Origin of the sequence: Klenkia soli (assembly GCF_900103975.1) — a bacterium.
In the GTDB taxonomy this organism is placed as follows: domain Bacteria; phylum Actinomycetota; class Actinomycetes; order Mycobacteriales; family Geodermatophilaceae; genus Klenkia; species Klenkia soli.
Genome location: NZ_FNIR01000001.1, coordinates 1 through 55,463, shown reverse-complemented (window position 1 = coordinate 55,463; position 55,463 = coordinate 1). Strand labels below are relative to the sequence as shown.

The 55,463-nt window shown below is 74.0% G+C and carries 56 protein-coding genes and 1 pseudogene (1 of these 57 running past the window's edge); 30 read left to right on the top strand and 27 right to left on the bottom strand.

Going from position 1 to position 55,463, the window contains the following annotated elements:
- Positions 1–96, top strand: partial view of a LacI family DNA-binding transcriptional regulator gene (locus BLS67_RS00270; protein WP_207500140.1) — the 3' portion only. Its footprint begins 927 nt before the window's first position; only the last 96 of its 1,023 coding nucleotides appear in the window; its start codon lies beyond the left edge, outside the window; it ends in the stop codon at positions 94–96.
- 11 nt (positions 97–107) lie between these two features.
- On the opposite strand, the gene BLS67_RS00265 is transcribed toward BLS67_RS00270, so the two are convergent.
- Entirely contained in the window at positions 108–1,343 is a 1,236-nt protein-coding gene (locus BLS67_RS00265) for a DUF2786 domain-containing protein (protein WP_091237763.1), read from the bottom strand.
- A gap of 137 nt (positions 1,344–1,480) precedes the next feature.
- Here BLS67_RS00265 and BLS67_RS00260 point away from each other — a divergent pair, with 137 nt between their 5' ends.
- Complete coding sequence (locus BLS67_RS00260; RefSeq protein WP_131801638.1) at positions 1,481–2,542, top strand: winged helix DNA-binding domain-containing protein; 1,062 nt, start codon at positions 1,481–1,483, stop codon at positions 2,540–2,542.
- On the opposite strand, the gene purT is transcribed toward BLS67_RS00260, so the two are convergent.
- Entirely contained in the window at positions 2,543–3,766 is a 1,224-nt protein-coding gene (purT, locus tag BLS67_RS00255; protein ID WP_242653657.1) for a formate-dependent phosphoribosylglycinamide formyltransferase, read from the bottom strand.
- Between the two features lie 77 nt (positions 3,767–3,843).
- Between purT and BLS67_RS00250 the strand changes: the two genes are divergently transcribed.
- Positions 3,844–5,022 (top strand): acyl-CoA dehydrogenase family protein, encoded by a 1,179-nt coding sequence (locus BLS67_RS00250; protein WP_091237755.1) that lies wholly within the window; start codon positions 3,844–3,846, stop codon positions 5,020–5,022.
- 1 nt (position 5,023) lies between these two features.
- On the opposite strand, the gene BLS67_RS00245 is transcribed toward BLS67_RS00250, so the two are convergent.
- The 9 genes from BLS67_RS00245 to BLS67_RS00205 are packed head-to-tail and all read right to left on the bottom strand — an operon-like array spanning position 5,024 to position 13,821.
- Positions 5,024–5,692: an SDR family NAD(P)-dependent oxidoreductase gene (locus BLS67_RS00245; RefSeq protein ID WP_091239069.1), complete on the bottom strand. Its 669-nt coding sequence runs from the start codon at positions 5,690–5,692 to the stop codon at positions 5,024–5,026.
- Positions 5,692–6,870: a sialidase family protein gene (locus BLS67_RS00240; RefSeq protein WP_091237752.1), complete on the bottom strand. Its 1,179-nt coding sequence runs from the start codon at positions 6,868–6,870 to the stop codon at positions 5,692–5,694. Before BLS67_RS00240 ends, BLS67_RS00245 begins: the two co-directional genes overlap by 1 nt.
- Positions 6,870–7,664 carry an HpcH/HpaI aldolase family protein gene (locus tag BLS67_RS00235; RefSeq protein WP_091237749.1) on the bottom strand — a complete coding sequence of 265 codons (795 nt, stop codon included), beginning with the start codon at positions 7,662–7,664 and terminating at the stop codon, positions 6,870–6,872. Before BLS67_RS00235 ends, BLS67_RS00240 begins: the two co-directional genes overlap by 1 nt.
- Before the next feature lie 16 nt (positions 7,665–7,680).
- Positions 7,681–8,655, bottom strand: coding sequence for an aldo/keto reductase (locus BLS67_RS00230; protein WP_091237746.1), 975 nt, complete (start codon positions 8,653–8,655; stop codon positions 7,681–7,683).
- Entirely contained in the window at positions 8,652–9,458 is an 807-nt protein-coding gene (locus tag BLS67_RS00225) for an ATP-binding cassette domain-containing protein (protein WP_091237742.1), read from the bottom strand. Before BLS67_RS00225 ends, BLS67_RS00230 begins: the two co-directional genes overlap by 4 nt.
- Entirely contained in the window at positions 9,455–10,306 is an 852-nt protein-coding gene (locus BLS67_RS00220) for an ABC transporter ATP-binding protein (protein WP_207500139.1), read from the bottom strand. Before BLS67_RS00220 ends, BLS67_RS00225 begins: the two co-directional genes overlap by 4 nt.
- Positions 10,303–11,259, bottom strand: coding sequence for an ABC transporter permease (locus BLS67_RS00215; protein ID WP_091237739.1), 957 nt, complete (start codon positions 11,257–11,259; stop codon positions 10,303–10,305). The genes BLS67_RS00220 and BLS67_RS00215 overlap by 4 nt, the downstream gene beginning before the upstream one ends.
- Complete coding sequence (locus BLS67_RS00210) at positions 11,256–12,233, bottom strand: ABC transporter permease (protein WP_091237736.1); 978 nt, start codon at positions 12,231–12,233, stop codon at positions 11,256–11,258. Before BLS67_RS00210 ends, BLS67_RS00215 begins: the two co-directional genes overlap by 4 nt.
- 1 nt (position 12,234) lies before the next feature.
- Positions 12,235–13,821 (bottom strand): ABC transporter substrate-binding protein, encoded by a 1,587-nt coding sequence (locus tag BLS67_RS00205; RefSeq protein WP_091237733.1) that lies wholly within the window; start codon positions 13,819–13,821, stop codon positions 12,235–12,237.
- A 185-nt stretch (positions 13,822–14,006) separates the two neighbouring features.
- Here BLS67_RS00205 and pdxA point away from each other — a divergent pair, with 185 nt between their 5' ends.
- Entirely contained in the window at positions 14,007–16,271 is a 2,265-nt protein-coding gene (gene pdxA / locus BLS67_RS00200; RefSeq protein WP_091237729.1) for a 4-hydroxythreonine-4-phosphate dehydrogenase PdxA, read from the top strand.
- 15 nt (positions 16,272–16,286) lie between these two features.
- Positions 16,287–17,105, top strand: a complete 819-nt coding sequence (locus BLS67_RS00195) for a DeoR/GlpR family DNA-binding transcription regulator (protein ID WP_207500138.1) — start codon at positions 16,287–16,289, stop codon at positions 17,103–17,105.
- Between the two features lie 4 nt (positions 17,106–17,109).
- Here the strand turns inward: BLS67_RS00195 and BLS67_RS00190 are convergent, their stop codons facing one another.
- On the bottom strand, positions 17,110–18,552 hold the full coding sequence (locus tag BLS67_RS00190) for an MFS transporter (protein ID WP_091237726.1): 1,443 nt from the start codon (positions 18,550–18,552) through the stop codon (positions 17,110–17,112).
- A 136-nt stretch (positions 18,553–18,688) separates the two neighbouring features.
- On the opposite strand from BLS67_RS00190, the gene BLS67_RS00185 reads away from it, so the two are divergent.
- A complete protein-coding gene (locus BLS67_RS00185) occupies positions 18,689–19,516 on the top strand; it encodes a siderophore-interacting protein (RefSeq protein ID WP_242653655.1) in 828 nt (275 codons plus the stop codon).
- 52 nt (positions 19,517–19,568) lie between these two features.
- Here BLS67_RS00185 and BLS67_RS00180 read toward each other — a convergent pair whose 3' ends face one another.
- From BLS67_RS00180 to BLS67_RS00165, 4 genes are read right to left on the bottom strand one after another with little or no spacing between them, the layout of a single operon-like run.
- A complete protein-coding gene (locus BLS67_RS00180; RefSeq protein ID WP_091237721.1) occupies positions 19,569–20,237 on the bottom strand; it encodes an NADPH-dependent F420 reductase in 669 nt (222 codons plus the stop codon).
- A gap of 17 nt (positions 20,238–20,254) precedes the next feature.
- Positions 20,255–21,040, bottom strand: coding sequence for an enoyl-CoA hydratase/isomerase family protein (locus BLS67_RS00175; RefSeq protein WP_091237718.1), 786 nt, complete (start codon positions 21,038–21,040; stop codon positions 20,255–20,257).
- A complete protein-coding gene (ypfJ, locus tag BLS67_RS00170) occupies positions 21,030–21,962 on the bottom strand; it encodes a KPN_02809 family neutral zinc metallopeptidase (protein ID WP_242653653.1) in 933 nt (310 codons plus the stop codon). Before ypfJ ends, BLS67_RS00175 begins: the two co-directional genes overlap by 11 nt.
- Positions 21,963–22,601: an SIMPL domain-containing protein gene (locus BLS67_RS00165; protein WP_165617412.1), complete on the bottom strand. Its 639-nt coding sequence runs from the start codon at positions 22,599–22,601 to the stop codon at positions 21,963–21,965.
- Between the two features lie 115 nt (positions 22,602–22,716).
- Here BLS67_RS00165 and BLS67_RS23585 point away from each other — a divergent pair, with 115 nt between their 5' ends.
- The gene (locus tag BLS67_RS23585) at positions 22,717–22,857 is read left to right on the top strand and encodes a hypothetical protein (protein ID WP_165617411.1); all 141 of its coding nucleotides are present in this window, start codon (positions 22,717–22,719) and stop codon (positions 22,855–22,857) included.
- Positions 22,858–22,867: 10 nt separating this feature from the next.
- On the opposite strand, the gene BLS67_RS00160 is transcribed toward BLS67_RS23585, so the two are convergent.
- Positions 22,868–24,463 carry a helicase HerA-like domain-containing protein gene (locus BLS67_RS00160; RefSeq protein ID WP_242653651.1) on the bottom strand — a complete coding sequence of 532 codons (1,596 nt, stop codon included), beginning with the start codon at positions 24,461–24,463 and terminating at the stop codon, positions 22,868–22,870.
- 8 nt (positions 24,464–24,471) lie between these two features.
- On the bottom strand, positions 24,472–24,891 hold the full coding sequence (locus BLS67_RS23580) for an Rv0909 family putative TA system antitoxin (protein WP_165617408.1): 420 nt from the start codon (positions 24,889–24,891) through the stop codon (positions 24,472–24,474).
- 113 nt (positions 24,892–25,004) lie between these two features.
- Between BLS67_RS23580 and BLS67_RS00155 the strand changes: the two genes are divergently transcribed.
- From BLS67_RS00155 to BLS67_RS24255, 8 genes are all read left to right on the top strand, one after another.
- A complete protein-coding gene (locus BLS67_RS00155) occupies positions 25,005–25,220 on the top strand; it encodes a DUF4287 domain-containing protein (RefSeq protein WP_091237713.1) in 216 nt (71 codons plus the stop codon).
- A 34-nt stretch (positions 25,221–25,254) separates the two neighbouring features.
- Positions 25,255–25,701: a nitroreductase family deazaflavin-dependent oxidoreductase gene (locus tag BLS67_RS00150; RefSeq protein ID WP_091237711.1), complete on the top strand. Its 447-nt coding sequence runs from the start codon at positions 25,255–25,257 to the stop codon at positions 25,699–25,701.
- On the top strand, positions 25,602–26,549 hold the full coding sequence (locus BLS67_RS00145) for an SDR family NAD(P)-dependent oxidoreductase (protein WP_091237708.1): 948 nt from the start codon (positions 25,602–25,604) through the stop codon (positions 26,547–26,549). Before BLS67_RS00150 ends, BLS67_RS00145 begins: the two co-directional genes overlap by 100 nt.
- Before the next feature lies 1 nt (position 26,550).
- Entirely contained in the window at positions 26,551–27,507 is a 957-nt protein-coding gene (gene ligD, locus BLS67_RS00140; protein WP_091237705.1) for a non-homologous end-joining DNA ligase, read from the top strand.
- The gene (locus BLS67_RS00135) at positions 27,507–28,256 is read left to right on the top strand and encodes a LamB/YcsF family protein (protein ID WP_091237702.1); all 750 of its coding nucleotides are present in this window, start codon (positions 27,507–27,509) and stop codon (positions 28,254–28,256) included. The genes ligD and BLS67_RS00135 overlap by 1 nt, the downstream gene beginning before the upstream one ends.
- Entirely contained in the window at positions 28,256–28,864 is a 609-nt protein-coding gene (locus BLS67_RS00130; protein WP_091237699.1) for a 5-oxoprolinase subunit B family protein, read from the top strand. The genes BLS67_RS00135 and BLS67_RS00130 overlap by 1 nt, the downstream gene beginning before the upstream one ends.
- Positions 28,861–29,694 (top strand): 5-oxoprolinase subunit C family protein, encoded by an 834-nt coding sequence (locus BLS67_RS00125; protein WP_165617410.1) that lies wholly within the window; start codon positions 28,861–28,863, stop codon positions 29,692–29,694. The genes BLS67_RS00130 and BLS67_RS00125 overlap by 4 nt, the downstream gene beginning before the upstream one ends.
- Positions 29,695–29,829: 135 nt before the next feature.
- Positions 29,830–30,093, top strand: a complete 264-nt coding sequence (locus BLS67_RS24255) for a hypothetical protein (protein WP_242653648.1) — start codon at positions 29,830–29,832, stop codon at positions 30,091–30,093.
- Here the strand turns inward: BLS67_RS24255 and BLS67_RS24905 are convergent.
- Both BLS67_RS24905 and BLS67_RS00115 read right to left on the bottom strand, forming a co-directional pair.
- Positions 29,998–30,456: pseudogene (locus BLS67_RS24905) on the bottom strand (DUF222 domain-containing protein); the annotation flags it as partial. The gene BLS67_RS24255 and the pseudogene BLS67_RS24905 overlap by 96 nt on opposite strands.
- A complete protein-coding gene (locus tag BLS67_RS00115; protein ID WP_091237694.1) occupies positions 30,378–31,094 on the bottom strand; it encodes a hypothetical protein in 717 nt (238 codons plus the stop codon). The gene BLS67_RS00115 and the pseudogene BLS67_RS24905, both read right to left, overlap by 79 nt.
- A gap of 212 nt (positions 31,095–31,306) precedes the next feature.
- Here BLS67_RS00115 and lepB point away from each other — a divergent pair, with 212 nt between their 5' ends.
- Both lepB and BLS67_RS23990 read left to right on the top strand, forming a co-directional pair.
- Positions 31,307–32,038, top strand: coding sequence for a signal peptidase I (gene lepB, locus BLS67_RS23995; protein ID WP_091237690.1), 732 nt, complete (start codon positions 31,307–31,309; stop codon positions 32,036–32,038).
- Entirely contained in the window at positions 32,035–32,547 is a 513-nt protein-coding gene (locus tag BLS67_RS23990; protein WP_091237683.1) for a TlpA family protein disulfide reductase, read from the top strand. Before lepB ends, BLS67_RS23990 begins: the two co-directional genes overlap by 4 nt.
- 48 nt (positions 32,548–32,595) lie before the next feature.
- On the opposite strand, the gene BLS67_RS00100 is transcribed toward BLS67_RS23990, so the two are convergent.
- Complete coding sequence (locus BLS67_RS00100; RefSeq protein WP_091237681.1) at positions 32,596–34,695, bottom strand: catalase; 2,100 nt, start codon at positions 34,693–34,695, stop codon at positions 32,596–32,598.
- Between the two features lie 104 nt (positions 34,696–34,799).
- Positions 34,800–36,302, bottom strand: coding sequence for an FUSC family protein (locus tag BLS67_RS00095; protein WP_091237678.1), 1,503 nt, complete (start codon positions 36,300–36,302; stop codon positions 34,800–34,802).
- Between the two features lie 157 nt (positions 36,303–36,459).
- Between BLS67_RS00095 and BLS67_RS00085 the strand changes: the two genes are divergently transcribed.
- From BLS67_RS00085 to BLS67_RS00070, 5 genes are all read left to right on the top strand, one after another.
- Positions 36,460–37,044 carry a class I SAM-dependent methyltransferase gene (locus BLS67_RS00085; RefSeq protein ID WP_091239053.1) on the top strand — a complete coding sequence of 195 codons (585 nt, stop codon included), beginning with the start codon at positions 36,460–36,462 and terminating at the stop codon, positions 37,042–37,044.
- A gap of 193 nt (positions 37,045–37,237) precedes the next feature.
- On the top strand, positions 37,238–38,383 hold the full coding sequence (gene sfnG, locus BLS67_RS00080) for a dimethylsulfone monooxygenase SfnG (RefSeq protein ID WP_091237673.1): 1,146 nt from the start codon (positions 37,238–37,240) through the stop codon (positions 38,381–38,383).
- A gap of 20 nt (positions 38,384–38,403) precedes the next feature.
- Entirely contained in the window at positions 38,404–38,529 is a 126-nt protein-coding gene (locus BLS67_RS24655) for a hypothetical protein (RefSeq protein WP_278247094.1), read from the top strand.
- Positions 38,530–38,562: 33 nt separating this feature from the next.
- Positions 38,563–40,182, top strand: coding sequence for an ABC-F family ATP-binding cassette domain-containing protein (locus BLS67_RS00075; RefSeq protein ID WP_091237669.1), 1,620 nt, complete (start codon positions 38,563–38,565; stop codon positions 40,180–40,182).
- Positions 40,179–41,534, top strand: coding sequence for a D-arabinono-1,4-lactone oxidase (locus BLS67_RS00070; RefSeq protein ID WP_091237666.1), 1,356 nt, complete (start codon positions 40,179–40,181; stop codon positions 41,532–41,534). The genes BLS67_RS00075 and BLS67_RS00070 overlap by 4 nt, the downstream gene beginning before the upstream one ends.
- Here BLS67_RS00070 and BLS67_RS00065 read toward each other — a convergent pair.
- On the bottom strand, positions 41,482–43,311 hold the full coding sequence (locus BLS67_RS00065; protein ID WP_091237662.1) for a bifunctional sugar phosphate isomerase/epimerase/4-hydroxyphenylpyruvate dioxygenase family protein: 1,830 nt from the start codon (positions 43,309–43,311) through the stop codon (positions 41,482–41,484). The two genes, BLS67_RS00070 and BLS67_RS00065, sit on opposite strands and share 53 nt — an antisense overlap.
- Positions 43,304–44,188 (bottom strand): shikimate dehydrogenase, encoded by an 885-nt coding sequence (locus tag BLS67_RS00060; protein WP_091237660.1) that lies wholly within the window; start codon positions 44,186–44,188, stop codon positions 43,304–43,306. Before BLS67_RS00060 ends, BLS67_RS00065 begins: the two co-directional genes overlap by 8 nt.
- A gap of 95 nt (positions 44,189–44,283) precedes the next feature.
- On the opposite strand from BLS67_RS00060, the gene BLS67_RS00055 reads away from it, so the two are divergent.
- The gene (locus BLS67_RS00055; protein WP_091237657.1) at positions 44,284–44,925 is read left to right on the top strand and encodes a TetR family transcriptional regulator; all 642 of its coding nucleotides are present in this window, start codon (positions 44,284–44,286) and stop codon (positions 44,923–44,925) included.
- A 147-nt stretch (positions 44,926–45,072) separates the two neighbouring features.
- Complete coding sequence (locus BLS67_RS00050; RefSeq protein ID WP_091237655.1) at positions 45,073–46,476, top strand: MFS transporter; 1,404 nt, start codon at positions 45,073–45,075, stop codon at positions 46,474–46,476.
- Positions 46,477–46,529: 53 nt separating this feature from the next.
- On the opposite strand, the gene BLS67_RS00045 is transcribed toward BLS67_RS00050, so the two are convergent.
- Positions 46,530–47,747, bottom strand: coding sequence for an MFS transporter (locus tag BLS67_RS00045; RefSeq protein WP_091237652.1), 1,218 nt, complete (start codon positions 47,745–47,747; stop codon positions 46,530–46,532).
- Between the two features lie 394 nt (positions 47,748–48,141).
- Between BLS67_RS00045 and BLS67_RS24250 the strand changes: the two genes are divergently transcribed.
- From BLS67_RS24250 to BLS67_RS00030, 3 genes are all read left to right on the top strand, one after another.
- Positions 48,142–49,311, top strand: a complete 1,170-nt coding sequence (locus BLS67_RS24250; RefSeq protein WP_242653646.1) for a M23 family metallopeptidase — start codon at positions 48,142–48,144, stop codon at positions 49,309–49,311.
- Between the two features lie 115 nt (positions 49,312–49,426).
- A complete protein-coding gene (locus BLS67_RS00035; protein WP_091237649.1) occupies positions 49,427–50,362 on the top strand; it encodes a cation diffusion facilitator family transporter in 936 nt (311 codons plus the stop codon).
- Positions 50,363–50,440: 78 nt separating this feature from the next.
- Positions 50,441–51,403 carry a cytochrome c oxidase assembly protein gene (locus BLS67_RS00030; protein WP_091237647.1) on the top strand — a complete coding sequence of 321 codons (963 nt, stop codon included), beginning with the start codon at positions 50,441–50,443 and terminating at the stop codon, positions 51,401–51,403.
- 12 nt (positions 51,404–51,415) lie between these two features.
- Here BLS67_RS00030 and BLS67_RS00025 read toward each other — a convergent pair whose 3' ends face one another.
- Positions 51,416–52,918 carry an MFS transporter gene (locus BLS67_RS00025; RefSeq protein ID WP_242653644.1) on the bottom strand — a complete coding sequence of 501 codons (1,503 nt, stop codon included), beginning with the start codon at positions 52,916–52,918 and terminating at the stop codon, positions 51,416–51,418.
- Between the two features lie 87 nt (positions 52,919–53,005).
- Between BLS67_RS00025 and BLS67_RS00020 the strand changes: the two genes are divergently transcribed.
- Together BLS67_RS00020 and BLS67_RS00015 are read left to right on the top strand one after the other, a co-directional pair.
- Complete coding sequence (locus BLS67_RS00020) at positions 53,006–53,515, top strand: metallophosphoesterase family protein (RefSeq protein ID WP_242653643.1); 510 nt, start codon at positions 53,006–53,008, stop codon at positions 53,513–53,515.
- Positions 53,512–54,357 (top strand): putative RNA methyltransferase, encoded by an 846-nt coding sequence (locus tag BLS67_RS00015; protein ID WP_091237643.1) that lies wholly within the window; start codon positions 53,512–53,514, stop codon positions 54,355–54,357. The genes BLS67_RS00020 and BLS67_RS00015 overlap by 4 nt, the downstream gene beginning before the upstream one ends.
- 107 nt (positions 54,358–54,464) lie before the next feature.
- On the opposite strand, the gene BLS67_RS00010 is transcribed toward BLS67_RS00015, so the two are convergent.
- Positions 54,465–54,734 carry a GlsB/YeaQ/YmgE family stress response membrane protein gene (locus tag BLS67_RS00010; protein WP_091237640.1) on the bottom strand — a complete coding sequence of 90 codons (270 nt, stop codon included), beginning with the start codon at positions 54,732–54,734 and terminating at the stop codon, positions 54,465–54,467.
- A gap of 281 nt (positions 54,735–55,015) precedes the next feature.
- On the opposite strand from BLS67_RS00010, the gene BLS67_RS00005 reads away from it, so the two are divergent.
- Positions 55,016–55,463: cbb3-type cytochrome c oxidase subunit I (locus BLS67_RS00005; RefSeq protein WP_242653641.1), on the top strand; the 448-nt coding region annotated here is incomplete at its 3' end.

Below are 55,463 nucleotides of genomic sequence, written 5' to 3'. Positions count from 1 at the left end.
CGGATCGGTGCCTCCGAGCGGTGGTCCACCGGGTGCCCGGTGGTCGTGCCGGGGCGCCTGGTGGTGCGCGCCTCCACGGGGCCGGCCCCGCGCTGACCTCCCCGCGTTCACCGCGGCAGGGGCGACCGCCCGGACCCCAGGTCGGCGGAGTCGGCAGCCCGGCGACCGGCCCACCAGCCCTCGGGGTCGACCGTGCGGGCCCTCCCGCGGCGCAGTCGCGGGAACAGGTCACCGACCCGCTCCTGCACGGCGGCGTCGCGGCGGGCGAGCACCGGGACCAGCGCCCCGCCGTGCTGACCGGCTGCCTCCGCCGTGGCCCGCTCGCCCGCGGCGGCCAGGCGTTCGCCGACCCGCGCGGCGTAGGCGAGCAGGAAGCCCCGCTTGAAGACGGCCGTGCCGCCCCCGGCGCGGGTGGCGTCGGCCAGCGCCCGGGTGGCCTGCAGCAGCAACGAGGTGAACAGCAGGTCGACCAGCTCCAGGTCGACGGGCAGCCCCACCACGGTGGCGATGCCCAGGTCGCGGAGCAGGACCACCTGGCAACCGTTGGCCGCGGCGACGGCGTGCAGCAGGCCGGCCTTGGCCGACGCGTAGGGGTCGGCCAGGTGCAGCCGGCGGGCGACCACACCGGCCCCCAGGTCGGTGGCCTGCTGGTCGGCGAGCACCGCGCTGTCGATGGCGTACCGGCTCATCAGCTCCTGGGCCTTGCCGGTGAGCGCGTCGGCCTCCTCGGGGAACTCGGTGCGCTCGGCCTTGGCCAGCAACGCCCGCACCCGGCCCAGCACCTTCTCGTCGACCGGACCGGCCGGGGTGGGGGCGTCGTCCCGGCGCTGCGGCGGCCACCCGGCCGGGCCGGGGACCAGCCGCTGCAGCGGCGGCAGCACCGGGAGCAGCGCCAGCACCCGGGCGACGTCGCGCCAGGCGGTCGCCGGGTCGACGCCGGTGCCGGCCCACCAGCCGGCCAGCCCGACGGCAGGGGGCAGGGCGTCGAGCTGGTCCACCCAGCCGCGCGGCGCCCGCGCCGCGGCCCGGGAGACCCGTGCCTGCGCGAGCACGACCGCGGCGACCAGTGCGGCGGCCCGGCGGCTGACCCGGCGGTGGGCGATGTGCACGACGTCGGCCGGTTGCCACCCGCGCTCGTACAGCGCGGCCACGGCCTCGGCCAGCGCCGGCTCGGCCCCCGGGAGGTCGAGGTCGGGGTGGCTGCGGGCCAGGGCGCCGGTCAGCGGGTCGAGCTCCTCGGCGGGCACGCCCGGTTCGCGCGCCAGCACCGCGGCGGCCCGCAGCAGCTCGAGCGGGTCGGGGTCGGCGGGGGGACGGCCGACGGTCCGCCACGGGGTGCGCATGACCAGCAGCGTGCCGCAGGACCCCGACGATCCCGGCCCTGCCGGGTCATCTGTGGACAGCGGGCCCGACGGTGGACGACGGGGCCCGGATCGTCGGTGCCGACCGCTACCGTCGCCGCCGACCCCCGGGAGGCCCCATGGACGTCGACGTCGCGGCACTGCGCCGCATGCGGCTGGCCGCCCTCGGCCTGACCCGTCCGCGGGGCGGGGCCACCGCCACGGTCACCGGCCTGCTGGCGCTGCAGGCGCAGGACCTCCGGCAGGCCGAGTGGGCGATCGGGTCCCGGGTCCCCGGCAGCACCGTCGCCGACGTCTGGGCGGCGTTCGCCGCAGCCGAGGTCGTGCGGGCCTGGCCGATGCGCGGCACCCTGTTCGCCACCACCCCGGCCGACCTGCGGCTGCTGCTGTCCCTGACCGGCGAGCGCCAGATGCGCACCGCCGAGCCCCGGCACCGGCAGCTGGGCATCACCGACGACGACGTCGACCTGGCCGCCGACGTCGCCCGCGCCGAGCTGGCCGGCGGGGGAGCGCTGACCCGGCCCGAGCTGGGGGCCTGCTGGTCCGCCGCCGGCCTGGACGTCTCGGGGCAGCGGCTCCCGCACCTCTACGGCCGGCTCGCCCAGCAGGGCCTGCTGTGCCTCGGGCCGGCGCGGGGCACCTCGCCCGGGGGGCCGGTGCAGGCCTTCGTGCTGCTCGACGAGTGGGCGCCGGGCCAGGCGGCCGCCGACCGCCCGGCGGCCGTCGCCGAGGTGGTGCGGCGGTACCTGGCGGGGCACGGCCCGGCCACCGAGCGCGACCTCGCCTGGTGGACCGGGCTGACGCTGACCGAGGTGCGGGCCGGGTTCGCCGCCGTCCGCGACGAGCTGACCGACCTGCGCTGCGGCGGCGCCGTGCTCTGGACCCTCGGCGATCCGCCCCCGGCCGAACCCGACGGCGTGCGGGCGCTGGCCGGGTTCGACGAGCTGCTGCTGGGGGTGACCGACCGCTCCCACGTCCTCGCGCCCGAGCGCTCCACCGCCGTCGTCCCCGGGGGCAACGGGGTGTTCGCACCCATGCTGGTCGAGGACGGCGAGGTGGTGGGCACCTGGAAGCGCGTCGTCGTGCGCGGGCGGGCGACGGCGCAGGTCAGCCCGTTCCACGAAGTGCCGGGGGCCGAGGAGGCCGCGGCGGCGGCGCTGGCCTTCCGCGGAGAGGGTTGATCAGGCGCGGGGCCGCACCCGGCCGGCCGCCTCCCGGGCGGTGGCCCGGGCGGTGTCGACGTCCTCGGCACGAGCCAGCGCCACGCCCATCCGCCGGCGGGTGAAGCTCTCGGGCTTGCCGAACAGCCGCAGCTGCACCCCGGGCAGCGCCAGGGCCTCGTCGACGCCGTCGAACACGATCCCGGTGGCCTCGACACCGCCGTAGACCACGGCGGAGGCGCCGGTGTTGCGCAGCGAGGTGTCCACCGGCAGGCCGAGCAGGGCGCGGGCGTGCAGCTCGAACTCGTCCTGCCACTGGGTGGTCATGGTGACCATGCCGGTGTCGTGCGGGCGGGGGCTGACCTCGGAGAACCACACGTCGTCCCCGCGCACGAACAGCTCGACGCCGAACAGGCCCAGGCCACCCAGGTCGCCGGTGACCGCTGCGGCGATCGCCTGCGCCCGCTCCAGCGCCACCGCGCTCATCGGCTGCGGCTGCCAGCTCTCCACGTAGTCGCCGGACTCCTGCCGGTGGCCGATGGGCGCGCAGAACCCGGTCACGATCTGCCCGTCGCGCAGGGAGCGCACGGTCAGCAGGGTGATCTCGTAGTCGAAGTCGACGAAGCCCTCGACGATCACCCGGGTGCCGGCCACCCGGCTGCCGGCCATCGCGTACGCCCAGGCCCCTTCGACGTCCTCGGCGGTGCGCACGGTGCTCTGGCCCTTGCCCGACGAGCTCATCACCGGCTTCACCACGCACGGGAACCCGACCGCCGCGGCGCCGGCCTGCAGCTCCTCGAGCGAGTCGCAGAACCGGTAGGGGCTGGTGGGCAGCCCGAGGGTCTCGGCGGCGAGCCGGCGGATGCCCTCGCGGTCCATGGTCAGCCGAGCGGCACGGGCGGTGGGCACCACCCGTACGCCCTCGGCCTCCAGCTCGACCAGGGTCGGGGTGGCGATGGCCTCGATCTCCGGGACGACGACGTCGGGCCGCTCCGCCTCGACCAGCGCGCGCAACTGGTCGGGGTCGCTCATCGTGATGGTGCGGGCGTGGTGCGCGACCTGGTGCCCGGGGGCGTCCGCGTACCGGTCGACCGCGATGGTCTCGACGCCGAGCCGCTGCAGCGCGATCAGCACCTCCTTGGCCAGCTCGCCGCTGCCCAGCAGCATCACGCGGGTGGCCGAGGGGGACAGGGGCGTGCCCAGGGAGACCATGCGCAGCAGGCTAGTGAGGGTGATGGTCGGCACCGTGCGTGGAGTGGCTACCGGCGGGTAGCTGGCGGACGATCGAGGAAGACGCCGTTGTCGACGAAGGAGACCCACCCATGACCGCCGACCTGCTCACCGGGGACTTCTTCGGGTACGAGACCCTGCTGTCCGACGAGGAACGCACGGAGCTGCAGACCCTGCGCCAGTTCCTGGACGACAAGGTGCGGCCGCGGGTCAACGCCGCCTGGGCCGCCGCCGAGTTCCCGATGGACCTGATCCCGGAGTTCGCCTCCATCGACGTGGTGGGGCGGGCCTACGAGTGGGACGGTCGGGTACCGGCGTCCAAGCTGTACGGCGGGTTCCAGGCCCTCGAGCTCTCGCGGGTCGACCCCTCGATCGCGACGTTCCTGGGCGTGCACAACGGCCTGGCCATGGGCTCGATCATGATCCTGGGCTCCGAGGAGCAGCGGCAGCGCTGGATCCCCGCGATGATGAGCATGGACAAGATCGGCGCGTTCGCCCTCACCGAGCCCGAGGGCGGCTCCGACGTCGCCCGCGGCCTGCGCACCACCGCCCGCCGCGACGGCGACGAGTGGGTGCTCAACGGCGCCAAGCGCTGGATCGGCAACGGCACGTTCGCCGACCACGTCGTCGTGTTCGCCCGCGACGAGGCCGACGACGCCGTGAAGACCTTCGTCGTCGACAAGGGGACGCCGGGCTTCACCGCCACCAAGATCGAGGACAAGTTCGCGCTGCGCACCGTGCAGAACGCCGACCTGGTGTTCGCCGACTGCCGCATCCCGGCCGACCACAAGCTCGAGGGCGGCAACACCTTCAAGGACGTCAACAAGGTCCTCAAGGTCACCCGCGGCGGGGTCGCCTGGTCCGGGGTGGGCTGTCAGATGGGCGCCTACGAGTACGCGGTCGCCTACGCCAAGGAGCGCGAGCAGTTCGGCAAGCCGATCGGCAGCTACCAGCTGATCCAGGACCTGCTGGCCCGCATGCTCGGCAACGTCACCGCCAGCCTCGGCATGGTCGTGCGGGTCGCCCAGCTGCAGGAGACCGACGACCTCCGCGACGACCAGGCCGCCCTGGCCAAGAGCTACGTCACCGCCCGGGGCCGCGAGACCGTGGCCATGGCCCGCGAGCTGTTCGGGGGCAACGGCATCGTGCTGGAGAACAACGTGATCCGGTACTTCAACGACGCCGAGGCGCTGTACTCCTACGAGGGCACCCGCGAGATGAACACCCTCATCGTGGGGCGCTCGGTCACCGGCATCTCCGCCTTCGTCTGACCTACAGGCTCGCGCCGCCGCAGACCACCAGCTGCTGGCCGGTGACCATCCCGCCCTCGGGACCGAGCAGGAACGCGGTCAGCCCGGCCACCTCGGCCGGGCGTACGAACCGGCCCAGCGGCGGCGCCTGCGGAGGCGTCGCCGCCCGGCCGGGGTCGAGCAGCATCGGGGTCTCCGTCGGGCCCGGGGCCACCACGTTCACCGTGATCCGCCGCGGCGCGAGCTCGATCGCCCACGACCGGGCCAGGCCGACCACCGCTGCCTTGGTCGCGGCGTACTGGCTCTTGCCGGCCACCCCGACCGCCGTCCGGCTGCCCATCAGCACCACCCGGCCGCCGTCGACGACCCGGTCCACCACGGCGTCGACGACGGCGGTCGCGGCGTCCACGTGCAGCCGCCACATCAGCGCCCCGTCGGCCGGCGACAGCCGGCCCAGTGGTGCGGACCGCTGGACGCCGGCGGAGTGCACCACGGCGTCCAGCGGTCCGATCGGGGCGAGCAGGTCGCGCACGGCCTCGACGTCGGCCAAGTCGGCGGGCAGCCAGGTCAGCCCGGGCTGATCGGCCGGCGCGGTCCGGCTGACCCCGGTGACCGACCAGCCGTCGGCCAGCAGCCGGTCCACGACGGCCGCGCCGATGCCCGAGCTGGCCCCGGTGACGAGGGCGTGCATCAGCGGGCGTCCACCCACGACGGGTCGACCACGACGTGCTCGATCGCCGTGCGGTGGTAGGTGAAGGCCAGGTGCAGCAGACCGTCGGGGGTCTGGTGCACCGAGGGGTAGGACAGCTCCCGGTTGACGCCGTCCCGGCTGTTGTTGGACAGGCAGTAGCCGTCGCCGGTCTCGACGTCCCGCCGTGCGGGCCAGGTCACCCCGCCGTCGGCGGACAGGGCCAGCGTCATCGGCGCGCGGGGGGTGCCCCAGAACGCGTGCCGCGCGCCGTCGTCCACCGTGGGCTCGGCGACGCCCTGCTCGGCGGCGAGCCCGGAGTCGTCGATCTCGTCGTACAGCGACAGCCGCCGCGGGGTGTCCGGGCCGGCCTGCGTCGGGTTGAGCACCATGGCCAGCCGGCCGTCGTCGAGCGTGGTCACCTGGATCGAGCTGTTGTTGTTCGGCAGCTCGGTGGGCACCGGGGCGGTCCAGGTCTCGCCGTCGTCGGACGACGTCGAGCGGTGCACCCAGTCGGCCCAGCGGCTGCGGTAGAACGCGGCCAGCCCGCCCTCGACCGGGACGACGTCCATGTGCACGCACCCGGTGGACCCCGGGACGACGACCTCGCGCCAGGTGGCCCCGGCGTCGTCGGAGACCATCACCGAGCTGGTGTCGACGTCGCCGACCCACTTCTGCCCGGGCACGGTGACGCAGGAGAACACCGGCAGCAGCCAGCGGCCCGAGGGCAGCACGACCACCGGCTGGCGGACGAACACCCCGCCCGCCTCGGTGGCCGGGAACAGCGTGCGGGCCTCGCCCCAGGTCGCCCCGGAGTCGGGGGACACCCGGCAGCGCACCTCGGCGGAGTCCTGGTCGCCGGCGTGCTGCGCGGTCCAGAGCAGCCAGAGCGTGCCGTCCGGGGCGGGGAAGAGCACCGGGTTCTGCTCGGAGCGGGCGCCGTCGTCCGAGAGCTGGGCGGCGGGGCTCCAGGTGTCGCCGACCAGCCGGGAGAACCAGATCGAGATGTCCGGGACGCCCTCCTGCGTGCCGCCGAACCACACGCAGCCCAGCGTGCCGTCGGGGAGCGTCATCAGGTTGGCGGCGTGCACCTGCACGGTCGTCGTCGGCAGGAACGCGTCGCGGCGGCCGGGGCCGGCGTCCCGCAGCACGCCGTCGCGGACCAGCTCGGTGGTGGTCATCAGTAGCCCGTCCCGTCGTCGGCGGTACCCCGGCCGCCCCGGGCAGCCGCGAGGTGGTCGGCGGCGGCCTGCTCCAGGTGGGTGAGGTCGGAGGAGACGGTGGCGAAGGTGTAGCCCTCGGCCAGCCGCTGCGCCGCCTGCGCGCCGGCGGCGGTGTGGATGCCGGCGGCCACCCCGGCGGACGCCGCGGCCTCGCGCACGGTGACCAGCGCGGCCTCGAACACCTCGGCCACCGCTGGGTCGTTGGGGAAGGCCCCGCCGACGGCGATGCACAGGTCCGACGGTCCGACGTAGACGCCGTCCAGGCCGGGGGTCGCGCAGATCTCGGGGACGTTCGCCAGGCCCTCCGGCGTCTCGATCATCGCGAACACCAGCGTGGTGTCGTTGCTGTCGGCCGGCTTCGGCCCGACCCGCAGCGCCGAGCGCATCGGGCCGTAGCTGCGCCGGCCGACCGGCGGGTACTTGGCGGCGGCGACGGCGGCCGCGGCCTGCGCGGCGTCGTCCACCAGCGGCACGATCACCCCGCCCGCGCCGGCGTCCAGCGCCTTGCCGATGTAGGTGGGGTCGTTGGCCTCCACCCGCACCCACGCCACGCCGCCGACGGCGTCGACCGCGGTGATCCCGCGCAGCATGCCCTCGTAGGAGAACAGCCCGTGCTGGGCGTCGAGGGCCACGTAGTCGTAGCCGGTGCGGGCGATCCGCTCGGTGGAGACGGGGGAGTCCAGGGTGATCCAGTAGCCGAGCACGCGCTCGCGGGCGCGGATCCGGGCGGTCAGGTCGGTGTGGCGGGTCAACGCGAGCTCCAGGGGGTCAGCGGTTGTAGGCGGGCATGGGGCCGCGCAGCGCGGCGCCGACCTCGTCGCAGGCGGCGACCACGTCGGCGGGCAGCGGACCGGCCGCTGCGGCGGCGACGTTCTGCTGCAGCTGGGCGACCTTCGACCCGCCGAGCAGCAGCGCGCCGACGTCGGAGGAGCCCAGCAGCCAGCGCAGGGAGAGCTCGGCCAGCGGGATCCCCGCGCCGTCGGCGATCGCGGACAGCCGGCCGACGGCGTCGAACAGCTCGGGGGTCCAGTACCGCTGCTTGTACATGGCGGCGAGCTTCGAGTCGCCGAACCGGCCGCTGGTGGCCGCCTCGTCGAAGGAGTGCTTGCCGGTGAGGAGCCCGCCGCCGAGCGGGTTGTAGACCATGGTGGCCAGGCCGTTGACCCGGGCGAACTCCAGGTACTCCTCCTCGACCCGGCGGGCCAGCAGGTTGTACAGCTGCTGCGCGACGACCGGGCGGGGGCAACCCACGTCGTCGGCGGCGGCGTCGAGCTCGGCGATCTGCCAAGCGGCCATGTTCGAGACACCCAGCGCGCCGACCCGGCCGTCGGCGACGAAGTCCGCGATCGTCGTCAGCGTCTCGCGGATCGGCGTGGCCCGGTCGGGCTGGTGCAGGTAGAACAGGTCCACCCGGTCGACCTGCAGCCGGGCCAGCGACCCGGCCAACGAGGCCTCGAGCCCGGCCCTCGACAGCGGGGCGTGGTCGCCGGCGTCGGGGTGCGGGATGCCGGCCTTGGTGGCCAGCACCACCTGGTCCCGCCGGGTGGCCAGCAGCGGGCCGAGGATGGTCTCGGTGGCCCCGCCGGCGTAGCCGTTGGCGGTGTCCAGGCCGGTGATCCCGGCCTCCAGCGCGGCGTCGAGCATCGCGGCGGAGCCGGCGGCGTCGACCGTGTCGCCGAAGGTCATGGTGCCCAGCACCAACCGGCTCATGGGGACGGGTGCCCCGGGGATCTGGAGGGTCATGCGGGGGCTCCCTGCAGCTGCCGGACGACGTCGCGGGGCTTGCGGCCGCGCATCGTGGTGGGGTCGAGCGCGGCCTTGCGCAGCGCCCGGGTGTAGCCCTCGGTGGGGGCGTGCAGCACGTCGGCGGTGGACCCGGTCTCCACGAGCCGACCGGCCCGCATGACCACGATCCGGTCGCTGATCTGCTTGACCACCCCGAGGTTGTGGCTGATGAACAGGTAGGTCAGGCCGCGTTCGCGCTGCAGGTCGGCCAGCAGGGCCAGCACCTGGGCCTGCACGCTGACGTCCAGGGCGCTGGTGGCCTCGTCGAGCACCAGCAGGTCGGGGCTGGTGGCCAGCGCGCGGGCGATGCCGATCCGTTGCCGCTGTCCGCCGGAGAACTCGGCGGGCCGGCGGTCCAGGGCGCTGGTGGGCAGCCCGACCAGGTCCAGCAGCCGGGCGGCCTCGGCGTGCCGGTCGGCCCGGGAGCGGTCCCGCATCGGCTCGGCCACGATCTTCTCCGCGGTCAGGTGCGGGTCCAGCGACCCGTAGGGGTCCTGGAAGACCATCTGCACGCGGTGCCGCAGCGGGCGCAGCTGCTTCTCGCCGAGCTGGGCGATGTCGGTGCCGTCCAGCACGATCTGGCCGGAGGTCGGGGTGACCAGCCGGACCAGCGCGCGGGCGATCGTCGACTTGCCGCAGCCCGACTCCCCGACCACGGCCAGGGTCTGGCCCTTGTCGATGTCGAAGCTGACGCCGTCCACGGCCCGGAAGTCGCCGTAGCTGACGACCAGGTCGCGCACGGACAGGAACGGCTCGGTCATGCCGGCACCTCCACGGGGGTGTCCTCGTCGAACGTCCCCAGCTGGGGGACGGCGGCCAGCAGCCGCTGGGTGTACTCCTCGCGCGGGTGCTCCACGACCTGCTCGGCGTCGCCGGACTCGACGAACCGGCCGTCCTTCATCACGTGGATCCGGTCGCTCACCAGCCGGGCGACACCCAGGTCGTGGGTGATCATCAGGATCCCGATGCCGGTGCGCTCCTGCAGCTCCAGCAGCAGGTCCAGGATGCCGGCCTGCACGGTGACGTCGAGGGCCGAGGTGGGCTCGTCGGCGACCAGCAGCACCGGGTGCCCGGCCAGCGCGATCGCGATGAGGACGCGCTGCAGCATGCCGCCCGAGAGCTGGTGCGGGTACTTGTCCAGCTGCTCCTCGGGCCGCGGGATGCGCACCGCCTCCAGCAGCTCGACCGCGCGGGCCCGGGCCTTCCCCCGGGGGTGCCCGGCGAGGCGGACGGCGCCGGTGAGCTGCTTGCCCACCGAGTGCACCGGCGACAGCGCGGTCATCGGGTCCTGCGGGATGAGCGAGACCATCCGGCCGCGGATGCGGCGGGCGGCGTCGGTGTCCACCAGCAGGTCGACGCCGCCGACCTTGACCGAGCCCGACAGCACGGCCAGGTCGTGCGGCAGCAGCTGGAGCACGCCCATGGCCGTCGTCGACTTGCCCGAGCCGGACTCGCCGATGATCGTCACGGTCTCGCCGCGGGAGATGCGGAAGCTGACGCCGTCCACCGCGCGGACGACGCGGTCGGCCGTGACCAGCTCGACCTGCAGGTCGGTGACCTCGAGGATCGGGGTGCTGTCGTGCGGGATCGGGAAGACCACGGTGCTCACGCCTCCTGGGGCTTGCGGGAGAGGACGCGGCGGACCAGCCCGCGCGGACGACGGGTGCGGTCGCGCAGGCCGTCGCCGAGCAGGTTGACCCCGACGACCAGCAGCACGATGAACAGGCCGGGCAGGGTGACCAGCCACCACGAGGTGGTGATGTAGTCCTGGCCGTCGGAGATGATCCGGCCCCAGGTGGCGAACGGGCGCTCGGGCCCGGCGCCCAGGTAGGACAGCGCGGACTCCAGCAGCACGGCCTGGGCCAGCAGCAGGAGGACCACCAGGGTGGCCTGGGGGAGCACGTTGGGGACGACGTGCCGGGTCAGCACGGAGACCCGGCGCAGCCCGAGCACCGTGGCCGCGGCGACGTAGGGCTTGCCGCGCTCGACCAGCACCAGCGACCGGGTCAGCCGGGCGACCTCGGGCCACTGCGCGATCGCGATGACGGCGGTGATGACCGGGATGGAGGGGCCGAACAGCGCCACGACCAGCAGCAGCATGAGCAGCAGCGGGAGCGAGAGCTGGGCCTCCAGCAGGCGGGAGACCACCGCGTCCACCCAGCCGCCGAAGAAGCCGGCCGCCGCACCCAGGGCGATGCCGATCAACCCGGAGACCACGATCGCCAGCAGGCCGATCATCAGCGAGGTCTGGCCGCCGTGCAGGATCCGGGAGAGGAGGTCGCGGCCGAGCTGGTCGGTGCCGAACAGGTGCCCGGCGCTCAACGGCGGCAACCGGCGCTCGGCGAGGTCCTGCTCGTCGGGGCCGGGCAGCGGCAGCACCGAGGCCAGCAGCACCGGCAGCACGACCAGCAGGGTGCAGACCCCGCCGACCCGGAGCTTGACCCGGGCGCTGCGCTCGCGGCGCCGGGCACCGGCGTTCTTCAGGTCCGCCGGGGTGACCGCGCTGGGCCGCTCGGCCGGGGCCGGTGCCGTGGCGGGCCCCGGCGTCAGGGTGGTGGTCACGCGAGGGCTCCTTCGGGGGCGGCGACGGCGGGCGCCGTCTTCTGCTTCGCGGTCTTCGCCAGCCGCACCCGGGGATCGAGCAGCGGGTAGGCCAGGTCGATGAGCAGCTGCACCAGCACGGTCAGCGCGGCGGTGACCAGCACGGTGGCCTGGATCAGCGGGTAGTCCCGGGTCTCCAGCGCCCGGACGACGAGCGAGCCGACGCCGGGCCAGGCGAACACCACCTCGACCACCACGACGCCGTTGAGCATCGCGGCGAACCGGGTGCCCAGGGCGGTGAGCACCGGGATCGCGGAGTTGGTCATCGCGTAGCGCCAGGTCAGCGCCCGCTCGCCGACCCCGCGGGAGCGGGCGACGGTCAGGTAGGGCGCGGCCATGTTCGTGCTCATCTCGCGGCGCACCATGCGGCTGATCAGCGCGATCTGCAGGATCGCGATGGTCAGCGTGGGCAGCACCAGGCCGCCCCAGCTGGTGAAGCCCGAGGCCGGGAACACCGGGACGACCACGGCGAAGACGGTGAGCAGCATGATGCCGCTCCAGAAGTCGGGCATCGACTGGCCGGTGATGGTCAGCAGGTTGGCGCCGAACTCCTTGGCGGTGTCGGCCCGGCGGGCCATCCACACGCCCAGCGGGATCGCGACCAGCGCGGTCACCACGATCGCCGAGACGGCGAGGGTGATCGTGTAGGGCAACCGCTCCAGGACGACGTCCAGCGCCGGTGCCTGGAAGGAGAACGACGTCCCGAGGTCGCCGGTGACCAGGCCCTTCAGGAAGGTGCCGTACTGCACCAGGATCGAGTCGTCCAGGCCGAACTGGGCCCGGATCCGCTCCAGGTCCTCGGTCGTCGGGTTCGGCCCGGCGTAGGCGGCGGCCGGGTCACCCGGCGCGAGCCGGAGCAGCACGAAGACCGTGGTGATGGTCAGGAAGAGCGTCAGCACGCTCTGCCCGACGCGCTTGGCGATGTAGGTGGCCATGTCAGCTGCGTCCCAGCGTGGTCGTCGAGAGCTCGAAGGAGTTGGACGGCTTGAGCACCAGGTCACCGACCCGATTGCGCCGAGCGAGGACGGCGTCGGGGACGAAGGCCCACATGCACGGCCAGGTCTCCCACACCGCGTCCTGCGCCTGGGCCAGCAGGGCCTCGCGGCGGGCGGGGTCGACCTCGGTGCCGGCGGCGGTGATGACCTGCTGGATCTCCGGGAAGACGTACCCGTGGTAGGTGTCGCGGGTGGCCTCGCGCTCGGCGGTGCCGCCGTACATGCCCTGCAGCATGGTGAGCGCCAGGCCCGTGGGGGAGGCGAACCCGTTGCCCAGCACGTCCCAGTCGCCGGCCCGGCCCTGCCGCCACAGCGAGATGTCCCCGCCGGGCTGGAACTGCACCAGCCGACTGCGGACGCCGATGTCGCCCATCATCTGCACGACGGCCTCCATCACCGAGGTGTCGTTGGCGAACTCCCCGGTCTCCCAGATCATGGTGAGCTCGAGGTCGCCGTCCTGGATGCCCTCGGCGGCCAGCATCTGCCGGGCCGCGCGGGGGTCGAAGGTGTACTCGTGGTTCCCGGTGCCGCCGGCCAGGCCCTCGGGGACGACGCCCTTCGCGGCGGTGACCGAGCCGACGAGGACGTCGTCGACCAGGGCCCGCCCGTCGATGCCCAGCGACAGCGCCTGCCGCACCTTCACGTTGGCCAGCGGGTGGTCGGCGGGCTTGCGGAAGTTGTAGAACAGCTGGCTGATCCGCAGGCCGTCGACCCGCTCGACCGTGACGTCGCGGACGCCGGCGAGCTGGTCGGCGGAGTCGGGGGAGATGGTGTCGATGACGTCGACCTCGCCCGAGCGCATCGACACGACCCGGCTGGACTCCTCGGGCACGAACCGCACCCGCACGGTCTCGACCGCGGCCGGTTCGCCCCAGTAGTTCTCGTTGCGGGTCAGCGTGTAGTCGCCGGTACCGCGGTTGCTGGCGGTGACCACGTAGGGGCCGGAGCCGACGCCGGACTGCAGCTCCTCGGGGGCGTTGGCCGCCGCCGGGGTGATGAGGATGTTGGCCATCAGGTAGTCGAGGTTGGGCTCGGGCAGCTGCGTGTTCATCGTGAAGGTGCGCTCGTCGAGCACCTCGACGGTGGGCCACTCGCGGAAGAAGGAGGCGAGGAAGGAGCCGTTCACGTCCTGGTACATCTGCAGCGCGGTGGCGACGTCCTGAGGGGTGACCGGGGTGCCGTCGGAGTAGACGACCCCGTCGCGCAGCTGCACCGTCCACTGCGTGTCGCCGGTGAGCTCGAAGCGCTCGGCGAGCACCAGCTCGGGGGTGAGGTCGGCGCCGATCCGGGTCAGGCCCTGGCGCACGGCGCGCTGCACGGTGACCGCGGCGTCGAACTGGTTGAGCTTGTTGTCCAGGCTGACCAGGGAGCGGTTGAGCGCCATGGTCAGCGTGCCCGGGCCGGGGGTGCCGGTGGGCCCGGCGCAGGCGGCCAGGGCCGGCCCGAACGCCAGACCGGCCCCCACCACGCCACCCAGGCGGAACAGGGAGCGGCGGGAGATCTCCCTGCTCGTCCGTGGTGCGGTCATCGTCGACCTCTCGCTCGTGCCGGACCGGGGCCCGGCGGTCGCCGGCCGGGTCGGTGTTGCCTGGGTCACCGTGCCACCTCGTGCGCGTTTCGCGCAAGACGCTGGCGTGTTGTGCGCGTTGTGTGTCACGCTGCACAGGTCGTCGGGCATCTGGCCCGACCCCGTCGTCCGCTGGGAGGTGCCGCGTGACCCGACCACCGTCCCCCGCGGTCCTGGTCCTGGCCGACGACCTCTCCGGGGCGGCCGAGACCGCCGCCCTGCTGGGATCCCAGGTTTCCGTGCTGCTCGCGGGCGAGGTGCTGCCGACCATGCCGGCCGGGGTGTGCGTGGTGGACCTGGACGCCCGGCACCTCCCGGACCACGTCGTGGCCGACCGTGTCGGGGCTGCCCTGTCCGCTGCGCGGTCCGCGCAGGTGCTGATCAAGGTTGACTCGCTGCTGCGCGGTCCGCTCGCCGCTGCGGTGGGCGCCGCCGGTGCGGTCGTCGTCGCCCCGGCACTGCCGGCGCTGGGCCGCACGGTGGTCGACGGCGTGCCCTCCGCTGCCGGTCGGCCGCTGTCCGCCCTGGACGCGTGGGCCACCGAGGGCCGCCCTGCCCCGGCGACCGTGGCCCAGGCGCTGGCCCCGCTGCCGGTGGCCGTCGTCCCGCTGGGTGTCGTCCGCTCGCCCCGGCTGGGCAGCGAGCTGCAGGCCCTGCTCGGCGCCGGGTCGGTGCCCGTCTGCGACGGGGAGACCGATGCCGACCTGGACGCGGTCGTCGCTGCCGTGGCGCAGCTGCCCGGCGTGGCCCTGGCCGGGTCCGGTGGCCTCGCTGCAGCCCTCGGCCGCACCCTCGGCGCGGCCGTCGGTGCCGCGCCCGGCGTCCGCGGGGTCGGCGCCGGGCCGCTGGTCGTGGTCGGGACGGCGGAGCCCGTGGCCGCCGTGCAGGTGGCACAGCTGGTCGCTGCCGGGGTCGACGAGCTGGTGGTCCCGGTGGCCGCGCTGGTCGAGCCGCTTGCCGAGGCCCGCTGGGCCGCCGAGGTCGCCGACCGGCTGACCCGCGGCCCCCTCGTGCTGCGCCCCGACCCCGCGGACGCCGTCCGCCCCGCGTCCTCCCGCGCCCTCTCGGCCGGGCTGTCCCGGCTGGTCGCCGACGCGCTGCAGCTGACCGACGCGGTGGTGGACCTGGTGCTGACCGGGGGTGAGACCGCCCGTCGGGTGCTCGACGCCCTCGACGTCGTCCGGCTCACCCCCCGCGGGTCTGTGCACCACGGGGCTGTCCTCTCGACCGCCGACGACGGCCGCACCGTCGTGACCCGGCCCGGCAGCTTCGGCGACGCCGACTCCCTCCTGACCATCCTCACCGCCCTGACCCCCCGCACCCCGACGGAAGGCACCCTCCCGATGAGCACCCTCACCACCCCCGCAACGACCCCGGGGACGAGCACCGATCCCCGGCCGTGGATCGCGGTCACCATGGGCGACGGTGCCGGGGTCGGCCCCGAGGTCGTGGTCGGTGCCCTGGTCGACGAGGCCTCCTACGCCGACTGCCGGCCCGTCGTGGTCGGCGACGCCGCCCGGCTGCAGCAGGCCGCCGACCTGCTCGGCCTGGCCGCCCGGATCGTCGTGGTCGAGGGCCCCGAGCAGGCGGTCTTCGAGCCCGGCCGGATCAACGTCGTCGACCTGGGCCTGCTGCCGGCCGACCTGCCGTTCGGGCAGCTGTCGCCGGTCGCCGGGCACGCCGCCTACGAGTACATCCGGGTCGCCGCCGAGCTGGCGATGGCCGGGCGGGTGCAGGGCATCTGCACCGCGCCGCTGAACAAGGAGGCGCTGCACTCGGCCGGGCACGTCTACCCCGGGCACACCGAGCTGCTCGCGCACTTCTGCGGCATCGAGGAGGTCTCGATGATGCTCAGCTCGCCGAAGATCCGGGTGATCCACGTGACCACCCACATCGGGCTGATCGACGCGATCGCCAAGATCGAGCCCGGTCTGGTCGAGCGCACCGTCCGCCGCGGCCACGACGCGCTGGTCCGCGCCGGCATCGAGAACCCGCGCATCGGCGTCTGCGGCATCAACCCGCACGCCGGGGAGAACGGCCTGTTCGGCTACGGCGAGGAGGAGGAGAAGATCGTCCCCGCCATCGAGGTGCTGCAGGCCGACGGCATCGACGCCCGCGGCCCGATGCCGGCCGACACCGCCTTCTTCGTCGCCGGCCGGGGCGACTACGACCTGATCGTCGCCATGTACCACGACCAGGGCCACGGCCCGGTGAAGATCCTGGGCATCGAGGCCGGGGTGAACATCACCGTGGGCCTGCCGGTCATCCGCACGTCGGTCGACCACGGCACGGCCTTCGACATCGCGGGCACCGGCAAGGTCGACGTCCGCAGCATGGTCGAGGCTCTGCGGCAGGCTGCACAGATGTCGCCCAGTCCTGCGACGCAGACGTCGCCGGCGCCGGCGGCCTGACCCGCGGAGGCACGCGTGCACATCGACGACGCCGGCACGGCCCGTCAGCTGGGGTCCCGCGCCCGCCGCGAGGAGATCGTGCGGCTGGCCACCACCACCGGGCTGGCCTCGGTCGAGGAGCTGGCCGCCACCTTCGAGGTGACCGCCTCCACCATCCGGCGCGACCTGGCGCAGCTGACCGGCGACGGTCGGCTGGCCCGCACCTACGGCGGGGCGATGGCGCTGGTGGCCCACCCCGAGACGTCGCTGCGGCAGCGCACCGGCGAGGCCTACGCGGCCAAGCGGGGCATCGCGCGGTGGGCCGCCGCCCAGGTGCAGCCGGGGGAGACCGTGCTGCTGGACGCCGGTTCGACGGTCGGGGCGGTGGCCCACGAGCTGCGGACGACGGTGCCGCTGACCGTGGCCACCACCGGCCTGACCGTGCTCGAGGCGCTGGCCGACGTCGACGAGGTGCACGTCGAGTGCCTGGGCGGCACGCTGCGGCACCTCTCCCAGGGGTTCGTCGGCCCGCTCACCGAGGCCGCGCTCGAGCGCATGACGTTCGACCGGGTCTTCCTCGGCGCCGACGGCGTGACCGCCGACAGCGGCATCTGCGAGGCGGGTCTGGACCAGACCCGGCTCAAGGAGCTGATGGCGCGGCGGTCGCAGCAGGTCTACGTGCTCGCCCACGCCGCCAAGCTCGGCCGCCGCCCCTTCCACGCGTGGGCCCGGCTGCCCGAGCCGTGGACGCTGGTCACCGACGACGCCGCCGAGCCGGCCGCCCTGGCCCCGTTCCTGGCCGCAGGGGTGGCGGTCGTCGTGGTGGACCAGCAGGGTCGGGCGGAGCAGCCCTGAGGCCTCAGTCCGCCGCGCTGAGGGGGTCGGCGATGTCCTCCAGCGAGGCGTTCTCGCTCTTCACCCCGAAGGCCAGCTCGGCGAGGCCGCCGACCGCCATCACGGCCGCCGCGATGTAGAAGCCGGTGATCAGCTGGCTGCTGTCCCCGGACTCGACCAGCGAGCCGAACAGCACCGGGCCGACTATGCCGCCCAGGCCGGTGCCGATCGCGTAGAAGAACGCGATCGCCAGGGCCCGGGTCTCCATCGGGAAGATCTCGCTCACCGTGAGGTAGGCCGCGCTGGCCCCGGCCGAGGCCAGGAAGAACGTGATGCCGAGCAGGCCGATGAACGTCCACGCGTTCAGCCCGGTGAACACCAGCGCGATGACCACCGCCATCGCCGCGGAGCCCAGGTAGCTGATCGAGATCATCGGCTTGCGGCCGACCGTGTCGAACAGCGGGCCCAGCAGCACCGGGCCGAGGAAGTTGCCGGCGGCGTAGACGACCAGGAACACCGGCGCGGTCGAGGTGGCGACCCCGAAGTACGTGGTCATCAGCGTGCCCAGGTTGAAGGTGAACCCGTTGTAGAGGAACGCCTGCCCGACGAACAGCGCCAGCCCGAGCACGGCCCGCTTCGGGTACTTCGTGAACGCCACCTTCGCGATCTCGCGGAACGGGACGACGTGCCGCTGCGTGATGCGCAGCTGCTGGTCGACCGGCTCGAGGGTCTGCCCGGTCTCGCGCTCGACCTCCTGCTCGACCTCGCCGACGGTGCGGTTCGCCTCGTCGGCCTGGCCGTGGATGAACATCCACCGGGGGCTCTCGGGCACGTGCCGGCGCACGACGAGGATGAGCAGCCCGAGCACCGCGCCGATGCCGAAGGCCAGCCGCCAGCCGATGCCCGCGCCCAGCAGGTTCTCGTCCAGCAGCAGCAACGAGGCGCCGGAACCGGCCGCCGAGCCCAGCCAGTACGAGCCGTTGACCAGCAGGTCGACCCGGCCGCGCAGCCGCGCCGGGATCAGCTCGTCGATGGCCGAGTTGATCGCCGCGTACTCGCCGCCGATGCCGGCGCCGGTGAAGAACCGGCACAGGTAGAAGAACCAGGGCGCGGTGGCGAACGCGGTGAGCACGGTGGCCACCACGTAGATGCCCAGGGTGAGCATGAACAGCTTCTTGCGGCCGTACCGGTCGGTGAGCTGGCCGAAGAACAACGCGCCCAGGCACGAGCCGACGATGTAGATCGAGGCAGCCAGCCCGATCTGCGACGCGGTGATCGAGATGCCGCTGCCGGCCTCGGTGAGCCGGGCGCCGACGCTGCCGACGATGGTGACCTCGAGCCCGTCGAGCACCCACACGGTGCCCAGGCCGACGATCACCATGCGGTGGAAGCGGGAGAACGGCAGCCGGTCGAGCCGGGCCGGGACGTCGGTGGTGATGGTGCCCAGGTCGTGGGTGCCGGTGGCCATGTGCTGCCCCTGGTTCGTCTCGGTGCGGTCGCCGTCGACCGCACCGAGATGGTCACGCCACCGGGCCCGTACCGCACGTTGGGGCGTCCAACCAACCGGTCGAGGTACGTTAGGCACACCTAACTTGGAGGACGACGTGACGCAGCCACCGAAGAAGCGACGGGTGACCCGCGTGGGCACCGTCGTGCGCACCGAGCGGGTGACCCCGCACCTGGTCCGGGTCGTGCTGGGCGGTGACGCGCTGGCCGGCTTCGGCGCGGGCGCGTTCACCGACCACTACGTGAAGCTCCAGCTGCCGCCGCCCGGGGCGCCCTACGCCGCGCCCTTCGACGCCGAGACGGTCCAGGCCGAGCACCCGCGCGAGCTGTGGCCGGTCAGCCGCACCTACACCGTGCGTTCGTGGGACGCCGAGCTCGGCGAGCTGGCCGTCGACTTCGTCACCCACGGCGACGAGGGGATCGCCGGACCGTGGGCGGCCGCCGCGCAGCCGGGGGACCTGCTGCAGTTCGCCGGCCCCGGGGGCGCCTACGCGCCCAGCCCGGACGCCGCCTGGCACCTGCTGGTGGCCGACGACTCGGCGCTGCCGGCGGTGGCCGCGGCGCTCCCGCGCATGCCGGCCGGCGCGCCGGTGCGGGCGTTCGTCGAGGTCGAGGGCCCGGCCGACGAGCAGGACCTGCCCGGGGTGACCTGGGTGCACCGGGGCGAGGGTCCGGTGGGGGCGGCGGTGACCGCCGCGGTGCTGGCCGCCGACTGGCCCGAGGGCGTGCCGCACGTGTTCGTGCACGGCGAGGCCGGCTTCGTGCGCGAGTTGCGCCGGTTCGTGCGCGCCCGCTGGGAGGTGCCCCGTGAGCTGCTCAGCGTCTCGGGCTACTGGCGGGTCGGCCGCACCGAGGACCGCTGGCAGGCCGAGAAGCCCGAGTGGAACGCCGCCGTGGCCGCCGACGAGGCTGCGCTCACCGTCTGACGGAGTCGCAGCGCTCGGGGGACGATGCGCTGCGACTCCACCAGCCCGGTGGTCACATGTCGCGGTAGCGCTTGGCCTCCGCCGTCGCCGTGCGCAGCTGCTCGACGTCGTACTCCGGGCCGTAGCCGGGGGTGTCGCGCTGGATGCGCCAGCCCTCGGCGAGCGGGCCGACGTCGTAGGCGTCGAAGCCGATCTCGTCGAGGTACTCGGTGACCCAGGCCTTCGCGACGGCGTCGTCGCCGGCGATGACCAACGCCCGACGGTGCTCGGTGCCGGTGGGCGACCGCTTCTCGGTGAGGTGCTGGGCGTAGATGTGGTTGAACGCCTTGACGACCTTCGAGGTGGGCAGGTGCGCCTGGGCCATCTCGGCGGTGGTGGTCGTCTCGTCGTCGAGCTCGGCGATGTGGCCGTCGCGCTCGGGGTAGTAGTTGTTGGTGTCGATCACGATCTTGCCGGCCAGCGGCTCGACCGGCACGTCGCCCAGGTTCTTCAGCGGCACGGTGACGACGACGACCTCCTCGCCGGCCTCGCCCGCCTCGACGGCCGTGGCGGCGCGGATCGATCCTCGCCGGGACGGGCGGGCCTCGATCTCGGCGACCAGGTCGGCGAGGGTCTCCGGACCCCGGGAGTTGGCGATGACGACGTCGTAGCCGGCGTCGGTGCTGATGCGGGCGAGCTGGGAGCCGATGTCGCCGGCCCCGATGATGCCGATGGTGGTCATGCTGGCTCACAACACCGTCAGGCCGGGGTGATTCCGCCCCAGGGGAAGCGGGGCCGTCGCCGGTCGGCGAACGCGGCCACCCCCTCGGCCAGCTCGCCGGACGCGATGGTCTCGCGGAACCGACGAGAGGCCGCGGGTTCGGCGTCGCGGCCCTCCGTCAGGGCGGTGACGGTCTCCTTGGTGGCCCGCTGGGTGAGTGCCGACCGGCTCGACAGGACGGCGGCGAACTCCTGCACCCGGGCCTCGAGCCGGTCGGCGGGGTGCAGCTCGTCGACCAACCCGACCCGCAGCGCGGCCGCGGCGTCCAGCAGCTCGCCCGAGAACAGCAGCCACTTCGTGGTGGCCGGGCCCACGAGGTCGACCAGCGCCCTCGTGGGCGCCGGCGGGTAGACCACGCCGATGCGGGCCGGGGTGACCCCGAAGACGGCGGTGTCGTCGGCGAACCGCAGGTCGCAGCTGGCCGCCAGCTCCACCCCGCCCCCGATGCAGTGCCCCCGCACCACGGCGATCGTCGGGTGCGGGAACGCACGCAGTGCGGCCTGCGCGGCCAGGTTGTCCGCGCGCAACCCGGCCATCGGGTCGGCCGGGTCCTCGCCGCCGAGCAGCTCGCCGATGTCGGCGCCGGCGCAGAACGACGGCCCGGCGCCGGTCACGAGCAGCACCCGGACGTCGTCGACCACCTCGGTGAGCAGACCGGGGACCGCGGCCCACATCGCCCGGGTCATCGCGTTGCGCTTGGCCGGCCGGTCGACGGTGAGCGTGGCGACCGTGCCCTCGACGGTGAGCGCGAGGTCAGAGGTCATCGGTGCCGAACGTGTCGCAGGCACCCGGGTCGCCGGAGGAGTAGCCGGTGGAGAACCAGCGCTCGCGCTGCTCCGAGGAGCCGTGGGTGAAGGCGTCCTGGTCGACGGTGCCGTTGCCCAGGTTGGTCTGGATGAAGTCGTCGCCGATGCGGCTGGCGGCGTCCAGGGCCCGGTCGACGTCGTCCTGGGTGATCTCGGTGATGAGCGGCTCCTGGCCGTCGTCCGACGTCGTGGTCGCGTGGTTGGCCCAGACGCCGGCGTAGCAGTCGGCCTGCAGCTCCAGCCGCACCGTGCCCGAGGTCGGCCCGGTCTCGCCCGGGGTGACCTGGGCGTTGGTGCCCAGCAGGTTCTGCACGTGGTGGCCGTACTCGTGGGCCAGCACGTAGGCGTCGACGAACGTGCCGCCGCGGGCGCCGAACTGGCTCTGCAGCTGGTCGAAGAAGGTGAGGTCGACGTAGACCAGCTGGTCGCCGGGGCAGTAGAAGGGGCCGGACCCGCTGGTGGCCCCGCCGCACGCGGTCTGCACCTGCCCGGAGAAGAAGACGGTGTCGGTCTCGGCGTAGGCGGTGCCGGAGGTCTGCGGCAGCGCCGCCGTCCAGTAGTCCTGGATCGAGTCGATGATCGCCACCGCCGCGCAGTCGGCGCTGTCGTTGGCGTCGGCCCCGGTCCGGCACTGCTGCTCGAGCTCGGTGTTGTCGGCGGTGCCGGAGCTGCCGCCCTGCAGCTGGGACAGGATGCTGGCGACGTCGCTGCCCGACCCGCCCGAGCCGCCGCCGCCCAGCACCTGGACCAGCACGAAGGCGATGATGCCGAGCACGCCGATGCCACCACCGCCCACGGCGAGCCCGCGGCCCCCACCTCCACCGCGGCGGTCCTGCACGCCGGAGGTGTCCAGCCGGGCACCTTCGCGGAACCGCACCATCTAGAGCTCCTCGAGGTTCGGGGGAGAGATCAGGAACACGGCCTCGACGGCGCCGTGCACCTCCTGCAGGGCGGGTTCGAGGTCGAGCTCCGGGGTCGCGCCCCGGCGGCTGACGGCCATCATCATCGGTCCGGTGCCCCCGGTGCCGACGTCGCGCAGCTCGACCAGTCCGGTGAGCGTGCTGCCCACGGCCAGGGCGTACCCGCGGGCCCGCGACACGGCCTCGCCGATGGCCTCGGTGCGGGCCCGGGCGTGCGCCGGGTCGTCACGGTCCAGCGCCCAGTTCGGCCCCCACAGCGAGCAGCCGTCCAGCGCGGCAGCGGCAAGTGCGACCTCGCCGACCCGGTCCACGTCGTCCAGCCGAAGCTCGGTGGTGACGGCGGCCTGGTAGCCGGTGACGTCCTTCTGGTCCGAGTACTCGGGGTGCACGCCGACCGCAGCGGTCGAGTGCCGGGTGATCAGCCCGGCGTGCTGCTCGAGCAGGTCGACGACCCCGCGCTGCAGGTCAGCCAGCAGCTCCAGCGCCCGGTCGCGCTGCGCGTCGCGGGCGGTGGCCGTGATGCTCAGCGTCGCGTGGCCGGGGCGCACCCGCAGGGTGGTCTCGCCCCGCACCACCACCCGTGGGCTGTCGTCCGTCACCGGCACACCCTGGCAGATCACAGGTGGGGAACGCTTCCCGGCCCGTGATGCTCCTGTGACCCGGCGCTGTGAAGCTCGGGGGGTGGCCGGTCACGGAGGAGCCGAGAGCAGGTTCATGACCATCGGCGTGGTCGGCGGCATCTGCCTGCTCGCCGCGCTGCTGACCTCGTGGATGCTCGGGGTGCCGGCCTGGGTGTTCGTCGTGGTGTTCGTCGGGCTGGTCGTGGTGAGCCTGATCCGCCCGCCCAACGGCTGAGCAGGGCGGCTCACCGCCGGCGGCGGGTCCCGAAGAGGCCGCGGGTGATCTCCCGCCCGAGGGCCGACGCGGCCGAGCGGGTGAACGCCCGGAACGCCGAGGACCCGAGGACGTCGGCGACGACGCTGGTCCCGGGTTCCGGCTGCCGGCGCTCCCGGGGCGGTGCCGGGTCGACGCGCGGGGCCGGCTCGACGCGCGGGGCCGGCTCGACCCGGGGCGCCGGGGCGGTGGGCGGGGGCGCCAGCCGGGTGGCCAGGCGCTCGTAGGCCGACTCCCGGTCGACGGCCGTGCCGTAGCGGGGGAGCAGCGGCGAGGCGGCGACGGCGGCCTGCAGCTGGGCCGGTTCGACGGCCCCCATGAACGACCGCGGTGCCCGCAGCATCGTCCAGGCGACGGGGGTGGGTGCCCCCCGCTCGGAGAGCACCGTGACGATCGCCTCGCCGGTGCCCAGCGCGGTGAGGGTCTCGGCGATGTCGTAGGCGTCGGACCGGGGATAGGTCTTGACCGTCTTCTTCAGCGCGGTCGCGTCGTCGGGCGTGAAGGCCCGCAGCGCGTGCTGCACCCGGTTGCCCAGCTGGCCCAGCACCGCCGGCGGCACGTCGGTCGGGTTCTGGGTGACGAAGAAGACGCCGACGCCCTTGGACCGGATCAGCCGCACGGTCTGGGTGACCGACTCGAGGAACGCGGCGCTGGCCCCGGTGAACAGCAGGTGCGCCTCGTCGAGGAAGAAGACCAGCTTGGGCTTGTCCACCTCGCCGACCTCGGGGAGGTCCTCGAACAGGTCGGCGAGCAGCCACATCAGGAAGGTGGAGAACAGCGCCGGACGGTCCTGCACCGCGGACAGCTCCACCGAGCTGATCACGCCCCGGCCGTCGGGGGTGGTGCGCATCAGGTCGGCGGTGTCCCACTCGGGCTCGCCGAAGAAGACGTCGCCGCCGAGGTCGTCGAGGGCGACCAGCTCGCGCAGGATCACCCCGGCGGTGGCCTTGCTGAGCCCGCCCAGGCCCTGCAGGTCGGCCTTGCCCTCGTCGCTGACCAGCCAGGAGATGACCGCGCGCAGGTCCTTGAGGTCCAGCAGCGGAAGCCCGGCGGTGTCGGCGTAGTGGAACACCAGGCCCAGCGAGCTCTCCTGGGTCTTGTTCAGCCCCATGACCCGGCTCAGCAGCACCGGTCCGAACGAGGTCATCGTCGACCGCACCGGGACGCCGGTGCCGAGGCCACCCAGCGCCAGGTACTCGACGGGGTAGCCGGTCGCCGTCCACGTGTCGGCGGTGTCGGTGGCCCGCCGGGTGACCCGGTCGCCGGTCTCACCGGGGCGGGACAGCCCGGTGAGGTCGCCCTTGACGTCGGCGAGCACGACCGGGACGCCCTGCGCCGAGAGCTGCTCGGCCAGCAGCTGCAGCGTCTTCGTCTTGCCCGTGCCGGTGGCGCCGGCGATGAGGCCGTGGCGGGTCATCATCGACAGGGGAACCCGGACCTGGGCGCCGGGGTGCGGCTGGCCGCCGTGCACCACGGAGCCCAGGTCGAGGGCGGGTCCGGTGAACGCGTAGCCCGCCGCGATGCCGGCGGCGACGTCGGCCGAGCTGTCGTCGACGGGTGCGCTCACCGGTGCCGTCAGCCCTGCTCGCGTGCGGCGCGGTCGACCTCGGGGGTCGGCGACGGCGGGGTCCAGGACGGCGCGCCGGCATCGGGCGCGGTGTGGGTGGCCGGCGTCACGCCGGGGGCACCGACGGCGCCGGGCTCGGCCACGGGGGCCGGCGGCGTCACCGGGGTCGGGGTGGGCGTCGCGCCGCCCGCCGGGGCCGCGGGTGCCGCACCGGTGCCGTCCTCGTGCCGCGGGACGGCGGCCTTGGCCTTCGCCGTCGCGTTGTCGATCTGCGCGGCGCGGTCGGGCATCTTCTCCTTGGCGAACTGCCCCGCCTTGTCGACGGCGCCCTCGATCTTGCCGGCGTTGTCCTTCAGGGCCGCCTCGATCTTGTCCGAGCCCTGGGCCAGCGCGTCCTGCGCCTTCTTCGCGAGACTGCCGAAGTCCACCACGTCGTACTCCTCTGGTCGTCGTCGGTGACACCCTGCCGCTCGGGCGGCGCGGGTGCCACCCGTGCCACGAACGCGCGTCCGGAACCGTTCCCGTCGGCCAGGATGTCCCCATGACCGAGAAGGTGCAGGGGCCGGCGAGCTACTTCCCGTCGATCGAGGAGAAGTACGGCAGGCCGATCGCGGAGTGGCAGGAACTGGTGCGCGCCCGTCGGGTCGAGCACCCCGGGGCGAGGCACATGGAGCTCGTCGGCTGGCTCAAGGCCGAGCACGGCATGGGCCACGGCCACGCCAACGCCCTGGTCGCGCACACGCTCGCCCAGAGCTGAGGCGCTCGTCACCGGCAGGTCCTAGGGTCGGTGCATGCCACTGGAAGGCGAGTACGAGCCCAGCCCCGAGAAGTGGGTCCGCGACCAGGTCGAGGCCTACGAGCGCAGCGGCGGCCGCGAGGCCAACACCCTCCCGAACCGCCCCGAGCCCGTCGTCGTGTTCACCACGCGCGGCGCGAAGAGCGGCAAGGTGCGCAAGAACCCGCTCATGAAGGTCGAGCACGACGGCGTCTACGCGATGGTCGCCAGCCAGGGCGGGGCGCCGAAGCACCCCACCTGGTACTTCAACGTGACCGCGCACCCCGACGAGGTGACGGTGCAGGACGGTCCCGAGCCCTGGGACGGCGTCGCCCGCGAGATCACCGGCGAGGAGAAGGCGGTGTGGTGGGAGCGCGCGGTCGCCGCGTTCCCCGACTACGCCGACTACCAGCGCAGGACCGACCGCGAGATCCCGGTCGTGCTCGTGGAGCGGAAGGCCTGACCGCCGACCGGGTCGCCGTCGTCACCGGTGCCTCCGACGGCATCGGCGCGGCGGCGGCCCGCCGGCTGCACCGCGACGGGTGGCGTGTCGTGGTCGTCGGCCGGTCACCGGGCAAGACCGCGGCCGTCGCCGACGAGCTGCAGACCCAGGGCCACCCCGACGACCACCGCGCCGTCGAGCGGCACACCGTCGACTTCGCGCGCCTGGACGACGTCCGTGCCCTGGCCGCCGACCTGCTGGCCCGGCACCCGCGGATCGACGTGCTGGCCAACAACGCCGGCGGGTCGTTCCCCCGGCGGGTGGCCACCGTCGACGGGTTCGAGACCACGTTCCAGGTGGACCACCTCGCGCCCTACCTGCTGACCCGGCTGCTCGAGGCGCCGCTGCGGGCCGCCCGCGGCCGGGTGGTGGCGACGTCGTCGTTCATGCACCGGCTCGGCCCGCTGCCCCGGACGGTGACGGCCGACCCACCGCGTCCCTACTCGGGGATGCTCGCCTACTCCCGCGCCAAGACGATGAATGCGCTGACCACCCGTGAGCTGGCCCTCCGCTGGGCGCCCGACGTCACCGCCACCTGCTACACCCCCGGTGCGGTGGCGACCTCCTTCGGCGCCCGGTCGGGCGGGCTGTCCGGGCTGGCCTGGAAACTGGGGTTGTCCCGCAGCTTCCGCACCCCGGCGCAGGGCGCCGACACCCTGGTCTGGCTGGCGACGGCGGACTACGGCTGGCGCAACGGCGGCTTCCACGCCGACCGCGGCACCGCCACCGCCATGCCCTGGGCCACCGACGACCGCCGAGCCCGCGCGCTGTGGGACCTCTCGGCCGACCTCGTCGGCCTACCCTCCTGACGTGGCCAAGGCGGAGGCGCTGGAGATCGAGGTCGACGGCCTGGACGTGCGGCTGTCCAGCCCCGACCGGGTCTACTTCCCGGCCCGCGGCGAGACCAAGAAGGACCTGCTCGACTACTACCTCGCCGTCGGCCCCGGCATCGTGAACGCACTGCGGGAGCGGCCCTGCATGCTGCACCGCTTCCCCAAGGGCGTCGAGGGCGACAAGGTGCACCAGAAGCGGGTCCCGGCCGGGGCGCCGCCGTGGATCGAGACGGTGCGGTTGCACTTCCCGCGCTGGAACCGCACCGCCGACGAGCTGTGCGTGACCCATCTGGCGCACGTGGCGTGGGCCGTGCAGATGTCCACCGTGGAGTTCCACCCCTGGAACAGCCGCCGGGCCGACACCGAGCTGCCCGACGAGTGGCGCATCGACCTGGACCCGATGCCCGACGCCGACTACGCCGCCGTCCGTCGGGTCGCCCACGTGGTGCACGAGGTACTGGACGAGCTGGGGGCCGTGGGCTTCCCGAAGACCTCGGGCGGCAACGGGCTGCACGTGTACGTCCGGATCCCGCCGGTGCACGGGTTCGGCGACGTCCGGCGGGGTGCGCTGGCCTTCGCCCGCGAGGTGGAGCGGCGCACCGCCGACGTCACCACCACCTGGTGGCGCAAGGACCGCGACCCGCGCGCGGTGTTCGTCGACTACAACCAGAACGCCCGCGACCACACCATCGCCGCCGCCTACTCGGTGCGCGGCAACGCCGAGGCGACGGTCTCGACCCCGGTCCGGTGGGACGAGGTGGACGACGCCCACCCGCGCGACTTCACCATCGCCACCGTGCCGGCCCGGTTCGCCGAGCTGGGCGACCTGCACGCGGACATCGACCGCGAGGTCTTCGACATCGCCCCGCTGCTGGAGTGGGCCGCGCGCGACGAGGCCGCCGGGGCCGCCGTCCCCCCGGAGCCCGAGGACTGATGGACCTCAACGCCGACCTGGGCGAGGGCTTCGGCTCCTGGTCGCTGGGCGACGACGACGCCCTGCTGGGCATCGTCACCAGCGCCAACGTCGCGTGCGGCTTCCACGCAGGCGACGCCACGACCATGCGGCGGGTGACCGAGCGGTGCGTGGAGCGCGGCGTGGCCATCGGGGCGCAGGTGGGCTACCGCGACCTGCCCGGGTTCGGCCGGCGGTTCATCGACGTCGACCCGCACGAGCTCACCCAGGACGTCGTCTACCAGCTCGGCGCCCTCTCGGCGTTCGCCCGGGTGGCCGGTGACCGGGTGCGCTACGTCAAGCCGCACGGGGCGCTGTACAACGCGATCGTGTCCCACGAGGAGCAGGCGGCGGCGGTGGTCGCCGCGGTGGTGGACGTCGACCGCGCGCTGCCGGTGCTGGGCCTGCCCGGGTCGGTCTTCCTCCGCCTCGCCGGCGAAGCGGGGCTGACCACCGTCGCCGAGTCCTTCGCCGACCGGGCCTACACGCCGCAGGGCACGCTGGTGCCGCGCCGGCTCCCGGGCGCGGTGCTGCACGACGCGCAGGAGATCGCCGCCCGCTGCGTCGCGATGGCCGGCGGGCAGCCGGTGCGCGACGTCGAGGGCGGGTCGCTGCAGCTGCACCCCGGTTCGATCTGCGTGCACGGCGACACCCCCGGGGCGGTCGGGATCGCCCACCGCGTGCGGGAGGCCCTCACCGGGGCCGGGGTCGTCCTGGCCCCGTTCGCCTGATGCGCCTGCTCCCCGCCGGGGACGCCGCGCTCCTGGTCGAGCTGGCCGACCTGGACGAGGTGCTGGCGCTGCACGCGGCGCTGGACCCTCCACCGACCGGGGTGGTGGACGTCGTCCCCGCTGCGCGGACGGTGCTGGTCGCCTTCGACCCGGCCGTGGTGGCGAGCGACTCCGTCGCGCGGTGGGTGCGGTCCGCCCGGCCGGTCCCCGGCGCCCGCCCCGACGCCGGCGACCTGGAGGTCCCGGTGGTCTACGACGGCGCGGACCTCGCCGACGTCGCCGCCGTGCTGGGCTGCTCGGTGCCCGAGGTGGTCGCCCGGCACACCGGCACCGTCTGGACGGTGGCCTTCTGCGGCTTCGCCCCGGGCTTCGGCTACGCGACGGCGGCCGACGGTTCCTGGGACGTCCCACGCCGGTCGACGCCGCGAACCCGGGTGCCGGCCGGCGCGGTCGCCGTGGCCGGTGGGTTCAGCGCCGTCTACCCGCGGGAGTCCCCGGGCGGGTGGCAGCTCCTCGGCCGGACCGAGCTCCCGGTCTTCGACGTCGACCGCGACCCGGCTGCGCTGCTGCGGCCGGGGGTGCGGGTCCGCTTCGTGGACACCGCGTGAGCCTGACGGTGCTGGTCCCCGGGCCGCTCACGACGGTGCAGGACCTCGGCCGCCCGGGACTGGCCGCCCAGGGCATCGGCCGGTCCGGTGCCGCCGACCGGGCCGCCGCGGCGTTGGCGAACCGGTTGCTCGGCAACCGGCTCGACGACGCCGTGCTCGAGGTGACGGCAGGCGGCCTGGCGGTACGCGCGGACGCCGGTGTCTGGGTGGCGTTGACCGGGGCCCGCTGCCCCGGGGCGCCCTACGCCGCCCCGACCTGGCTCGGGCCGGGCCAGGAGCTGCGACTCGGTGCGCCGGTGCGGGGGCTGCGCAGCTACCTGGCGGTGCGCGGCGGGATCGCGGTGCCGCCGGTGCTGGGGTCGCGCTCGACCGACCTGCTGTCGGGGCTGGGACCGCCGGTGGTGGCCGCGGGCGACGTGCTGCCGGTGGGGAGGGCGTCGGGGGCGTGGTCGCCGGTCGACCAGGCCCCGGTGGCCGAGCCGGTCGCCGGGGAGCTGGTGGTCGCCGTCCGCCCCGGCCCGCGTGCGGACTGGTTCACCGACGACGCGCACCGCGCGCTGGGGACGACGGCGTGGGAGGTGACGGGGGAGAGCAACCGGGTCGGGCTGCGTCTGGCGGGGCCGTCGCTCGAGCGCTGCCGGGACGGCGAGCTGGCCAGCGAGGGGATGGCACGCGGCGCGCTGCAGGTGCCGCCGTCCGGGCAGCCGGTGCTGTTCCTGGCCGACCACCCCGTCACCGGCGGCTACCCCGTGATCGGCTACGTGGCCGAGGCCGACGTCGACGGTTGCGCGCAGCTCTCCCCGGGGCAGGCCGTCCGCTTCCGCCGCTGAGCTCAGGGTGGGGGATACCCGGTGATGATCTCGGTGCCGTGCTCGCGGTGGGTGCGCCATCGTCGTTCGTCGGGGTCCCAGCGGATCGAGTAGCCGTGGTGGACCTGGGTGTGGTGGCTTTCGCAGAGCAGGGCGGTGTTCTCGACACTGGTGTCGCCGTGGTCGGCGATCCCGGCCCGGCTGCAGGGGCCCGCCGCGAGCTTGCGAGTGGTGGGGGGCAGTCGGGTCCTTCTGGCAGCCGCCGTCTCGGGCTTCGGCGGTGCGGCGGATGTGGGCGGGGACGAGGCGTTGGGCTCGGCCGATGTTGAGCGGCATGCCGTCGGGCCCGAACAGGACCCGGGTGATGATCGAGTCGCAGGCGATCTGCTGGACGACGGTGTTGGACACCGTTTGCCCTGAACCGAATCGGGCAGCGCCGGCGACGGTTTCGTGGTCGAGGAGATCCTCGGCGCTGATGGTGGCGGCGATGTGGGCGTAGTTCTTGCGCAGCATCGGGGTGGTGGCGGCGGCGAGGGCGTTGTCGGACAGCTGCACCAACGCGTCGCCCATCTGCTGGGCGTGGGTGCGGTCGTCGCCCTTGGTGCGTCCGGCTTGCTGGTAGGCGGTGACGGCGGTGGTGAGCTTCTCGTAGCCGACGGCGTCGAGTCGGCCGTGGAAGGTGCCGCCTCCGTTCGGGGAGGGGGTCAGGTGGAGTTCGCGCTGCTTGGTGGGGTCGGGTTCGGGGCCGTCGGGGTCGATCCAGTCCAGGGCCCGCTTGACCATCGCCGGCCGTCCTCGCCGTGCAGGTCGACGCCGAGGTCGAGAGCTGCGGCCAGCCGGGCGGGGGTGGCGACCTTGGCCACCGTCGCGGTCTGGTCGGGGGTCACCCGGCCCTCGCGGGCGGCGGTGTCCCACCGGGGCAACTGCTCCAGGGTGCGCCCCGCGCGCACGACCCGGGCCGCGGTCGCGGGGATGATGTTGAGGTGGCCGGGCAGCCAGGCGCGCATGGTCTTGTGACCGTCGAACTCAGCGGCCTGCGCGCACTCCGCCGCCCGCACGGCGTGGGCCAGGGCGGTGTCCACGACGTTGGCCAGCTGCGCCAACCCCCGCACCCGGGCCAGCAGCGCCGGTGCCACGACGGCCGGCCCGCCGAGGGGCACCTGCGCGTCGACCAGTCCCCGGGCGGCGTCGAGCACGGCGGCGACGTCGGCGGGGAGGGTCATCGACAGCTGCCGGGTGGCGTCGCGCTCGGCGGTCCGCGTTGCGCGGTCGGTGATGGCGCGGGCTGGTGCCGCCTGCTCCTCGGCCGCGCGGGTCGCGGCGACCTCGGCATCCAGCGCCGCCCAGGCCGCCGCGGCAGCGCTGAGCATGCCGGTGTCCGGGAAGGGGTCGAACGAGGGGTCGGTGCCGAGCTCACCCACTGCGCACCCGCCTCCAGTTGGTTCGATCAGGTGTTCGAAGTGTATCGGCAGAGCTCGGCCGTCGCAACGCAGAAGACCAGGTCAGAGCCCTTGTTCGAAGGGGAGCAGCCGGTGGAGCCCGGTCCCGGCTCCGACGCAGATCGGACCGGCGCCCCGATCGATCGGCGCGGCGGAGGTGCCCACAGGGCGGGCCCTGGTGCCAGGCTGCCGGCATGGCGGAGAAGAAGGAGCAGCGGTCGCTGCTGAAGGAGCTGCCGGTGCTGCTGCTGGTGGCCGTCGTCCTGGCCGTGGTGGTGAAGACCTTCCTGGTCCAGCCCTTCTACATCCCGTCCGCCTCGATGGAGCAGACCCTGCACGGGTGCCCGGGCTGCACCGCCGACCGGATCCTGGTGACGAAGCCGCCGTACTGGTTCTCCGACCCGCAGCCGGGCGACGTCGTGGTCTTCGAGGGCCCGGCGGCCTGGCCCTCGGAGACCCAGGCCGACGAGCCCACGAACTGGCTCTCCCGCGCGGCCCTGTTCGTGGGTCGGGCCGTCGGGGTCGCCCGGCCCAGCGACCGGGACTTCGTCAAGCGCGTCGTCGCCGTCGGCGGGCAGACGGTGCAGTGCTGCGACGACCAGGGCCGGGTGACCGTCGACGGCCGGCCGCTCGACGAGCCCTACCTGTACCAGGACGACCAACGTGCCTTCGGCCCGGTGACGCTCGAGGCCGGGCAGCTGTGGGTGATGGGCGACCACCGGTCGGACTCGGCGGACTCCCGCGACCACGGCCCGATCGGGGTCGACGACGTCATCGGGAAGGCGTCGGTCATCGTCTGGCCGCTGAGCCGGTTCGGCTGGATCGACAGCCCCGACATCCAGGACACGACCGCCAGCGGCCCGGTCGACCCCGGCACGGCCGTGCTGCTGGCGCCGGTGCTGCTGGCCGTCCGGCGGCGCCGGTGAGGGCCGCGGTCGGCCTGCTCGCGGCGGTGGCGGTGCTGACCGGGTGCACGGGCGGTCTCGAGGCCACCCCGCGGGGCGAGGTCATCCCGGTCGCGGACCGCGAGCCCGCGCCCGAGGTGGGTGGTGAGCTGGTCGGCGGGGGCACGCTGGACCCGACGGCGACCGCGGGCGTGGTCACCGTCGTCAACTTCTGGGGGAGCTGGTGCGGCCCCTGCCGGGTCGAGGTGCCCGAGCTGCAGGGAATCGCCGACGCGCACCCCGAGGTGGCCGTCGTGGGGGTCGACCTGCGGGACCAGGAGCAGTTCGCGCAGGCGTTCCTCGACGAGCAGGGCATCACCTACCCCTCGGTGCACGACCCCTCCGGCGAGCTCGCGGCCGCGTTCGCCGCCTGGCCGGCGACGCAGACGCCCTCGACCGTGGTCATCGACGCCGACGGCCTGGTCGCCGCGGCCTACTCCGGCCCGGTGACCGCCGCCGACCTGCAGCGCGCCCTCGACCAGCTCGACTGAGCCGGCAGGGCACCGGGCGGACCTGCTCGCCCGGTGCCCTGCCGTACCTCAGACCGCCGGGGGGACGGCGGAGGCGGTCACCAGGTCGGCCCGCTCCCACACCCGGTGCTGGCCCATCGCCGCGACGAGGTCGGCGACGACGTCGTCCACCGTGACGCCGGTGAACACCCCGGGACCGGACACCCCGGCCGCGGTGAGGACCTCCGCGCCCGAGCCCCAGGCCGCGAACGGCTTGAGCTGGCGGAGCACCTCCTGCAGCAGGACGACGGCCTTGATGTCGCCGTCCTCCGGTGCGCCGTCGGCGACGACCACCGCGTCGAACTCGATGGACCGCGCGGTCAGGTTGGTCCGCTCGACCACCTGCTGGTCCGTGCCCGTGCCCAGCTTCCCGCCGCGGGCGGCGAGCACCTTGAGCTGCACGCCCTCGGCGTCCAACGCGGTGCGCAGTGCGGCGATGCCGGCGAGGTCGGAGTCCGGACCGGCGACCACGGCGACCTGCCTGCCGTCGAGCGGGAACGACTCACCGGTGATCTGCGACAGGGCCGGGGACGGCGCGAGGTGCTCGGCCGGCGTGCCGTCGGGCACCGGGAGACCGAGGCCCTCGGCCACCTTCGTCACCAGCTCGGTGTCGATGTTCGCCAGGACGCCGAGGACGCGCTCCTTGATCGACTGCTCGTAGACCTTGCCGAGCTCGAAGGTGTACGCCTCGATCGTGTGCGTCTTCTCGACGTCGGACAGCGAGGCGTAGAACATCGCCGGCTGGCTGAAGTGGTCGTCGAAGGAAGCCGCCACCCCGCGGACGACCTCGCCGCTGACCGGGCTCGGCACGCTGACGTAGCCGCCCTGCTCGGCCGGCGCCGGGCTGCCGCCGTCGATGCTGTTCGGGTGGTAGCCGGTCTCGCCGGTCGGGATGCCCTGCTGCATGAACCCGTCGCGGTGGTTGTCGTTGACCGGCACCTGCGGGCGGTTGATCGGCAGCTGGGTCCAGTTCGGCCCGCCCAGGCGGGTGAGCTGGGTGTCCTGGTAGGAGAAGTTGCGGCCCTGCAGCAGCGGGTCGTTGCTGAAGTCGATGCCCGGCACGACGTGGGCGGTGTTGAACGCGACCTGCTCGGTCTCGGCGAAGTAGTTCGTCGGGTTGCCGGTCAGCGTCAGCGTCCCGATCGTCTGCACCGGGACCATCTCCTCGGGCACGATCTTGGTGGAGTCGAGCAGGTCGATGCCCTCGTAGGTCTGCTCCTCGTTGTCCGGGAAGACCTGCACGCCGAGGTCCCACGTCGGGAACGCGCCGGCCTCGATGGCGTCGGCGAGGTCGCGGCGGTGGAAGTCGGGGTCGGTGCCCATCGCCAGCTGCGCCTCCTCCCAGGTCAGGGAGTGCACGCCGAGCTTCGGGGTCCACTTGAACTGCACGAGCACGGACTCGCCCTCGGCGTTCACCAGCCGGAAGGAGTGGACGCCGAAGCCCTCCATCATCCGGAAGCTGCGCGGGATGCCGCGGTCGCTCATGTTCCACAGCACGTGGTGGGTGGCCTCGGTGTGCAGCGAGACGAAGTCCCAGAACGAGTCGTGCGCGGACTGCGCCTGCGGGATCTCGCGGTTCGGCGAGGGCTTGCCGGCGTGGATGAGGTCGGGGAACTTGATGGCCTCCTGGATGAAGAAGACCGGCATGTTGTTGCCGACGAGGTCCCAGTTCCCCTCCTTCGAGTAGAACTTCACCGCGAAGCCGCGGGTGTCCCGGGCCGAGTCGGCCGAGCCGCGCGAGCCCAGCACGGTGGAGAACCGCACGAACACCGGCGTCTCGAGGCCCTTCTCGGCCAGGACCGGGGCGTGGGTGATGCTGGCCGCCGACCCGTTGGCGACGAACACGCCGTGCGCACCGGCGCCGCGGGCGTGCACCGCGCGCTCGGGGATGCGCTCGTGGTCGAAGTGGCTGATCTTCTCGCGCAGGTGGAAGTCCTGCAGCAGGATCGGGCCGCGGCGGCCGGCCTTGAGCGAGTGGTCGGTGTCGGGGATGCGGACGCCGTTGGGCGAGGTGAGGACGTCGCCGCCCTGGCCGCGGGGGTCGCGGTCGCCGTCGGCGGCCTCGAAGGGGACGCCGGTGGGGCTGACCTGCGCGGGGGCGGACTGGTCGGGCTTGCGGGCCGGAGGCATGGCTCTCCCTGGGAACGAGTGCGGGGGGATGGCCGGCGCCGTTGTCTGGACGCGAGTCGGCTGCTGACTGCCCCGGGGCCCGCCAGGACGAAACAGGTGCCAGGTCAGCCGTCGGTGCGGACCCGCGTGGCCAGCGCGGCGGCCAGGTCGTCCTCGCCGCGTGACCGCGCGGCCAGCAGCCCCCACCCCAGGTCGCTGGTCCACCGCCCCCGGTGCAGCCAGGCCGCCGTCCCCGGCGCCGGTCGCAGCTCGGCCCGGGCGGCCGTCGCCGTCTCGTTCAGGTCGTCCAGCGCGGCGCGGAGCGCGGGCTCGTCGCCCGCGCCCTCGACCAGTGCCGCCGTGCGCGCACCGGCCGTCGTCACGACCGCCGGCAGCCGTCGGCTGGCTGCCCGGGGGAGGAGCAGCAGCCCCGCGGCGAGTGCCAGGGCGATGCCGACCAGCGTCTCGACCAGCCGGGTGGTGATCAGCTCCGAGCCGGCACGACCGGGCACGCCGACGTGCACCAGCAGCAGCGACAGCGGGGTGATGAAGGAGACGGCGAGGGTGTACTGCTGGGCCACGAGCAGCTCCACCCCGACCAGCAGCAGCCCGACCACGGCCACCTCGACCCCCACCGGCAGGTCGGCGGCCAGCAGGACGGCCGCGATGCCGATGCCGACCAGGGTGCCGGTGATCCGGTGCACGGCTCGCGATCGGGTGGCCCGCGCGTCGGTGCCCAGCAGCACCGCCACCGCGGTGGTCGACGCCCAGTAGGTGCTGGCCAGCCCGAGACCGGCCGCGAGCAGGCCGGCCGTGGTGACCCCGACGGTGATGCGCACCGTCGTCCAGAGCCAGGCGGGGGCGGCGCGCGACCCGGGCGCGGGGTCGGTCGCCTCCGGTGGGGCGGGGACGTCGGCGGCCGGCAGCTCGCGCAGGAACCGCTCCTCCAACGCCCGCACCCGGGGCCGCAGCGAGGGGCGACGGCGGCTGCCCCCGGCGACGGCGGCGTCGGCGGTCCGGATCGTGCGGGCGACGACGGCCGGGCGGAGGCCGGTGCCGGCGACCGCGGCCTCCGCGGCGGCCACCGCCCGGCGCTCGGGCCCGGCCGGGTCCCACAGCCAGGGCACCAGCACCACGACCCAGGCCAGCAGCGCGCCGACCGCGGCAGCGGCCACGTGCCCGGCGAGCACGGTGGGGTCCGCACCGAGCGCGCTCGCGCTGCCGCCCACCAGGACGACGCCCAGCGCACCCGGTGGCCCGATCCGCAGCACCGCCGTCGCCGCGGTCGCCGCGCCCGCCAGCAGGCCGAGCACCACCGACAGCAGCCAGGGTGTGCCGCCGGTGAGCCCGCCGAGCGCGACGGCGAGCACCAGCACCGCGCCGCACCCGGCGACCACCCGGGCCCGGCGGCGGTAGGAGAGCTGGTGGCCGTAGATCGCGGTGAGCCCGCCCAGGGCGGCGGCCGAGCCCAGGTCGGCGTGCCCGGTGGCCACGCCCACGCCCAGGGGGACCGCGACGGAGATGCCGGCCGACAGCGCCTTGCGCCCGCCGGCGGCCCACAGCGCGGCGGCCGTCGGAGGACGGCGGCCGACCAGGTGGGGGAGGGCGCGGCGGACGGCGGGGGGCACGGCACCATCCTCGGCGGTCGGCAGCGCCGTCCGGTCGGCGTCGGCCCCACCCAGCGGAAGCCCGCGACCGGCCTCACGCCACCCGGACGGGTGGACCGGTGGTGGGGCGCGATCGGCACTGCCCCGCAGCACAGGAACGGCGGCTAGGTTGCCCGCCGTGCACGCCACCGACTGGGACGCCCGGTACGCCGACAAGCAGCAGTGGTCGGCCGCGCCGAACGCCGTCGTGGCGCAGCTGTGCGCCGACCTCCCGCCGGGCGCGGCCGTCGACCTGGCTGCGGGGGAGGGCCGCCACGCGCTGTGGCTGGCCGCCCGGGGCTGGCGGGTCACCGCCGTCGACTTCAGCGCGGTCGGGCTTGACCGCGGCCGGTCCACCACCCACGGCCGGGACGTCGTCTGGGCGGTGGCCGACGCGCTGGCCTGGCGGGCCGCCGACTCGTCGCTGGACCTCGTCGTCGTCGCCTACCTGCACCTGCCCGAGCCGGAGACCACCGAGCTGCTCACCCGGGCGGTGGGCTGGCTGCGCCCGGGCGGGCGGCTGCTCGTGCTCGGCCACGACGTCGAGAACATCACCCGCGGGGTGGGCGGCCCGCAGGACCCGGCCATCCTGCACTCGGTCGACCGGCTGGCCCCCGTGGCGGCGCTGCTGGAGGTCGACCGGCTCGAGCAGCTGCCCCGCGAGGTCGAGGCGGGGACGGCCCTGGACACCCTGCTGTGGGGTCGCCGTCCCGTCTCGGGCTGAAGACCACCAGGTCGGTGTGGTTTCCTTGGGGACGTGCGGACCCAGGAGCTGACTCGACGCCGCGTCGTCGACTTCGCCCTGGTGTGCACCACTGCCTGTCTGCGCTGAGCGTTCGCTCCCGGACCGGATCCACCCTGCGCGTCCAGCGCACCCGCACGTCCCCCACATCCCCTCGCGTGAGGACACCCCTGGCATGAGCGCACCGAACACCCCCGAGGACGAGCTGCAGGCGGCCAAGTTCGCCTACTGGGTCCCCAACGTCAGCGGCGGCCTGGTCACCTCCACCATCGAGCAGCGCACCGACTGGGGCTTCGACTACAACAAGAAGCTCGCCCAGACGGCCGAGCGGGTCGGCTTCGAGTACGCCCTCTCGCAGGTCCGCTACATGGCCAGCTACGGCGCCGAGTTCCAGCACGAGTCCACCTCCTTCTCCCTCGGCCTGCTGCTGGCCACCGAGCGGCTCAAGGTCATCGCCGCCGTGCACCCCGGCATGTGGCAGCCCGGTGTGCTGGCCAAGCTGGGCGCCACGGCCGACCACATGAGCAACGGCCGGTTCGCCGTCAACGTCGTCTCGGGCTGGTTCAAGGGCGAGTTCACCGCGATGGGCGAGCCGTGGCTCGAGCACGACGAGCGCTACCGCCGGTCCGAGGAGTTCATCTCCGCGCTGCGCGGGATCTGGACCGAGGAGGGCTACACCCTCGGCGGTGACTTCTACCGGTTCCGCGACTTCGACCTCAAGCCCAAGCCGCTCTCGTCGCCCGGCCGGCCGCACCCGGAGATCTTCCAGGGCGGCAACTCGACCGCCGCCCGGCAGATGGCCGGCCGCGTCTCGGACTGGTACTTCTCCAACGGCAAGGACCTCGCCGGCATCGACGAGCAGATCCGCGACGTGCGCGCCGTGGCCGACCCGCTGGGCCGCCGCGTCCGGTTCGGGCTCAACGGGTTCGTGATCGCCCGCGACACCGAGGCCGAGGCGCACGACACCCTGCGCGAGATCGTCGCCAAGGCCAACAAGCCCGCCGTCGAGGGGTTCCGCGACGCCGTGCAGCAGGCCGGCAGCTCGACCGGGGACAAGAAGGGCATGTGGGCCGACTCCTCCTTCGAGGACCTGGTCCAGTACAACGACGGCTTCAAGACCAACCTGATCGGCACCCCCGAGCAGATCGCCGAGCGCATCGTCGAGTTCCGCCGGCACGGCGTCGACCTGTTCCTGGCCGGTTTCCTGCACTTCCAGGAGGAGATCGAGTACTTCGGCGCGAAGGTGCTGCCGCTGGTGCGCGAGATGGAGCAGGCCGCCGGCTTCGCCCCCACGCAGTTCCAGCCTGCCGCGACCGTCTGATCCCGGGTACGGTCCCGCCCATGCTCGGCATGGGCGGGACCAACGGGGAAGAAGGACGGCGGCGCCAGCGGCTCGTCGCCGGCGTCATCGTGCTCGCCATGGTGCTCGCCGCCGGCGCGGTGCTCTTCTCGATGCTGCTGGGCTGAACCGCCTGGACGGCGTCCGGGAGACTGGACGCCGTGGGATACGTCGACGTCACCGGGATCCGGTTCACCCTGCCCGACGGGCGGGTCCTGCTGGACGACGTCTCCTTCCGCGTCGGCGACGGCGCGGTCGCCGCGCTGGTGGGCGAGAACGGCGCCGGCAAGACCACGCTGCTGCGGATCATCACCGGCGACCTGACCCCCGACTCGGGCTCGGTCGCGCTGGTCGGCGGCCTGGGCGTGATGCGCCAGTTCATCGGCTCGGTCCGCGACGCCACGAGCGTGCAGCAGTTCCTCGTCGACCTGGCCCCGCCGGCGGTGGGGGAGGCCTGGCACGCCGTCGAGGCCGCCGAGCTCACGATGATGGAGCGCGACGACGAGCCGGCGCAGATGGCCTACGCCAACGCCCTGGCCCACTGGGGCGACGTCGGCGGCTACGACGTCGAGGTCACCTGGGACACCGTCACCGTGGCCGCGCTCGGCGTCCCCTACGAGCAGTGCAAGTACCGCGAGCTGCAGACGCTGTCGGGCGGTGAGCAGAAGCGGTTGGCGCTGGAGTGCCTGCTGCGCGGGCCCGACCAGGTGCTGCTGCTCGACGAGCCGGACAACTACCTCGACGTCCCCGGCAAGCGCTGGCTCGAGGCGCGGCTGGCCGAGACCCGCAAGACCGTGCTGTTCGTCAGCCACGACCGCGAGCTGCTGGACACCGTCGCCACCCGGGTGGTCACCGTCGAGGGCGGGACGGCGTGGGTGCACGGCGGGAACTGGCAGACCTACCCGGCCGCGCGAGAGGCCCGGCACGAGCGGATGGCCGAGCTGCGGCTGCGGTGGGAGGAGGAGCACCAGCGCCTGGTCGACCTGACCCGCACCATGCAGCAGCAGGCCGCCAACTCCCCGGACATGGCCAACCGGTACCACGCCATGCAGACCCGGCTGGCCAAGTTCGAGGCAGCGGGCCCACCGCCCGAGCGCCCGCCGCAGCAGGAGGTGGCGATGCGGCTGAAGGGCGGCCGCACCGGTGTGCGGGTGCTGGTCGCGGCCGACCTCGAGCTGACCGGGCTGATGAAGCCCTTCGACGTCGAGCTCGACTACGGCGACCGGGTCGCCGTGCTGGGCTCCAACGGGGCCGGCAAGTCGCACTTCCTGCGGCTGCTGGCCGGGCAGGACGTCGACCACACCGGAACCTGGAAGCTGGGCGCCCGCGTCGTCCCCGGGTTCTTCGCGCAGACCCACGCCCACCCGGAGTGGATGGAGCGCACCCTCACCGACCTGCTCTGGCACGGCGAGCCGGGCCGGCCGGGCATCGACCGCGGGAAGGCGATGGCCGTGCTGCGCCGCTACGGGCTGGCCGCCGCCGGCGACTCGCTGTTCCGCTCGCTGTCCGGTGGCCAGCAGGCCCGGTTCCAGGTGCTGCTGCTGGAGCTGTCGGGCGCCACGCTCCTGCTGCTCGACGAGCCCACCGACAACCTCGACGTGCTGAGCGCCGAGTCGCTGGAGCAGGCGCTGGCCGCCTTCGACGGCACCGTCGTCGCGGTCACCCACGACCGCTGGTTCGCCCGGTCCTTCGACCGGTTCCTCGTCTTCGGCTCCGACGGCCGGGTGCGCGAGACACCCGAGCCGGTGTTCGACGAGGCCCGGGTGCAGCGGGCACGATGACGCCCGTGCGGTGGCGGAACTGGGCGGGCAACCAGCGGGCGGCCGGCGTCGAGGTGGTCCGGCCGCGCACGACCGGTGAGATCGCCACCGTGCTGCACGAGGCGTCGGTCGCCGGCCGCCAGGTGCGCCCCATCGGCAGCGGGCACTCCTTCTCCGGCATCGGCCGGCCCGAGCAGGTGCAGCTGGTGCTCGACCGGCACGCCGACCTCGTCGACATCACCGCCGACGGCCTGGTCACCGCGCAGGCCGGCATGCCGCTGCACCGGCTCAACGCGGTGCTGGCCCGCGAGGGCTGGGCGCTGACGAACCTGGGCGACATCGACCGGCAGACGATCGCCGGCGCGCTGTCCACCGGAACCCACGGCACCGGCGCCCGGTTCGGCGGGCTGGCCACCCAGGTGCGCGCCCTCCAGCTGGTCACCGCCGACGGCGCGGTGCTCGACTGCGCGGCCGCGGCCAACGCCGACGTGTTCGCCGTCGCCCGGGTCGGGCTGGGCGCGCTCGGCGTCCTGAGCACGGTCACCCTGCAGGCCGAGCCGGCGTTCGCCCTGCACATGGAGGAGCGGCCGATGCCGCTGGCCGAGGTGCTCGAGGACCTCGACGGCTTCATGACCTCCACCGACCACGTCGAGTTCCACTGGTTCCCGCACACGGCGATGTGCCTGACCAAGCGCAACACCCGCGTGCCGGTCTCGGAGGGGTTGTCGCCGCTGCCCCGGTGGCAGGCGCTGTGGGAGGACGAGCTGCTGGCCAACGGCGCCTACTCGGGGCTGATCGCCGCCGGCCGCGCCGTCCCCGCACTGGTCCCCCCGCTGGCCCGGTTCGCCTCGACCGCGCTGAGCCCGCGGACGGCGACCGACCTCTCGCACCGCGTCTTCGTCTCCACGCGCCGGTTCCGGTTCCGCGAGATGGAGCAGGCCGTGCCCCGCGAGGCCGTGCCGCACCTGCTGCGCGAGCTGGCCCGGCTGACCCAGGCGCGCGGGTGGCGGCTGCCCATCCCCACCGAGGTCCGCTACGCGGCGGCCGACGACGTCCCGCTGTCGACCTCGGAGGGCCGGGACACCGCCTACGTCGCCGTCCACGTGCCGGCCCGCAGCGACCCCACCGACTACTTCACGACCTTCGCGGCGTTGGCCGGCGAGGTCGGCGGCCGACCGCACTGGGGCAAGGAGCACGACCTGGACGCCGGCGCCCTGGCGCAGCGGTACCCCCGGTTCGCCGAGTTCGTCGCCGTGCGCGACCGGCTGGACCCCACCGGGGTGCTCTCGAACGCCTACCTCGACCGCGTGCTGGGTGCCGTCAGCCCCGAGCGCGGGCCCGTCGGTGGGCGGCCATCCGCACCGGGGTGTTGACCGCCCCGTAGCCGTCGTACCCGGCCAGCCGCTGCACCACCTCGAAGAAGACCCGACCGCCCAGCACCTCGGTGTACAGGTGCAGGAAGGCGCCGTCGGGGTCGACGTCGTAGAGCAGCCCGTGCTCGCGCAGGTCGGCCAGCAGGGCTGGGTCGAGCTCGAGCCGTGCGTCGAGGTCGTCGTGGTAGTTCGCCGGCACGGCCAGCAGCGGGGCGCCGGCTGCCCGCAGGGCACGGGCGGTGGCGACGACGTCGTCGGTGGCGAAGGCGACGTGCTGCGGGTCGGGGACGCCGGGGGTCCAGCCGCCGCCCCGGCGCAGCAGCGACACCGACAGCGCCAGCCGGACGGCGCGGTCCGGGGTGGTGACCCCGCGGGAGCGCACCAGGCCGAAGGGGGCGGCGACCTCGGTGCCGCTGCCGGGGTCCAGGCCGAGCACCGAGTCGTAGAACAACCCGGCCTCGTCGTAGGCGTCGAAGGGCTGGGTCAGCCCGACGTGGTCGGTGCGGGTCAGCCCGGCGCCGGGCGCGGTCGCGTGGGTGGGCAGGAAGTCGGCGGGCCAGCCGTCGGGACCGGTGCGGGTGAAGAACACCTGGGTGCCGTCCGGGGCGGCGACGGCGGACAGCTCGGCCTCGGCGTTGCCACGGGACCGCGGCAGCACCGGGGCCAGCAGCGCCTCGGCCCGGGCCGCCGAGGCGGTGGGGTCGGCCGACTCGACGGCCAGCGCGACGACGGAGGCCTCGCCGTCCGCCGTCCGGACCCCGGCGTTGAGCAGGACGCGGGCCGCCCCCTGCTCCCACAGCTGCACCGGCTTGGACCGGTGCTGCCCGGTGTGCGCGAACCCCAGCCGGTCCAGGACCTCGGCCACGACCGGCCCCGAGACGCCGTCGACGGCCAGCTCGGTGAACGCGTGCCCGGTGAGCTCCGGCGCCGCGGGCAGGACCAGCGGGTCCACCGGCAACGCGGCCTCCAGCGCGAGCAGCGAGCGCATCGCGTCGACCGCCGTGCGGGCCGGGTCGGACTGGCGGAAGACGTCGTTGAAGACCTCCAGCGACAGCGGTCCGCCGTACCCGGCAGCCAGGACGGCGCCCAGGAACGCCGGCAGGTCGAACGCGCCCTGCCCGGGGAACAGGCGGTGGTGGCGGGACCACTGCAGCACGTCCATCGCCAGCTGCGGGGCGTCGGCCAGCTGCAGGAAGAACAGCTTCTCGCCCGGGACGGCGGCGAAGCCGGCCGGGTCGCCCCCGCGGGAGAGCACGTGGAAGGAGTCCAGGCACAGGCCCAGCGCCGGGTGGTCAGCGGCCTGCACGACCCGCCACGAGTGGTCCCAGGTGGACACGTGGGTGCCCCAGGCGAGCGCCTCGTAGGCGATCCGCAGGCCGCGGTCGGCGGCCAGGTCGGCGGTGGCGGCCAGCTGGGCGGTGAGCTCGTCGTCGTCCCGGACGGCGTCGGGGGCCACGGCCGAGCAGACCAGCACGGTGTCCACGCCCAGGTCGGCCATCACGTCGAACTTCACCCGGGCCCGCCGCTGGTTGCGCCGCACCGTCGCCGGGTCGGTGGAGTCCAGGTCGCGGAAGGGCTGGTACAGGTCGACCGACAGGCCCAGGTCGGCGCACCGGGCCGCCAGCTCGGCCGGTGACCAGGGGGAGGCCACGAGGTCGGGCTCGAAGACCTCGATGCCGTCGAACCCGGCACCGGCCGCAGCGGTCAGCTTGTCCTCGAGCGTGCCGGACAGGCAGACGGTGGCGACGGCCCGACGCCGGGTCGTGCGGTCAGCCAACGGGGGAGTCCGCGGGCGCGACCAGGGTGGCGAAGTGGGCCAGCATCCGGTCGGCGTCGGGCTCCAGGCCGGTGAACAGCCGGAACGAGTCGACCGCCTGGAAGACCGCCATGCCGCCGCCGTCGAGCACCCGGCAGCCGCGCTCGCGGGCGGTGCGGACCAGCTCGGTCTCCAGGGGTCGGTAGACGATGTCGGCCACCCACAGCTCGGGGCGGAGCAGCTCGGCGGGCACGGGGGAGCCCGGGTGGGCGGCCATGCCCGTGGGGGTGGCGTGCACCAGCCCGTCGGCCGCGGCCAGGGCGGTGTCCAGCGCGGTGAGGTCGCCGCCGTCGGCACGGCCCGCGCCGAACCGGGCCACCAGCTGGTCGGCCAGCTGCTCGGCGCGGCTGCGGTCGACGTCCAGCACCGTCAACCGGTCGGTGCCCAGGGTGAGCAGCGCGTGCGCGACCGCGGCCCCCGCCCCGCCGGCACCCAGCAGGACCACCCGGTCCACGGCGGCGTCGGGCAGGCCGCGGTCGACGTTGCGGGCGAAGCCGGACCAGTCGGTGTTGTGCCCGACCGCCCGGCCGTCGGTGAAGACCACGGTGTTGACCGCGCCCAGGGCGAGGGCGTCGGGGGAGAGGTCGGCGAGGTGCTCGATGACCAGCTGCTTGCACGGGTGGGTCACGTTCAGCCCGTCGTAGCCGGCCAGCTGGGCGGCCCGGACCAGCTCGCCGACCTCCTCGGGCGCCCTGCCCAGGACGTCGATGTCCAGCCGGCGGTACACGTACCGCAGGCCCAGCGCGTCGGCCTCGGCCTCGTGGAGCGCGGGGCTGAGGGAGGGCCCGATGCCCGAGCCGATGAGCCCGACGACGGTGCCGGGACGGGGCTGGTTCACGAGCGACCTCCGTATGTACCAAATGGTGAGTTGCTGCGACCCAGGACACCACACCGCGGCCCGGCGCACCAGTCCCCGGCTCTAGGCTCCACGGCGTGACCGACGTGGCAGGGACCCCCGAGCGCACCCGCGACGCCGAGCGGACCCGCGCCGAGATCCTCGCGGTCGCGACCGAGGAGTTCGCCCACTCCGGCTACGCCGGCGCCCGGGTGGACGTGATCGCCGCCAAGACCAGCACCACCAAGCGGATGATCTACTACTACTTCGGGGGCAAGGAGCAGCTCTACGTCGCCGCCCTCGAGGCCGCCTACACCCGCATCCGCGCTCTGGAGCAGCAGCTCGACGTCGAGCACCTCGACCCCGTCGAGGCCATCCGCGAGCTCGCCGGCCTCACCTTCGACCACCACGAGGCCCACCCGGACTTCATCCGGCTCGTGAGCATCGAGAACATCCACCACGGCCAGCACATCGCCGGCTCCGCCGTCCTGTCCAACCTGGCCAACCCGGCGCTGGACGTCCTCGGCGCGATCCTCGACCGCGGTCGCGCCACCGGGGTGTTCCGGGCCGACGCCGACGCCCTCGACGTGCACCAGGTGATCAGCAGCTTCTGCATCTTCCGCACGGCCAACCAGCACACCTTCGGCGCCCTCTTCGGCCGCGACATGCTCGCCCCGTCGAGGCGCGAGCACCAGCGGCAGCTCCTGGCGGACCTGGTGGTCAAGTACCTGGTGGTGTGAGCCGCCGTCCGTCGGTCCCCGACGCGCCCGGGTGGGACCCGGGTCTTGACACCGTGATGCGGGCCACCCCATCCTCTGCGTCGTACTAACCAGTTGGTACATAAGCCGCGATCCGGCACCGCCGCCACCGATCCAGGAGTCCTGCGCATGAGTGCGACCTCGAGTCCCCCGGCCACCCCGCACGTCAAGCGGACACCCGTGAGGGCCGCGCTGAGCGGCTGGCTGGGGAGTGCGCTGGAGTACTACGACTTCTTCATCTACGCCCAGGCCGCAGCCCTGGTCTTCCCGACCGTGTTCTTCCCGGCCGACGACCCGCAGGTCGCCGTCGTCGCGTCGCTGGCGACGTTCGGGGTCGGCTACGTCGCCCGCCCGATCGGCGCCTTCGTGCTCGGCCACTGGGGCGACACCCACGGCCGCAAGAACATGCTCGTGCTCTGCATGCTGATGATGGGCATCTCGACCCTGCTGGTCGCGGTGCTGCCCACCTACGGCCAGGTGGGCGTGCTCGCCCCGGCGCTGCTGGTGCTCATGCGGTTGGTCCAGGGCTTCGCCGTCGGCGGCGAGATCGCCGGCGCCAGCACGATGACCATGGAGCACGCCCCCTTCGGCAAGCGCGGCTTCTACACCAGCTTCACGCTCCAGGGCGTGCAGGGCGGGCAGCTGCTGGCCGCCGCCATCTTCCTGCCGCTGGCCGCCGTCCTGCCCGAGGACGCCTTCCTGTCCTGGGGCTGGCGGATCCCGTTCCTGCTCAGCGCGGTCGTGATCGTGATCGGCCTGGTCGTGCGCCGCAAGGTCGAGGAGACCCCCGCCTTCCAGGAGAAGGCCGCGACCGGCGAGGTGCCCAAGGCGCCGATCGTGCAGGTCGTGCAGGAGAACGGTGCCGACATGCTGCGGGTGGTCGTGATGGCGCTGATGAACGCCGTGCCGCTGACCGCCACCGTCTTCGGTGCCACCTACGCCACCAGCGAGGCCTACGGCGTCGGGTTCTCCACGGCCACCTACCTGTGGATCTCCGTCGCCGGCAACCTCGTCGCGATGGTGCTGATCCCCTTCATCGGCAACCTGTCCGACCGCATCGGGCGGCGGCCCTGCATCATCGTCGGCTCGCTGGGGTCCACGGCGATGGCCTACGCCTACCTGCACGCCATCAGCATCGACAACGTGGTGCTGGCCTTCGTGTTCGCGATCATCATGTGGGGCACGGTCTACCAGGGCTACAACGCGGTCTTCCCGAGCTTCTACCAGGAGCTGTTCCCGACCCGGACCCGCGTCACCGGCTTCGCGGTCAGCCAGAACATCGGCACGATGATCACCGCGTTCCTGCCCTCGCTGTTCGCCGCGATCGCCCCGCCGGAGTCCAACGTGCCGCTGATCGTGGGCAGCATCGTGCTCGGCATCGGGATCGCCGTGGCGATCGCGGCCTTCTCGGCCCGCGAGACCTTCCGGGTGGCCCTGGACGACCTCGGCAAGCCCGGCGCCGTGCCGATCGAGAAGGCCGAGTACGAGCGGCTGCGCAGCGGCGGCGAGGAGCGCATCGCGCAGACCGTCTGAGTCCGCCGCGGAACCCGCCGCCGAACCCCACCGGGTCGTCGACCCGGTGGGGTTCAGCGCACGGCGGCCGCGGCGGTGACCCGCTCCCAGGTGTCGACGTCGACGAGCACCGGGTCCGGCGTCCGGGCGTCGGACCGCTCGGTGCGCAGCGCGACCAGGCAGACCGCCGTCCCGGCCAGGGCGAGGACGGCGCCGACCCAGATCGGGGCCGTGTAGCCCAGGCCCGCGGACAGCACGCCGGCGCCCAGTGCCGCGCCGAGGGCGTTGGCCACGTTGAACGCGCCCTGGTTCGCCGCGGAGACCAACGACCCCCCGCGCACGCGGGCGGCGTCGATCACCTTGTTCTGCACCACCGGACCGGCGGCGAACGCCACGGTGCCGAAGGCCACCAGCAGGACGACGGCGGCGGCCGGCGTCCGGGCGGTGAGCGCGAAGCCGACCAGCAGGAGCGCGCTGACCAGCAACCCGACGACGACGAACCGGAGCCCGTACCGGTCGCCGAGCTTGCCGCCGGCCAGGGTGCCGATCGTGGTGCCGATGCCGAACAGCGCCAGGACCGGGGTCACCCAGCCCTCGGTCAGCCCGCCCAGCTCGGTGAGGATGGGGGAGACGTAGGAGTAGACGGCGAACAGGGCGGCGAAGCCGATCATCGTCACGCCCAGCACCATCCAGACCTGTCGACGCCGGAAGGCCCGCAGCTCGCTGCGCAGGTCGGTCCGCTCACCGCTCACCGCCGGCATCCACGCGGCCAGCCCGGCGATGGTCACCAGCCCGATGACGGCGCACGCGGCCAGCACCAGCCGCCAGCTGGTCTGCTGGGCCACGAAGGTGCCCAGCGGCACACCGACGACGTTGGCCAGCGTCAGCCCGACCATCATGAGGGAGATCGCCTGGGTCGCCCTGTCCCGCGGGACGAGGCGGCGGGCGGCGACGGCACCCACGCCGAAGAACGAGCCGTGGGCGAGGGCGGTGAGCACGCGCGCACCGACCAGCGTGCCGTACGTCGGGGCCAGGGCCGACAGCGCGTTGCCGACGACGAAGACCACCATGAGGCCGATCAGCGTCTGCTTCGGGGTGAAGCGCACGCCCAGCGCCGTCAGCGTCGGCGCCCCGAGGACGACGCCTACCGCGTAGGCGCTGATCAGCAGGCCCACGGCGGACACGGAGACCCCGAGGCCGTCGGCGATCTCGGGCAGCATGCCCATGACGACGAACTCGGTCGTGCCGATGCCGAAGGCACCGATGGACAGGGCGAGCAGGGCGCGGGGCACAGCAGTCCTCTGCAGAGGGGCGACGGGGTCCACCCCACAGCCAAGGCCATCGACCCCCCCGCGGCCATCCAGCTGCGGCCATGAGTCCGGTCACGTGCGGGATCAACCGGTCCGAAACGGTTCCGTACCTGCTGGACACACACAGACACCCGCGGCGGTCGCGGTCCGACCAAGCGTGCCCGGGTGCTCACGTTCCGTCCACCTGCACGACGGTGCGGCGTCACTCCGGGCGCTGTGCATTCAAGACGTGACGCAGGGTGGCCGATTGGCAGGTCTGGTGGTGACGTATCCCACGAAACTGCCCCAATGTGACCTGGAGCCTGGTCACGGCCAGGTCACGTCATGTTTACATGGGCCCCGCCCACCCCCCGTAAACGCAACGAGAGCCAGGTGCATGAAGCCGCAACACCCGGAACACCTCCTGGTCACGGACGGGCCGCAACAGCTCGGTGGAGCGCTGTCGCTGGACACCCGCAACCCCTCGACCGGGGAGTGGAACGCGATCGTCGGCGTGTGGGCCGACGAGTACGGCTACGGCGCCGGCCGCACCGTCCAGGTCGTCCCGGCCGTCGCCCCCTCCCCGACGCCGGCCGACGACGCCGCCGTCCGTGAGGTCGCCCGCCGGGCCGGTCGTGCGCTGACCGACGACCTCGACCCCGACGCCGAGCCGGTCGCCCTGGCCGAGGCGCTCGACGGCGACGTCGTCCTGGCCGACGAGCCCCGCGAGGACGTCGAGGTGTCCGCGGCCGAGATCATCGCCGCCATCGCCGAGGGCCGGGTGCCCCGCGGTCGGCACCGGCAGCCCAAGGCCCCCCGCTCCGCCGCCCCGTCGGGTCCGGCCCGGATGCGCAAGCCGACCCTCTACCTGGCCGCCGCCCTCGTGGGCGCCACCGGCGTGGGTCTGCTGACCACCGGGGGTACCGAGGCGCAGGCCGACCCCGCCGTCACCGCCGCCGAGGCCACCGCCGCCGAGGTCACCAGCGTCGCCGACGCCCTGGGCCTGCAGGCCACCCCCGACGCCGCGGTGGCGGAGACGGACGCCGTGACCCAGCTCCAGCAGATGGCCGCCAGCCGCGCCCAACGCGAGACCGAGCAGGAGGCTGCGGCGCAGACGCAGGCCGCCGCCGACCAGGCCGCGATCGACGCCGCCGCCGAGGCCGCCCGGCCCAAGGCCGTCCTCCCCGTCGACGGTGCCCGGCTGTCCAGCACCTTCGGCTACCGCTGGGGCACGCTGCACGCCGGCATCGACCTGGCCGCCCCGATGCTCACCCCCGAGTACGCCGCGATGGACGGGGTGGTCATCAAGGCCGGGCCGGCCAGCGGCTTCGGCCAGGCCGTGTACATCCAGCACGAGAACGGCGACGTGACCGTCTACGGCCACATGGAGACCATCCTGGTGACCGAGGGCCAGGTCGTGCAGGCCGGCGAGACGATCGCGCTGCTGGGCAGCCGGGGTCAGTCCACCGGCCCGCACCTGCACTTCGAGGTGCACGTCGGCGGCATCGACGGCGAGAAGATCGACCCCATCCCGTGGTTGGCCGAGCGCGGCGTCGTCGTCTCCTAGCTCCTCGACCCCGCGGGGTCCCGCCAACGCCCCACCCCGACCCCGGGGTGGGGCGTTCGTCGTCCGTGGGGCACACTCCTGGTATGCACGGTGACGCATACGGGATCGTCGGCTGATGGGCCACGACCACGGGCACTCCCACGCCCACGTCCCGGCCGGCGGCACCGTCTCGGCCGGCTACCGGCGCCGGCTGGGCCTGGTCCTGGCCATCACCGGCACCGTGCTCGTCGTCCAGGCCGTCGGTGCCGTTCTCTCGGGGTCCCTGGCGCTGCTGGCCGACGCGGCCCACATGGCCACCGACGCGTTGGGCATCGCCCTGGCCCTCGGCGCCGTCACGCTCGCCCAGCGGCCGGCCTCGGGTCGCCGCACCTTCGGCTGGCAGCGCATCGAGGTGCTGGCCGCGGTGGGCAACGGCCTGCTGCTGCTCGGCGTCGGCGGCTACGTGGTGGTCGAGGCGATCCGGCGCATCGGCGACCCCCCGGAGATCCGGTCGGGCCTCATGCTCGGGGTCGCCGTCCTCGGTCTGGTGGCCAACCTGGTCTCGCTCCTGCTGCTGCGCGAGGGCCAGGGTGAGTCGCTGAACATGCGCGGGGCCTACCTCGAGGTGCTCGGCGACGCCCTCGGGTCGGTCGCGGTGATCGTGGCCGCGGTGGTCATCCTCACCACCGGCTGGACCGGGGCGGACGTCGTCGCCTCCCTGGCGGTCGGTGCCCTGGTGCTGCCCCGGGCCTGGTCCCTGCTGCGCGACGCGCTGGACGTGCTGCTCGAGGCCGCCCCGCGCGGGGTGGACCTCGCCGACGTCCGGGCGCACATCCTGGGCGTCGCGGGTGTCGTCGACGTGCACGACCTGCACGCCTGGACCATCACCTCCGGGCTGCCGGTCCTCTCCGCCCACGTCGTGGTGGACGACGTCGTCCTCGCCGACGGCCACGGCGGACGGGTGCTCGACGCCCTGTGCACCTGCCTCGGCGGCCACTTCGACGTCGAGCACTGCACCTTCCAGCTGGAGTCGGCCTCCCACCGCGAGCACGAGGCCCCCGTCCACGACTGAGGAAGGACCCCGTCGCCCCCCACGACGCGCTCCGCACGCCGCGGGGCCCTGCGACGGGGCCGTTGCATCGGGTGCACCATGGACGGTGTGCACGACCACTCCGACATGTGGATGCCCACCGATCCGCCGACCTGGGCACGGCTGTTCACCCCGCACATCGACGGCTGGTCCTGGATCGCCGTCCTGACCGTGCTCGCGCTCGCGGCCTACCTGGTGGGCCTGGCCCGGCTGCGGCGCGCGGGTGTGCGCTGGGCGTGGTGGCGCACGCTGTCCTTCGTGGCCGGGTCGGTGTCGCTGTTCGCGGTCACCGGCACCGAGCTGCACGGCTACTCGATGGTGCTCTTCAGCGTGCACATGGCCCAGCACATGGTGCTGTCGATGGTGTCGCCGCTGCTGCTGCTCCTGGGCTCGCCGGTGACGATGGCGCTGCGGGCGCTGCCCCGCGGTCGCGGTGCCGCGGGCGCACCCCGGGCGCTGCTGCTCGAGGTCCTGCACAGCCGGGTGGCCCGGTTCCTCAGCCACCCCGGCTTCACGATCCCGCTGTTCGTCGTCAGCCTGTACGGCGTCTACTTCACCCCGCTGTTCGACGACCTCATGGCCGACCCGCTGGGCCACCAGGTCATGCTGGCGCACTTCCTGGTCACCGGGCTGCTGTTCTTCGGCCCGATCCTCGGGGCGGACCCCTGGCCCCGGACCACCGGGCACGCCGGCCGCATGCTGGAGCTGCTGCTGCCCATGCCCTTCCACGCCTTCTTCGGCGTGGCGATCATGATGGCCGGCAGCCTCCTGGTCGAGACCTTCGCGACCCCGCCGGCCGGCTGGGGCGTCGACCCGTTGGCCGACCAGAACACGGCCGGGGCGATCGCCTGGTCCTTCGGCGAGCTCCCGACCGTGCTCGTGCTGGCCGTCGTCTTCTTCCAGTGGGCCGGCTCCGAGACCCGCCGGAACCGGACCCGCGACCGCACCATCGACCGGGTCGGCAACGCCGAGCTGGACGCCTACAACGCCCGGCTGCGGGCCCTGGCGGCCAGCGAGCGCTGACCGCCGGCCGGCTCAGCCGGCGTGCACCGCCGCACCGGTCGGCAGGTCGTCCTTGCTCGCCCGGACGAGGACGGCCGAGACCAGCGCCGCCACCAGCAGGAAGCCCGCCCCCCAGGTGAACGCGGTCGTGTACCCGTCGACCTGGGCCACCAACGCGGCCGTGGGGTCCTCCTGCGTCGGGGGGCGCTCGGCCAGCGAGTTCGTGATCGCGGTGACCGAGAAGGTGGCCAGCAGCGCCGTCCCGATGGAGGCCCCCACCTGCTGCACGGCCTGCAGCACCGCGCTCGCGGCGCCGGCGTCGTGCTCGCCGACCCCGACCAGGGCCAGGTTCGACAGCGGCACGAAGGTGAAGCCCAGCCCCAGCCCCAGCAGCACCTGGCCCGGGAGGGCGACCTGCCAGAAGGCGGTGTCCAGGCCCAGGAAGGACAGCGTGAACAACCCGCCGGCGGCGAAGACCCCGCCGGCCACCATGAGCGGCTTGGGGCCGAGTCGGGGGACCAGCTGGCTCGCGGTGCCGGCCGCGACGAGCACCCCGGCGGTCACCGGCAGGGAGGCGAAGCCGGCGCTGACCGGGGTGTAGCCCAGCACCTGCTGGAAGTACAGGCTGAGGAAGAAGAACGACCCGATCAGCCCGGCGCCCACGAGGGTGGCTGTCAGGTAGGCGCCGCCGCGGTTGCGGTCGAGCACCAGCCGCATGGGCAGCAGCGGGTTGCGCACCCGGAACTCGACGACGACGAAGGCCACGACCAGGGCCGCCCCGACCAGGATGAAGGTCAGCGCCGGCCCGTTCGCCCACGGGCTGCCGCCGTCGCCGGACTGCGCGGCCTCGGCGACCTTAGTGAACCCGTAGACCAGGGAGGCCAGCCCGACGGTGACCAGCACGGCACCGGGGACGTCGTACGTCGTCTCGCCCGGGGCCCTGCTCTCCGGCACGATCCGCCACGCGGCGACGACCGCGAGCACGGCGATCGGCACGTTCACCCAGAAGCACCAGCGCCAGTCGGCGTACTCGGTGAGCACCCCGCCCAGGAGCAGACCGACCGCGGAGCCTCCACCGGCGATCGCGCCGTAGACGGCGAAGGCCTTGGCCCGCTCGGCGGCGTCGGTGAACAGCACGGTGATCAGGGCCAGCGACGCCGGGCCGAGCAGCGCGCCGAAGGTGCCCTGCAGGGCGCGGGCGGCGAACAGCAGCGCCTCGTTCGTGGCCAGGCCGCCGAGCGCGGAGGCCAGCGCGAAGCCGACGGCGCCGACGAGGTAGGTGCGCTTGCGGCCCCAGAAGTCGGCGATCCGTCCGCCCAGCAGCAGGAAGCCGCCGAAGGTCAACGTGTAGGCGGTGACGATCCACTGCTGGTTCGCCTCGCTGATGTCCAGGTCGACGGAGACGGCGGGCAGCGCGATGTTCACGATGGTCGCGTCGAGCACGATCATCAGCACGGTCACGGCGATGACGGCGAGCGCCAGCCACCGCTGCGGGTAGGGGTGGTGGTCGGTCGTCGCGCTGGCTGGGTCGGTCACAGGTGTCCTCGATGAGGGAGCGGTGGGTTTCCTGGGCGGACGACGTCGGCCGGCGGCTGGAACGTAGCGCCCTGCGACGATGGGCGCGTGTCCGTGTCGCTGGTGGTGATGGCCGACACGCACCTGCCCGCACGGGCGCACGACCTGCCGCCTCCGCTCTGGTCGGCGGTGGCGGCCGCCGACGTCGTCGTGCACGCCGGTGACTGGGTCGACGTGGCCCTGCTGGACGAGCTCGAGCAGCGTGCGCGGCAGCTGGTCGGGGTGCACGGCAACAACGACCACGGGGTGCTGCGCGAGCGCTTGCCCGAGATCGCCCGCGTCGAGGTGGCCGGCGTCCGGCTGGCCGTCGTCCACGAGACCGGCGACGCGAAGGGTCGGGAGGTGCGCTGCTCGGCCCGGTTCCCCGACGTCGACGTCCTGGTCTTCGGGCACAGCCACATCCCGTGGGACACCACGACGTCGACCGGGCTCCGGCTGCTCAACCCCGGCTCGCCCACGGACCGCCGCCGGCAGCCGCACTGCAGCTACCTCACCGCGGTGGCCGACGGGGGACAGCTGCGCGACGTCGTGCTGCACCGGCTGCCGGGGCGCGCATGAGCCCGCCGCTCCCGCCGCGAGCCGTCGCCCTGCTGGCCTGCCCGGTGTGCGGGGCCGGGCTGGCCCCCGACGGCGCCGGCCTGCGGTGCACGGCCGGGCACGCGTTCGACCGCGCCCGGCAGGGCCACGTCACGCTGCTGCCGCCGTCCGGCAGCCCGCACGACGGGGACTCCGCGCAGATGGTCGCCGACCGGGTGGCCTTCCTCGCCGCCGGCCACTACGCCGGGATCACCGCGACCCTGGCGGACGCGGTGCTCGCCGACGGCCCCCCGCGCACCGTCCTGGACCTGGGTGGCGGGACCGGGGCGCACCTGGCCGGGGTGCTCGACCGGGCCCCCGACGCGGTCGGCGTCGCCCTGGACGTCTCCCGGTACGCGGCACGCCGGGCGGCCCGCGCCCACCCGCGGGCGATGGCCGTCGTCGCCGACACCTGGGCGGGGATCCCGGTGCGCGATGCGTCGGTGGACCGGGTGCTGGTCGTCTTCGCTCCGCGCAACGGTCCCGAGACCGCCCGCGTGCTCCACCCGGCCGGCCGGCTGGTCGTGGTGACCCCCGCGGCGGAGCACCTGGGGGAGCTGGTCGGGCCCCTGGGTCTGCTGTCGGTGGACCCGGACAAGGCGGGCCGGCTGGCCGGCGCGCTGGAGCCGCACCTGGTACCGGTCGCCGCCGTCACCCACCGGCAGGTGCTGTCGCTGGGCCGGGACGCGGTGCGGGTGCTCGTCGGCATGGGCCCGCACGCGCGGCACCTGGGCGAGGGGGCGCTCGCCGCCGCGCTGGCCGCCCTGCCCGAGCCGGTGACCGTCACCGTCGCCGTGGACGTGGGCACCTACCGACCGGCCTGATCCGGGAACACGAACGGGGGCCCGGTCTGTGGGACCGGGCCCCCGTCGGAGGTCCTGCGTTCGCGCCCCGGGGACGGGGCGACGGGAGCGGCGTGCGCCGCCCCGGGTCAGCGCCGGACGGACTTGCGGCCGGTGACCGCGACGTACACGCCGAGCACGATGATCGCGCCGACGATGGAGCCGATCCAGCCGGCGGTGCCCAGCTCGAACCCGTTGCCGCTGATCAGGCTGCCGAGCAGGTTGCCGACCAGCGAGCCGACGATGCCGAGCACGATGGTGGCGACGATGGAGAGCTTCTGCGAGCCGGGGATCACGGCGCGGGCGATGAAGCCGGCGACGAGACCGATGACGAGCAGGACGATGATGTTCCAGACCATGAGGACCTCCTGGGGTGACGGGGTGGTGCCGTGCCGGTCTCTCCCGGCACAGGTGGAGATGTGTCCACGCTGAGCCCCGGCAAAACCTCGGACGGGTCACGTTCTGACCGTCACGCCCGAGGCTGCTTGGCAACACCTGCCTGCAGAAATCGGATTTCCTGCCGTAGAGCTGTCCTGTCGACCCACTGTTGTGGAACGGCTCCAGGTCGGTGGGGAGACGCGGTGCGGGGTGGCGCCGGTCTGCCGCACGGTCGCCTGCGCGACCGTCTACTCTCGCCCCTGTGACGATCGCCCCCGCTCCGATCGTGAGCCGTCCGAGTCCGGTTCATGTGGCCGAGAAGGGTTCGCGGCTGTCGATGCTGCTGCGGACCACTGATCACAAGACGATCGGCTTGATGTACCTGGCCGTGTCGTTCTCCTGGTTCATGGTCGGTGGGCTGATGGCCATGCTGATGCGTGGTGAGCTGGCGCGGCCGGGTCTGCAGTTCTTGTCGAATGAGCAGTACAACCAGTTGTTCACCATGCACGGCACGGTGATGTTGTTGTTCTTCGCGACGCCGTTGTTCTTCGCGTTCGCGAACTTGATCCTGCCGTTGCAGATCGGGGCGCCGGATGTGGCGTTCCCGCGGTTGAACGCGTTCTCGTTCTGGCTGTTCCTGTTCGGCGGTCTGATCATGATCTCGGGGTTCTTCACCCCCGGTGGTGCCGCGGACTTCGGCTGGTTCGCCT

What these genes read in the sequence shown, in the direction of transcription:
- BLS67_RS00230 (WP_091237746.1), bottom strand. Translation starts at nt 8,655, where the DNA reads ATGACCCTCCAGATCCCCGGGGCACCCGTCCCCATGAGCCGGTTGGTG.
- BLS67_RS00035 (WP_091237649.1), top strand. Translation starts at nt 49,427, where the DNA reads ATGGGCCACGACCACGGGCACTCCCACGCCCACGTCCCGGCCGGCGGC.
- BLS67_RS00210 (WP_091237736.1), bottom strand. Translation starts at nt 12,233, where the DNA reads ATGGCCACCTACATCGCCAAGCGCGTCGGGCAGAGCGTGCTGACGCTC.
- BLS67_RS00070 (WP_091237666.1), top strand. Translation starts at nt 40,179, where the DNA reads ATGACGCCCGTGCGGTGGCGGAACTGGGCGGGCAACCAGCGGGCGGCC.
- BLS67_RS00225 (WP_091237742.1), bottom strand. Translation starts at nt 9,458, where the DNA reads ATGACCGAGCCGTTCCTGTCCGTGCGCGACCTGGTCGTCAGCTACGGC.
- BLS67_RS00100 (WP_091237681.1), bottom strand. Translation starts at nt 34,695, where the DNA reads ATGCCTCCGGCCCGCAAGCCCGACCAGTCCGCCCCCGCGCAGGTCAGC.
- lepB (WP_091237690.1), top strand. Translation starts at nt 31,307, where the DNA reads ATGGCGGAGAAGAAGGAGCAGCGGTCGCTGCTGAAGGAGCTGCCGGTG.
- BLS67_RS00135 (WP_091237702.1), top strand. Translation starts at nt 27,507, where the DNA reads ATGGACCTCAACGCCGACCTGGGCGAGGGCTTCGGCTCCTGGTCGCTG.
- BLS67_RS00050 (WP_091237655.1), top strand. Translation starts at nt 45,073, where the DNA reads ATGAGTGCGACCTCGAGTCCCCCGGCCACCCCGCACGTCAAGCGGACA.
- BLS67_RS00250 (WP_091237755.1), top strand. Translation starts at nt 3,844, where the DNA reads ATGACCGCCGACCTGCTCACCGGGGACTTCTTCGGGTACGAGACCCTG.
- BLS67_RS00260 (WP_131801638.1), top strand. Translation starts at nt 1,481, where the DNA reads ATGGACGTCGACGTCGCGGCACTGCGCCGCATGCGGCTGGCCGCCCTC.
- BLS67_RS00010 (WP_091237640.1), bottom strand. Translation starts at nt 54,734, where the DNA reads ATGGTCTGGAACATCATCGTCCTGCTCGTCATCGGTCTCGTCGCCGGC.
- sfnG (WP_091237673.1), top strand. Translation starts at nt 37,238, where the DNA reads ATGAGCGCACCGAACACCCCCGAGGACGAGCTGCAGGCGGCCAAGTTC.
- BLS67_RS00240 (WP_091237752.1), bottom strand. Translation starts at nt 6,870, where the DNA reads ATGACCACCACCGAGCTGGTCCGCGACGGCGTGCTGCGGGACGCCGGC.
- BLS67_RS24250 (WP_242653646.1), top strand. Translation starts at nt 48,142, where the DNA reads ATGAAGCCGCAACACCCGGAACACCTCCTGGTCACGGACGGGCCGCAA.
- BLS67_RS00030 (WP_091237647.1), top strand. Translation starts at nt 50,441, where the DNA reads ATGGACGGTGTGCACGACCACTCCGACATGTGGATGCCCACCGATCCG.
- BLS67_RS00015 (WP_091237643.1), top strand. Translation starts at nt 53,512, where the DNA reads ATGAGCCCGCCGCTCCCGCCGCGAGCCGTCGCCCTGCTGGCCTGCCCG.
- BLS67_RS00265 (WP_091237763.1), bottom strand. Translation starts at nt 1,343, where the DNA reads ATGCGCACCCCGTGGCGGACCGTCGGCCGTCCCCCCGCCGACCCCGAC.
- BLS67_RS00130 (WP_091237699.1), top strand. Translation starts at nt 28,256, where the DNA reads ATGCGCCTGCTCCCCGCCGGGGACGCCGCGCTCCTGGTCGAGCTGGCC.
- BLS67_RS00245 (WP_091239069.1), bottom strand. Translation starts at nt 5,692, where the DNA reads ATGCACGCCCTCGTCACCGGGGCCAGCTCGGGCATCGGCGCGGCCGTC.
- BLS67_RS24655 (WP_278247094.1), top strand. Translation starts at nt 38,404, where the DNA reads ATGCTCGGCATGGGCGGGACCAACGGGGAAGAAGGACGGCGGCGCCAG.
- BLS67_RS00155 (WP_091237713.1), top strand. Translation starts at nt 25,005, where the DNA reads ATGACCGAGAAGGTGCAGGGGCCGGCGAGCTACTTCCCGTCGATCGAG.
- BLS67_RS00190 (WP_091237726.1), bottom strand. Translation starts at nt 18,552, where the DNA reads ATGGCCACCGGCACCCACGACCTGGGCACCATCACCACCGACGTCCCG.
- BLS67_RS00180 (WP_091237721.1), bottom strand. Translation starts at nt 20,237, where the DNA reads ATGACCACCATCGGCATCATCGGGGCCGGCGACATCGGCTCCCAGCTC.
- BLS67_RS00205 (WP_091237733.1), bottom strand. Translation starts at nt 13,821, where the DNA reads ATGACCGCACCACGGACGAGCAGGGAGATCTCCCGCCGCTCCCTGTTC.
- BLS67_RS00175 (WP_091237718.1), bottom strand. Translation starts at nt 21,040, where the DNA reads ATGACCTCTGACCTCGCGCTCACCGTCGAGGGCACGGTCGCCACGCTC.
- BLS67_RS23585 (WP_165617411.1), top strand. Translation starts at nt 22,717, where the DNA reads ATGACCATCGGCGTGGTCGGCGGCATCTGCCTGCTCGCCGCGCTGCTG.
- BLS67_RS00150 (WP_091237711.1), top strand. Translation starts at nt 25,255, where the DNA reads ATGCCACTGGAAGGCGAGTACGAGCCCAGCCCCGAGAAGTGGGTCCGC.
- ypfJ (WP_242653653.1), bottom strand. Translation starts at nt 21,962, where the DNA reads ATGGTGCGGTTCCGCGAAGGTGCCCGGCTGGACACCTCCGGCGTGCAG.